Annotated in this window: 48 protein-coding genes and 2 tRNA genes (1 of these 50 running past the window's edge); 19 read left to right on the top strand and 31 right to left on the bottom strand. The window is 60.6% G+C overall.

Annotated features, from left to right (window positions below):
- Positions 1-100 carry the 3' portion of a LysR substrate-binding domain-containing protein gene (locus AC3WTO_RS07630; protein WP_492460107.1) on the top strand. 782 nt of this gene lie to the left of the window's left edge, so the window shows 100 of its 882 coding nt (coding positions 783-882); its start codon lies off the left edge, out of view; it ends in the stop codon at positions 98-100.
- Between the two features lie 89 nt (positions 101-189).
- On the opposite strand, the gene AC3WTO_RS07625 is transcribed toward AC3WTO_RS07630, so the two are convergent.
- Positions 190-795 (bottom strand): nucleotidyltransferase domain-containing protein, encoded by a 606-nt coding sequence (locus AC3WTO_RS07625; RefSeq protein ID WP_492460106.1) that lies wholly within the window; start codon positions 793-795, stop codon positions 190-192.
- 30 nt (positions 796-825) lie between these two features.
- Positions 826-915: transfer RNA gene (locus AC3WTO_RS07620), tRNA-Ser, on the bottom strand.
- 240 nt (positions 916-1,155) lie between these two features.
- Between AC3WTO_RS07620 and AC3WTO_RS07615 the strand changes: the two genes are divergently transcribed.
- Positions 1,156-1,842 (top strand): TerC family protein, encoded by a 687-nt coding sequence (locus tag AC3WTO_RS07615; RefSeq protein ID WP_492460105.1) that lies wholly within the window; start codon positions 1,156-1,158, stop codon positions 1,840-1,842.
- A gap of 169 nt (positions 1,843-2,011) precedes the next feature.
- On the top strand, positions 2,012-3,328 hold the full coding sequence (gene rimO, locus AC3WTO_RS07610) for a 30S ribosomal protein S12 methylthiotransferase RimO (RefSeq protein WP_492460104.1): 1,317 nt from the start codon (positions 2,012-2,014) through the stop codon (positions 3,326-3,328).
- A 90-nt stretch (positions 3,329-3,418) separates the two neighbouring features.
- Here rimO and AC3WTO_RS07605 read toward each other — a convergent pair whose 3' ends face one another.
- The 8 genes from AC3WTO_RS07605 to AC3WTO_RS07570 form a co-directional block, all read right to left on the bottom strand.
- Complete coding sequence (locus AC3WTO_RS07605; protein WP_492460103.1) at positions 3,419-4,486, bottom strand: BMP family ABC transporter substrate-binding protein; 1,068 nt, start codon at positions 4,484-4,486, stop codon at positions 3,419-3,421.
- A gap of 50 nt (positions 4,487-4,536) precedes the next feature.
- Positions 4,537-5,457, bottom strand: a complete 921-nt coding sequence (locus AC3WTO_RS07600; RefSeq protein WP_492460102.1) for an ABC transporter permease — start codon at positions 5,455-5,457, stop codon at positions 4,537-4,539.
- A gap of 1 nt (position 5,458) precedes the next feature.
- Positions 5,459-6,574 carry an ABC transporter permease gene (locus AC3WTO_RS07595; protein WP_492460101.1) on the bottom strand — a complete coding sequence of 372 codons (1,116 nt, stop codon included), beginning with the start codon at positions 6,572-6,574 and terminating at the stop codon, positions 5,459-5,461.
- Positions 6,571-8,145, bottom strand: coding sequence for an ABC transporter ATP-binding protein (locus tag AC3WTO_RS07590; RefSeq protein WP_492460100.1), 1,575 nt, complete (start codon positions 8,143-8,145; stop codon positions 6,571-6,573). The genes AC3WTO_RS07595 and AC3WTO_RS07590 overlap by 4 nt, the downstream gene beginning before the upstream one ends.
- Before the next feature lie 121 nt (positions 8,146-8,266).
- Positions 8,267-9,244 (bottom strand): quinone oxidoreductase family protein, encoded by a 978-nt coding sequence (locus AC3WTO_RS07585; protein ID WP_492460099.1) that lies wholly within the window; start codon positions 9,242-9,244, stop codon positions 8,267-8,269.
- 2 nt (positions 9,245-9,246) lie between these two features.
- Positions 9,247-10,077 (bottom strand): phosphatidylcholine synthase, encoded by an 831-nt coding sequence (pcsA, locus tag AC3WTO_RS07580; protein ID WP_492460098.1) that lies wholly within the window; start codon positions 10,075-10,077, stop codon positions 9,247-9,249.
- On the bottom strand, positions 10,050-10,664 hold the full coding sequence (locus AC3WTO_RS07575) for a DUF1326 domain-containing protein (RefSeq protein WP_492460097.1): 615 nt from the start codon (positions 10,662-10,664) through the stop codon (positions 10,050-10,052). The genes pcsA and AC3WTO_RS07575 overlap by 28 nt, the downstream gene beginning before the upstream one ends.
- 114 nt (positions 10,665-10,778) lie before the next feature.
- The gene (locus tag AC3WTO_RS07570) at positions 10,779-11,675 is read right to left on the bottom strand and encodes a DUF2182 domain-containing protein (protein ID WP_492460096.1); all 897 of its coding nucleotides are present in this window, start codon (positions 11,673-11,675) and stop codon (positions 10,779-10,781) included.
- A gap of 117 nt (positions 11,676-11,792) precedes the next feature.
- Here AC3WTO_RS07570 and AC3WTO_RS07565 point away from each other — a divergent pair, with 117 nt between their 5' ends.
- The gene (locus AC3WTO_RS07565; RefSeq protein WP_492460095.1) at positions 11,793-12,998 is read left to right on the top strand and encodes a UbiH/UbiF family hydroxylase; all 1,206 of its coding nucleotides are present in this window, start codon (positions 11,793-11,795) and stop codon (positions 12,996-12,998) included.
- 73 nt (positions 12,999-13,071) lie between these two features.
- Here AC3WTO_RS07565 and AC3WTO_RS07560 read toward each other — a convergent pair whose 3' ends face one another.
- Positions 13,072-14,034, bottom strand: coding sequence for an AEC family transporter (locus AC3WTO_RS07560; protein ID WP_492460094.1), 963 nt, complete (start codon positions 14,032-14,034; stop codon positions 13,072-13,074).
- Positions 14,035-14,155: 121 nt separating this feature from the next.
- Here AC3WTO_RS07560 and hspQ point away from each other — a divergent pair, with 121 nt between their 5' ends.
- On the top strand, positions 14,156-14,479 hold the full coding sequence (gene hspQ / locus AC3WTO_RS07555; RefSeq protein WP_054310027.1) for a heat shock protein HspQ: 324 nt from the start codon (positions 14,156-14,158) through the stop codon (positions 14,477-14,479).
- A gap of 82 nt (positions 14,480-14,561) precedes the next feature.
- Here hspQ and aspS read toward each other — a convergent pair whose 3' ends face one another.
- Together aspS and AC3WTO_RS07545 are read right to left on the bottom strand one after the other, a co-directional pair.
- Positions 14,562-16,352: an aspartate--tRNA ligase gene (gene aspS, locus AC3WTO_RS07550; RefSeq protein WP_492460093.1), complete on the bottom strand. Its 1,791-nt coding sequence runs from the start codon at positions 16,350-16,352 to the stop codon at positions 14,562-14,564.
- Positions 16,353-16,520: 168 nt separating this feature from the next.
- Complete coding sequence (locus tag AC3WTO_RS07545) at positions 16,521-16,937, bottom strand: GNAT family N-acetyltransferase (protein ID WP_492460092.1); 417 nt, start codon at positions 16,935-16,937, stop codon at positions 16,521-16,523.
- A 225-nt stretch (positions 16,938-17,162) separates the two neighbouring features.
- Here AC3WTO_RS07545 and rnd point away from each other — a divergent pair, with 225 nt between their 5' ends.
- Positions 17,163-18,320 carry a ribonuclease D gene (gene rnd, locus AC3WTO_RS07540; protein ID WP_492460091.1) on the top strand — a complete coding sequence of 386 codons (1,158 nt, stop codon included), beginning with the start codon at positions 17,163-17,165 and terminating at the stop codon, positions 18,318-18,320.
- Positions 18,321-18,461: 141 nt separating this feature from the next.
- Here the strand turns inward: rnd and guaB are convergent, their stop codons facing one another.
- Positions 18,462-19,964: an IMP dehydrogenase gene (guaB, locus tag AC3WTO_RS07535; RefSeq protein ID WP_492460090.1), complete on the bottom strand. Its 1,503-nt coding sequence runs from the start codon at positions 19,962-19,964 to the stop codon at positions 18,462-18,464.
- A gap of 317 nt (positions 19,965-20,281) precedes the next feature.
- On the opposite strand from guaB, the gene AC3WTO_RS07530 reads away from it, so the two are divergent.
- Entirely contained in the window at positions 20,282-21,697 is a 1,416-nt protein-coding gene (locus AC3WTO_RS07530; RefSeq protein WP_492460089.1) for a DHA2 family efflux MFS transporter permease subunit, read from the top strand.
- 10 nt (positions 21,698-21,707) lie between these two features.
- Here AC3WTO_RS07530 and AC3WTO_RS07525 read toward each other — a convergent pair whose 3' ends face one another.
- Both AC3WTO_RS07525 and AC3WTO_RS07520 read right to left on the bottom strand, forming a co-directional pair.
- Positions 21,708-22,418, bottom strand: a complete 711-nt coding sequence (locus tag AC3WTO_RS07525) for an RlmE family RNA methyltransferase (RefSeq protein WP_492460088.1) — start codon at positions 22,416-22,418, stop codon at positions 21,708-21,710.
- The gene (locus AC3WTO_RS07520) at positions 22,415-23,722 is read right to left on the bottom strand and encodes a Ppx/GppA phosphatase family protein (protein WP_492460829.1); all 1,308 of its coding nucleotides are present in this window, start codon (positions 23,720-23,722) and stop codon (positions 22,415-22,417) included. Before AC3WTO_RS07520 ends, AC3WTO_RS07525 begins: the two co-directional genes overlap by 4 nt.
- Before the next feature lie 333 nt (positions 23,723-24,055).
- Between AC3WTO_RS07520 and AC3WTO_RS07515 the strand changes: the two genes are divergently transcribed.
- Both AC3WTO_RS07515 and AC3WTO_RS07510 read left to right on the top strand, forming a co-directional pair.
- Positions 24,056-25,006 carry a lysylphosphatidylglycerol synthase domain-containing protein gene (locus AC3WTO_RS07515; RefSeq protein WP_492460087.1) on the top strand — a complete coding sequence of 317 codons (951 nt, stop codon included), beginning with the start codon at positions 24,056-24,058 and terminating at the stop codon, positions 25,004-25,006.
- A 138-nt stretch (positions 25,007-25,144) separates the two neighbouring features.
- Positions 25,145-25,218 (top strand) — tRNA-Gln (locus tag AC3WTO_RS07510).
- 102 nt (positions 25,219-25,320) lie between these two features.
- On the opposite strand, the gene AC3WTO_RS07505 is transcribed toward AC3WTO_RS07510, so the two are convergent.
- The 4 genes from AC3WTO_RS07505 to AC3WTO_RS07490 form a co-directional block, all read right to left on the bottom strand.
- Positions 25,321-26,625, bottom strand: a complete 1,305-nt coding sequence (locus AC3WTO_RS07505; protein ID WP_492460086.1) for an HlyD family type I secretion periplasmic adaptor subunit — start codon at positions 26,623-26,625, stop codon at positions 25,321-25,323.
- Positions 26,622-28,358, bottom strand: a complete 1,737-nt coding sequence (locus tag AC3WTO_RS07500; RefSeq protein ID WP_492460085.1) for a type I secretion system permease/ATPase — start codon at positions 28,356-28,358, stop codon at positions 26,622-26,624. The genes AC3WTO_RS07505 and AC3WTO_RS07500 overlap by 4 nt, the downstream gene beginning before the upstream one ends.
- 73 nt (positions 28,359-28,431) lie before the next feature.
- A complete protein-coding gene (locus tag AC3WTO_RS07495) occupies positions 28,432-28,836 on the bottom strand; it encodes a hypothetical protein (protein WP_492460084.1) in 405 nt (134 codons plus the stop codon).
- Between the two features lie 97 nt (positions 28,837-28,933).
- Positions 28,934-32,275 (bottom strand): M10 family metallopeptidase C-terminal domain-containing protein, encoded by a 3,342-nt coding sequence (locus AC3WTO_RS07490; protein WP_492460083.1) that lies wholly within the window; start codon positions 32,273-32,275, stop codon positions 28,934-28,936.
- Between the two features lie 401 nt (positions 32,276-32,676).
- On the opposite strand from AC3WTO_RS07490, the gene AC3WTO_RS07485 reads away from it, so the two are divergent.
- From AC3WTO_RS07485 to AC3WTO_RS07445, 9 genes are all read left to right on the top strand, one after another.
- On the top strand, positions 32,677-33,705 hold the full coding sequence (locus AC3WTO_RS07485; protein WP_492460082.1) for a PilN domain-containing protein: 1,029 nt from the start codon (positions 32,677-32,679) through the stop codon (positions 33,703-33,705).
- The gene (gspM, locus tag AC3WTO_RS07480) at positions 33,705-34,310 is read left to right on the top strand and encodes a type II secretion system protein GspM (protein WP_492460081.1); all 606 of its coding nucleotides are present in this window, start codon (positions 33,705-33,707) and stop codon (positions 34,308-34,310) included. The genes AC3WTO_RS07485 and gspM overlap by 1 nt, the downstream gene beginning before the upstream one ends.
- The gene (locus AC3WTO_RS07475) at positions 34,307-34,858 is read left to right on the top strand and encodes a hypothetical protein (protein WP_492460080.1); all 552 of its coding nucleotides are present in this window, start codon (positions 34,307-34,309) and stop codon (positions 34,856-34,858) included. Before gspM ends, AC3WTO_RS07475 begins: the two co-directional genes overlap by 4 nt.
- A gap of 115 nt (positions 34,859-34,973) precedes the next feature.
- The gene (locus AC3WTO_RS07470) at positions 34,974-35,759 is read left to right on the top strand and encodes a hypothetical protein (protein ID WP_492460079.1); all 786 of its coding nucleotides are present in this window, start codon (positions 34,974-34,976) and stop codon (positions 35,757-35,759) included.
- Positions 35,752-37,386: a GspE/PulE family protein gene (locus tag AC3WTO_RS07465; protein ID WP_492460078.1), complete on the top strand. Its 1,635-nt coding sequence runs from the start codon at positions 35,752-35,754 to the stop codon at positions 37,384-37,386. The genes AC3WTO_RS07470 and AC3WTO_RS07465 overlap by 8 nt, the downstream gene beginning before the upstream one ends.
- On the top strand, positions 37,386-38,597 hold the full coding sequence (locus tag AC3WTO_RS07460; protein WP_492460077.1) for a type II secretion system F family protein: 1,212 nt from the start codon (positions 37,386-37,388) through the stop codon (positions 38,595-38,597). Before AC3WTO_RS07465 ends, AC3WTO_RS07460 begins: the two co-directional genes overlap by 1 nt.
- Positions 38,594-39,058: a GspH/FimT family pseudopilin gene (locus AC3WTO_RS07455; RefSeq protein ID WP_492460076.1), complete on the top strand. Its 465-nt coding sequence runs from the start codon at positions 38,594-38,596 to the stop codon at positions 39,056-39,058. Before AC3WTO_RS07460 ends, AC3WTO_RS07455 begins: the two co-directional genes overlap by 4 nt.
- On the top strand, positions 39,055-39,375 hold the full coding sequence (locus tag AC3WTO_RS07450; RefSeq protein ID WP_492460075.1) for a PulJ/GspJ family protein: 321 nt from the start codon (positions 39,055-39,057) through the stop codon (positions 39,373-39,375). The genes AC3WTO_RS07455 and AC3WTO_RS07450 overlap by 4 nt, the downstream gene beginning before the upstream one ends.
- Before the next feature lie 5 nt (positions 39,376-39,380).
- Positions 39,381-40,076 (top strand): prepilin-type N-terminal cleavage/methylation domain-containing protein, encoded by a 696-nt coding sequence (locus tag AC3WTO_RS07445; RefSeq protein WP_492460074.1) that lies wholly within the window; start codon positions 39,381-39,383, stop codon positions 40,074-40,076.
- An 89-nt stretch (positions 40,077-40,165) separates the two neighbouring features.
- Here the strand turns inward: AC3WTO_RS07445 and gspG are convergent, their stop codons facing one another.
- The 11 genes from gspG to AC3WTO_RS07390 all read right to left on the bottom strand — a co-directional run bounded on the left by gspG (position 40,166) and on the right by AC3WTO_RS07390 (position 56,695).
- Positions 40,166-40,594, bottom strand: coding sequence for a type II secretion system major pseudopilin GspG (gene gspG / locus AC3WTO_RS07440; RefSeq protein WP_492460828.1), 429 nt, complete (start codon positions 40,592-40,594; stop codon positions 40,166-40,168).
- Positions 40,595-40,623: 29 nt separating this feature from the next.
- Entirely contained in the window at positions 40,624-41,115 is a 492-nt protein-coding gene (locus tag AC3WTO_RS07435) for a prepilin peptidase (protein WP_492460073.1), read from the bottom strand.
- Positions 41,115-43,247: a type II secretion system secretin GspD gene (gspD, locus tag AC3WTO_RS07430; protein ID WP_492460072.1), complete on the bottom strand. Its 2,133-nt coding sequence runs from the start codon at positions 43,245-43,247 to the stop codon at positions 41,115-41,117. Before gspD ends, AC3WTO_RS07435 begins: the two co-directional genes overlap by 1 nt.
- Positions 43,248-43,695: 448 nt before the next feature.
- A complete protein-coding gene (imm45, locus tag AC3WTO_RS07425; protein ID WP_492460071.1) occupies positions 43,696-44,058 on the bottom strand; it encodes an Imm45 family immunity protein in 363 nt (120 codons plus the stop codon).
- Positions 44,059-44,060: 2 nt separating this feature from the next.
- Positions 44,061-50,333, bottom strand: coding sequence for an RHS repeat-associated core domain-containing protein (locus AC3WTO_RS07420; protein WP_492460070.1), 6,273 nt, complete (start codon positions 50,331-50,333; stop codon positions 44,061-44,063).
- Positions 50,334-50,503: 170 nt separating this feature from the next.
- Positions 50,504-51,277, bottom strand: a complete 774-nt coding sequence (xth, locus tag AC3WTO_RS07415) for an exodeoxyribonuclease III (protein ID WP_492460069.1) — start codon at positions 51,275-51,277, stop codon at positions 50,504-50,506.
- Between the two features lie 102 nt (positions 51,278-51,379).
- Positions 51,380-52,015, bottom strand: a complete 636-nt coding sequence (locus tag AC3WTO_RS07410) for an alpha/beta hydrolase family protein (RefSeq protein WP_492460068.1) — start codon at positions 52,013-52,015, stop codon at positions 51,380-51,382.
- 2 nt (positions 52,016-52,017) lie between these two features.
- Positions 52,018-53,100 (bottom strand): tetratricopeptide repeat protein, encoded by a 1,083-nt coding sequence (locus tag AC3WTO_RS07405; RefSeq protein ID WP_492460067.1) that lies wholly within the window; start codon positions 53,098-53,100, stop codon positions 52,018-52,020.
- Positions 53,097-53,972 carry a non-homologous end joining protein Ku gene (gene ku / locus AC3WTO_RS07400; protein WP_492460066.1) on the bottom strand — a complete coding sequence of 292 codons (876 nt, stop codon included), beginning with the start codon at positions 53,970-53,972 and terminating at the stop codon, positions 53,097-53,099. Before ku ends, AC3WTO_RS07405 begins: the two co-directional genes overlap by 4 nt.
- 27 nt (positions 53,973-53,999) lie before the next feature.
- Positions 54,000-56,450, bottom strand: coding sequence for a DNA ligase D (gene ligD, locus AC3WTO_RS07395; protein ID WP_492460065.1), 2,451 nt, complete (start codon positions 56,448-56,450; stop codon positions 54,000-54,002).
- 8 nt (positions 56,451-56,458) lie between these two features.
- Positions 56,459-56,695, bottom strand: a complete 237-nt coding sequence (locus AC3WTO_RS07390) for a hypothetical protein (protein ID WP_492460064.1) — start codon at positions 56,693-56,695, stop codon at positions 56,459-56,461.
- Positions 56,696-56,893: 198 nt separating this feature from the next.
- Here AC3WTO_RS07390 and AC3WTO_RS07385 point away from each other — a divergent pair, with 198 nt between their 5' ends.
- Positions 56,894-57,505, top strand: a complete 612-nt coding sequence (locus AC3WTO_RS07385) for a dihydrofolate reductase family protein (protein WP_492558408.1) — start codon at positions 56,894-56,896, stop codon at positions 57,503-57,505.
- Positions 57,506-57,671: the final 166 nt, after the last annotated feature.

The raw sequence follows: 57,671 nt of genomic DNA, 5'->3' as shown, positions 1-57,671 counted from the left end.
AATCGACCTCTGGTTCGTCGTGTCCGCGGCCCACGCAAATGATGCCAAGATCGTCGCCTTCAAGCGCTGGCTGAAAAGCGAACTGGCCGGGCAGGAATGATGATGCGGTTGCCGATGTTTCCTCGTCTACCCGGGTCCTATTTATGCCGATTGTTCACCCGAGGCGCTTTTAGCCTCGCCGCCAATCCTTCAATCCCTGCGGAGAGAAGCGATCCATTCATGGCCAGGATGCATTGCCTCAAGCCAGCCTAGTAACTCAGCCCTCTCCCCGGCTTCGAGGCTGGGCAGTGCGGTACGAAAATCGAGATCATCCTTTTCACGGCGATGCTTCGCCTTGAACAGCAGCACGAGAGCCGGAGCCAGGTAGGCAATTCCGGCAGAGGTCCTGCGGATCGCCGATGTCCTCGGCACGCGGATCGAAGGCTCCCTCTTGTAGACCCAGAAGTCCCGCGTTCCGCGTTCGATCATCATGTCCACGCGCCACAAACCCGTGGTCATGTCGGCTCCCCAAAGCTGCCAGAGATCAGTGGGAAGCGCAGCCTTGGCAGGATGATGCGTCAGGATGCCGTCACGAGCAGCGAAGAATTCCAGATCCGACAGAAGCCCGCGACAATGTCCTACCTGATCGGGCAGAACAACGAACTCCAGATCTTCATGCTCGCGGGTCTGGCGCCCATGCCACAGATCCAAGGCCCACCCGCCGACCACATACCAACTGGGATCACGGTCCCCAAGCCGCAAGGCCAGATCCTGCGGCGCCCACGGTTCCCAGGCATCTTCTGGAGGAGGTTTCATGCCGGCGCTTGTATCAATCGCTGGGAACAGTGGCGGAGGGAGTGGGATTCGAACCCACGGTGACATCGCTGCCACGCCGGTTTTCAAGACCGGTGCCTTAAACCGCTCGGCCATCCCTCCACAGTCCGGCGTAAGGGCGATTGCCTTGCTGCCGAACCAGTCGAAACCGGCTTTAGCGCTTTCCGGTTCCCAGCGTCAACGGGATCGACGCTGTCATAGCGGTTGTCGGTTGTGATAGCCTTGTCAAGCAAGAGCTGAAGTACCGGCTTTCCACGACCTTTGCGTGCCCGGCGCTTGACGCCACAGGTCGATGCTCGTAGGGCCAGATTCACAGAACCCCGATGAGGAGCGCTTCCATCGATGGAAATCTTCACCGCAGCAGGTTTGTCGGCTCTTCTCCAGGTCATCGCCATTGATCTCGTGCTTGCCGGCGACAACGCAATCGTCATTGGCCTTGCTGCGGCCGGACTTCCCAAAGATCAGCGCAAGAAAGCAATCCTCGTTGGCATCGCCGCTGCGACGGTTCTTCGTATCATTTTCGCCCTCATTACCCAGTGGCTGCTTGCCATCGGCCCGATGCTGCTCATCGCGGGCGGCCTGCTGCTTTTGTGGGTGTGCTGGAAGATGTGGCGCGAACTGAGCGTCACGCACGAAGAAGAGCACGAGGCAACCGAAGCTCTGGACGATATCGACAGCCCCAAAGCCTCGTCCGGTCCCGCGCGAAAAACCTTTGCCCAGGCCGCCTGGCAGATCGTCATCGCGGACGTGTCCATGTCGCTCGACAACGTGCTTGCCGTTGCCGGTGCCGCGATGGAACATCCGACGGTGCTGATCATCGGCCTCGCGCTGTCGATCGCGCTGATGGGGTTTGCCGCCTCCTTCGTCGCCCGGTTGCTGCACCGCTACCGCTGGATCGCCTATATCGGCCTGCTCATCATCCTTTACGTCGCACTCAAAATGTTGCTCGACGGCGCGGTCGAGCAGTTTCCCGAACAGTTCCAGTTCCTGACGCCGTGGTTCGGCAAGGAAGCCGGCGCCGCGCATTGATGGATCGGCCCCTGTCCCGGCAAGCCTCGCGGCAGGTGCGGTTTGCTTGGTCCTGGAACTGTGCTATTGCGCCGCTGAATTTTGCGCCGCCTGAGGCGCACCAATTGAAAACCAGAGATTTCCGGGCCGGCCTGCAAGGGTTCCGGCCCGCGTCCATTGGAACGCCACGATGACCGCAGCGCCTCGTATCAGCTTTGTCAGCCTCGGATGCCCGAAGGCACTGGTCGATTCCGAACGCATCCTGACCCGGTTGCGCGCGGAAGGTTACGAGATCTCGCGCAAGCATGACGGCGCCGACCTCGTCGTGGTCAACACCTGCGGTTTTCTTGATTCCGCGCGAGACGAATCCCTCAACGCCATCGGCACGGCGCTGAAGGAGAACGGCAAGGTCATCGTCACAGGATGCATGGGTGCGACGCCCGAGCTGATCCGCGAAAAACATCCGAATGTCTTCGCCATCACCGGTCCGCAGGCCTATGAAAGCGTGATGGCGGCTGTGCATGAAGCAGCGCCGCCGGCGCATGACCCGTTCACCGACCTGGTGCCGCCGCAGGGCGTCAAGCTGACGCCGCGCCACTACGCCTATCTGAAGATTTCCGAAGGCTGCAACAACCGCTGCACTTTCTGCATCATTCCCGATCTGCGCGGTGATCTCGTCTCACGCCCGGCCGGGGATGTGCTGCGCGAGGCAGAAAAACTCGCAGCCGCTGGCGTCAAGGAACTGCTGGTGATCTCGCAGGATACCAGCGCCTATGGCGTCGATATCAAATATGCCAGCAGCCCGTGGAGGGATCGCGAAGTGCGTGCCAAATTCCTCGACCTGTCGCAGGAACTTGGCGAGCTCGGCGTCTGGGTACGCATGCACTATGTCTATCCCTACCCGCATGTCGCGGACGTCATCCCACTGATGGCCGAAGGCAAGATTCTTCCCTATCTCGACATTCCCTTCCAGCATGCCTCGCCGCAGGTGTTGAAAAACATGCGGCGGCCAGCCCATGGCGAAAAGACGCTGGACCGTATCCGTTCCTGGCGCGAATCCTGCCCGGACCTCGCCATTCGTTCCACCTTCATCGTCGGCTTCCCCGGCGAGACCGAAGAAGACTTCGAGATGCTGCTCGACTGGCTGGACGAAGCCAGGATCGACCGGGCCGGCTGCTTCAAGTACGAGCCGGTCAAGGGCGCGCGTTCTAACGATCTCGGCCTCGAGCAGGTTCCGGATGAGGTCAAGGAAGCACGCTGGCACCGCTTCATGCAGCGCCAGCAGAAGATCTCGGCCGCACAGTTGCAGAAGAAGGTCGGCAAGCGCCTGCCCGTCATCATCGACGAGGCGAACGGCACGGTCGCCAAGGGGCGCACGAAGTACGACGCGCCGGAGATCGACGGTTCGGTGCACATCCAGTCGCGCCGGCCGCTGCGTCTCGGCGACATCGTCACCGTCAAGATCGATCGCGCCGATGCCTACGACCTGCACGGTATGGCTGTCTGACATTTCCCGGACCGAGACAGCAGTCTACCTCACCTCTGAATCAAAAAGGGCGCCTTCCAGGGCGCCCTTTCCATTCCAGATGCTGCCTGCTTACTGCGGCAGCTTGTCGTCAACGCCCTTGACGTAGAAGTTCATGCCGAGCAGCGTCTTGTCGTCGGCCACTTCGCCGTCCTTCAGCCAGGCCGATCCGTCCTGCTTGGCGACCGGGCCCGTGAACGGGTTCCAGCCGTCGGCGATCTTCTTCTGGGTCGCTTCCGCCATTGCCTTCACGTCATCCGGCATGTTGGTGTAAGGCGCCATGAATACCGCGCCGGCCTTGATGCCGTCCCAGCGGTCTTCCGGTTTCCAACTGCCGTCCAGCGCCTTCTCGACCCGTTCGATATAGTAGGGAGCCCAGTCGTCGACGATCGCGGTATACTGCGACTTCGGCGCGAACTTGATCATGTCCGAGGCCTGACCGAAGCCATGCAGGCCGCGCTCCTGCGCCACCTGCAGCGGCGCGGTGGAATCGGTGTGCTGGACGATGATATCGGCGCCCTGGTCGAACAGCGCCTTGGCGGCGTCAGCTTCCTTGCCCGGATCGAACCAGGAATTGACCCAGACGATCTTGGCCTTGAAGTTCGGATTGATCGACTGCGCACCCAGCATGAAAGAATTGATGCCCATCACCACTTCCGGGATCGGGAAGGAGACGATGTAGCCGGCAACGCCGCTCTTCGACTGCTTCGCAGCAATCTGGCCGAGGATGTAGCGGCCTTCATAGAAGCGGGCATTGTAGATGCCGAGGTTCGGGCCAGTCTTGTAGCCGGTGGCATGCTCGAACTTGATGTCCGGGAACTTGTTGGCGACCTTCACTTCGGCGTCCATGAAGCCGAAGGAGGTACCGAAGATCAGTTTGCAGCCCTGGCGCGCCAGACGCTCGAAAGCGCGCTCGGCATCGGGACCTTCGGCGACGTTTTCGAGGAAAGCGGTCTCGACCTTGTCACCCAGCTTCTTTTCGACCGCCTGACGGCCCTGGTCATGCTGGTAGGAGTAGCCGAAGTCACCCACCGGGCCGACATAGACCCAGCAGACCTTGAATTTATCCGCGGCTTCCGCGGAGACGGCAACGGACATCGCCGCCGCCGAAGTCATCAGGGCAATCAGTAGTTTTTTCATGATGTTACCTCTCTGGATTAACCTTGCTATGCTAGTGTTCTTTTGGGTTGTCAACGATCTGGAACGAAAGCCTGCCCGAGTGAGGCCGGGGTGTTCATCATGGTCAGGCGCTTGTTGCGCGAGATGATGACGAGCACGACGATGGTGGCGAGATAGGGCAGCGACGACAGGAACTGCGACGGCACCGGGATGCCGAAGGCTTGCGCATGCAGCTGGCCGATCCAGACCGCACCGAAGATGTAAGCACCGGCAAGCACGCGCAGCGGCCGCCAGGACGAAAACACCACCAGCGCCAGCGCGATCCAGCCGCGGCCGGCCGTCATGTTCTCCACCCATTGCGGGGTGTAGACAAGGGACAGGTGACCACCGGCGAGGCCGGCGCAAGCGCCGCCGAACATCACCGCCAGATAACGATACTTGATGACCTGGATGCCGAGCGCGTGAGCCGAGGCGTGGCTGTCGCCGATCGAACGCAAGGTGAGCCCGGTGCGCGTCTTGAACAGGAACCACGACACGCCGAACACCAACGCGATCGAGATGTAGAAGATCGGATCCTGGCCGAACAGGATTTTGCCGACCACAGGCAAGTCGGTCAGCAAGGGGATGTAGAGGTTGGGCAGGCGTTCGCCCGGGAGGCCAACGAAGCCCGTTCCGAGCATGCCGGACAGCCCGAGCCCGAGCAGCGTCAATGACAGGCCGGTGGCGACCTGGTTGGTGGCGAGCGACAGCGTCATCACCGCAAACAGCAGCGAGAATAGCGAACCGACGACGATGGCTGCGATCAGGCCGATCCAGGGTGAACCGGTCAGGAGGCCAGCACCGAAGCCGGCAACTGCGCCCATCACCATCATGCCCTCGACACCGAGGTTCAGGACGCCGGAGCGCTCGACCACCAGCTCACCGATGGCGGCGATCAACAATGGCGTCGCCGCGGTGGCAATGGTCAGAAGAATGCTGACGGTCATATCCATGTCAGTGAGCCTCTTCCAGCTTCGGCGAAGCTTCCAGTTTGGGTGACGGTGCCAGGCCGACGAGCCGGATGCGGTAGTGGATCAGCGTGTCGCAACCCAACACGAAAAACAGCAGCATGCCCTGGAAGACGCGCGCCACCTTGTCGGAAATGCCGAGCACGCTCTGTGCCGCTTCACCGCCGAGATACGTCAACCCAAGCACCAGGCCGGCGGCGACGATGCCAAGCGGGTTGAGGCGCCCGAGGAAGGCAACGATGATGGCGGTGAAGCCGTAGCCTGGTGAAATCGAAGGCTGCAGCTGGCCGATGGCACCGGAAACTTCCGATATGCCGGCAAGCCCGGCTAAGGCGCCAGAGAGCATGAAGGCGAAAAACACCATGCGGTTGAAGCTGAAGCCGGCAAACCGCCCTGCCCGCGGGCTTGAGCCCAGCACACGGATCTCGAAGCCCTTCAGCATGCGGCTCATCAGGATCCAGACCAGAATCGCGGCGACGAGCGCGAAGACAAAGCCCAGATTGGCGCGGCCGGACATCGGCATCAATTCCGGCAATACGGCGGATGGATTGAACTGTACCGTTTGCGGGAAATTGAAGCCCTTGGGATCGCGCCAGGGTCCACGCACCAGCCAATCGAGGAACAGCTGCGCGACATAGACCAGCATCAGGCTGGTCAGGATCTCATTGGTGTTGAAGCGGGTCTTCAGGAATGCCGGGATCGCAGCATAGGCAGCTCCCCCCACCATACCCATCAGCAGCATGAGCGGCAGCACGTAAGGGCCCTGCATGTCCGGATAGAGCACCGGAATGACCGAACCAACGATCGCACCGAAGACAAACTGACCCTCAGCGCCGATGTTCCAGATGTTGGAACGGAAGCAGACGGACAAGCCGACGGCGATCAGGATCAGCGGAGCTGCCTTGATCGCCAGTTCGTGCAACTGCCACACCTCGGTGATCGGCGAAATGAAGTAGGTGTAGAAGGCCGTCAACGGGTTGATGCCGAGCACTGCGAAAAGGATCGCGCCTGCAATGATCGTCAATCCGAAGGCGATAAACGGCGACAGCGCCGAAAACAGCACCGAGCGTTGCGGGCGCTTGACGAGTTCCAGGCGCATCACGCGGTCTCCAGCTTCTGGTCGATGTGACCGGGTTCTGCTCCGCCCATCAGCAGGCCGATCCTTTCGAAAGTCGCGTCGGCGATCGGGATCGGCTTCGACAGTTCGCCATTGTGCATGACAGCGATGGCGTCGGAGATCTCGAACAGCTCGTCCAGATCCTGACTGATGACCAAGACGGCCGAGCCGCTACGCGCCAGTTCGATCAGGGCCTGGCGGATATGGGCCGAGGCGCCGGCATCGACACCCCAGGTCGGCTGGTTGACGACCATGACGGTCGGCTGGCGGTCCAGTTCGCGACCGACGATGAATTTCTGCAGATTACCGCCCGAAAGCGCTGCCGCCTCTGGATCCGGCGCGCTCTTGCGTACGTCCATCATCTTGATGATGCGTTGTGCCGCGTCATAGACGGCACCGCTCTTGACCATGCCGCCCGAGCCGACAAATGCCTTGCCGTCGGTTGCATAGCGGGAAAGCAGCAGATTTTCGGAAAGCTTCATGCGCGGAGCGGCGCCATGGCCCAACCGTTCTTCCGGCACGAAAGCCGCGCCGAGCAGGCGGCGACCGGTGATATCCAGCTTGCCGGCATCCTTGCCACGAATGCGCACCGCATCGGCACTGGTCTGCAGCACTTCACCTGACAGTGCCTCGAACAACTCGCCCTGGCCGTTACCGGCAACGCCGGCGATGCCGAGGATCTCGCCCGCCTTCACGGACAGCCAGATGTTCTTGAGCGGCGTGGAAAACGGTCCGGCCGGCTTGCGGCTCAAACCGCAGACACTGAGCAGTTCCTGCGCACCGTCGAGCGTGATCGGTGTCCGTTCGGCGGATTTCACCTCGTTGCCGACCATCATGCGGGCCAGCGACGAAGCGGTTTCCTCGCGAGGGTTGCAGTGGCCGACGACCTTGCCGTGCCGCAGGACGGTCGCCCGGTCACACAGGCGTTTCACCTCTTCGAGGCGATGCGAAATGTAGAGGATCGACTTGCCCTCAGCACGCAGCCGCTCAAGCGTTTCGAACAGCTTGTCGGCTTCCTGCGGTGTAAGCACCGAAGTCGGCTCGTCGAGGATGATCAATTGCGGCGCCTGCAGCAAGCAGCGGATGATCTCGATGCGTTGGCGTTCGCCGACGGAAAGATCGCCGACGAGCGAGTCCGGGTCGAGCGGCAGGCCATAGGAGTATGACAGTGCCCGGGCTTTGGCGGCGATCGTACCGATTGGTGCGCCATCGTCGAGCGAAAGCGCGATGTTCTCGGCGGCGGTCAGTGCCTCGAACAGCGAAAAATGCTGAAAGACCATACCGATACCGAGCTTTTTTGCGACGCTCGGACTGGTCATCCTGACCGGCTGCCCTTCCCAGCGTATCTCGCCGGAATGCGGTTCCAGCGATCCGAACAGCATCTTCACGAGCGTCGACTTGCCGGCGCCATTTTCGCCGAGCAGCGCGTGGATCTCGCCTTTCTGGATGGTGAGGTCGATGTGGTCGCACGCAGTCAGCGTGCCAAATACCTTCGTCAGCCCGCGAACCTCGAGCAGGCTCGTGGCGGCTTCTCGTGTACTCACAGTGCCTCCCATTCGGTTTTCCCGAATATGTTCTGTGTTCCCGCAATCATCGTAGGCAGTAGCGGCTTAACTCCGATAGCGGCACGCAAATTGAAAGAGCTTCAAGAATTTCAGCGAAACAGCAAGCGAATGCTCAAGGAACAAGCACTGTCGTCCCTGTGGTCTTGCGTCCTTCAAGATCGGCCTGGGCTCTGCCGGCGTCCTTCAAAGAATAGGTCTGGTTGATCTTGATCTCGACTACGCCTTTCGCCACCACGTCGAACAGGGCCTTTGCCGAGGCCTCGAGATCCTCGCGTCTGGCGTTGTAGACGAACAGTGTCGGTCGGGTGGCAAACAGCGAGCCCTTTTGCGACAACAGCGCGATGTTGAAGGGTGGGATCGGTCCCGATGACTGGCCAAAGCTGACGAAGGTGCCGAGCGGGCGCACGCAGTCCAGCGAACCGGGAAATGTGTCCTTGCCAACCGAATCATAGACCACGTCACATTTTCGGCCGTCGGTCAGCCGGGCCACTTCGGCGACGAAGTCCCGCGTCCTGTAGTCGATGACGTGGTCGTAGCCATGCGCCCTGGCGAGTTCGGCTTTTTGCGGGGAGCTGGCCGTTCCGATGACTGTTGCGCCAAGATGCTTGGCCCATTGCCCGAGGATCAGCCCGACACCGCCAGCAGCGGCATGATAGAGGATCGTATCACCCTGCCCGACCTTGAAGGTGCGACGCAGGAGATATTCGGCCGTCATGCCCTTCAGCATCATGCCGGCGGCCTGCTCGTCGCTGATGCCGTCAGGGATTTTCACGACTCGGTCGGCGGCGATGACGCGCTCCTCGGCATAGGCACCCACGTTGGTGGCATAGGCGACCCGGTCCCCCAGCTTGAGCCCGTCAACACCTTCACCCAGTTCCAGGACGACACCGGCGGCTTCCCCTCCAGGGACCAGGGGCAGCCCGTTGGGAGCCGGATAAAGCCCGGTGCGGAAATAGATGTCGATAAAGTTGAGACCGATCGCCGTATGCCTGACAAGGATCTGGCCAGCACTCGGGCGGCCCGGATCGGCGTCCTCATAGACCAGGGCTTCGGGGCCGCCATGGGCGTGGATGCGGATCGCTTTGCTCATCTTCAAACTTTCCTGGCGCCAAGATTGGGGAAGAACTGCATGACGCCGCCGATACAGAACAGGTAGATACCGGTAATGCTGATGCCGATCTTGGTGAAAAGGCTGACCTGCTCGCCGAGAACACCGATCTGGTTGTAGAAACTGGCAAGTGCTGACTGCGCCAGTGCCAGTGCGCCGAAGCCGCACCAGAGCAGCGTGACGGTGAGGTTCACCGGCCGCAGCCGCACCACGCGGACCGGGTGCAGGAAATTGATCGGCACAAAGGTGAGGATGCCGGCGATCACCACCACGGCAAAGGACACCCATTGCCCGGGTTCGATGACGAACAGCGTGAAGACCACCATGTTCCACACCACCGGGAACCCCTTGAAGAAATTCTCCTTCGTCTTCATGCCGGTGTCGGCATAGTAGATCGCACTCGACACGACGATGATCGCCGCCGACAGGAACGACAGCCCTTCGCCCATGAAACCGCGCTGATACAAGGCGAAGGCCGGGATCAGCACGTAGGTCACGTAGTCGATGATGTTGTCGAGCAGTTCGCCGGACCAGGTCGGCAGGATTTCCTTCACCTCCAGCTTGCGCGCGATCGGCCCATCTATGCCATCGACGAACAGAGCGAGACCGAGCCACCAGAACATCGCCGTCCAGCGTTGTTCGCTTGCGGCCACCAGCGACAGGAAAGCCAGGAATGAACCGGACGCCGTGAGCAGATGGACGGAGAACGCCCTCGCTTGCGGCCAGGTCACCTTCTTCTTCGGGAGCGGGATGCGCTCGGCGATCTTCTTTGCGGTTGTTTTCGTCTTCACGGGCCCCGCCAATCCAGCTTGCATATCTCGGCCGAGCGGCCGGCGAAATTCCAATTGCGGCCGAAGGCGCGCATGCGACTCTTGTCCGACTTGGCGACGATGATCTCTGGCGCGATCCAGTATTCAGAGTTGCTGATCACCGTGTCCTTGCCACGCGCCTTGCCGGGAATGGGTGTGATCGCGCCATCGATGATCTTCGGAATCTGGAAGACGCGCGTGCGATCCTGCGTTTCATAGCTGATCGGCACCTGTTCGACACCGAGGAATTTGCCGACCAGGATCGACAACAGCGATGTGGTACCGCCGGCCTTGCCGGTGAAGATGCGGGTCAGCGCCTTGACGGCATGGATCGACGCGCGCTTGTCGATGAACAGGCCCGCGGTCCAGTTGCCGCGGCTCATATAGCCCGGGATTTCCATGACCAGCCCGAGATTGAGCCCGGAAAGATCGACTTCCCCGGAATGACCCGCGTCGATTCGAAAACCGGCCCAGGTTTGGCAATAGCCTTCCGTCGGCGGATGATTGCCCAGCGACAGCACGCAAGGGCAGAAAACCGTGCAATTGCAGGAAAGTACAAGCTCTCCTTTCATCGCCCAACTGTGGTCGGTCATCGCCGGCTGTCCCTCTAGAGCAATTCCAGGAAAAGTGCGGACGGGTTTTCCGTCCGGAATTGCGTAGAAACAAAGAGTTAGAGCGTTTCCGCGTTTCCGTGAGAACGGAATGCCCTAATGCAGGGACACTAATAGCAGGGCGGTAGCCCATACAAGCAGTATCGCGCCGGCAAGACGGCTGGGCAGGCGGCCATTCACTTGTTTTTCGAGCAAGGCAAACAGGCCGAGCAGAACCATCCAGAACAAATTCATGATGCCGACGGCGAACATGACCAGCATCAACGCCCAGCAGCAGCCCAGACACCATATTCCCTGCTCTACCCCCAGATACAGGATACGCCGGGGCTTGTCGCTCCAGCGTGCGAAGAGAATCGAGAACGGCCGCCGGCATTTCCTGAGGCAGGCTTCTTTCAAGCCGCTGAACTGATAAAGGCCGGCTGCGCCAAGCAGCGCTGCGGCAGCGACGCCATTGACGGGAGCGAGAGACCGCCCGTCCAGATTTATCGTCTGCAGTCCGAACGTCAGCCCGGCAAAGGCTATCGCTGCCAGCAGCCAGACCGCCAGATACCCGGTCACAAGGATCAAAGGATGCACAACCGGCTCCCCCTTGATGCGGGCGGTGTCGGCGATTTCGCAATAGGTGCGGATCATTGGGGCCGCGGAAGGCAGCATGGTCGCCATCGCCATAAGGAACCACATCAGGACCAAGGCGGAGAACTGGCCGACGGAGTTGGCCTGGAACGGCGCCGGCCCCACACACAGCGCGATGAAGCGTGCCAGGAAATCGGGCAGCGGTATTGCCGGCAGATCCTGCAGCAGGCCGCCACCTGGAACAGCGCCGGCAAATCCGGCTTGCACACTGCGTATCGCCATCGCCGCAAGCAGAAGCCATGCCAGCAAAACCGCACCGACAAGGGCTGTCAGCACCATGAAACGCGGCCTCGTGCCGACGCCGGCAACCGTCCGCCCGACGCGGTCGAGGTGGCTGAAATCGTCGCTTTGGCCGCTCATAGGCTGAATCGTCACGTTGATCACACAAGTCCGGCTGCACTATATGCGTTGTTCATGGCAGGTCGACCGCCACCGGACACTCTCCGATCCGCCAGCAGAAAAGCAATGCGAGTGCCGATGCCAGAGTCCAGAGCCCACATCATCGTCGCCGGCACCGGCCCGGCAGGTTTGATCGCCGCCCTCGCATTTGCCCATGCCGGTTTTGCAGTGTCGCTCGTCGGGCCCGACGCCAATGCCTCCGATGGGCGCACCACGGCGCTGATGAATCCCGCGCTGAAAGTACTCGACCGGATCGGCATTCTTGGCGAGTTGCGTGCCGTGGCTGCTCCGCTCAAGGTCATGCGTATCATCGATGCCACCCGACGGCTTATCCGCAGTCCGGTTGTCACCTTCCGCGCTAGCGAGATCGACGAAGAACAGTTCGGCCTGAACTTTCCCAACAATGTGTTCAATCCCGTCCTGGCGAAGGCGGTTGAAGCCTCACCCCGGATTGAATGGCGCAAGTCTCTCGTCACCGGCTGGTCTCTCGACCAGGGTACAGCAATCGCGACCCTCGACGACGGATCCTCGCTTTCCGGCGCCCTCGCCATTGCCGCCGATGGCCGGCTCTCGCCTGCACGCGCGGCTGCCGGCATAACGACGGCCAAGCGTAACTATCCACAGGCCGCGCTGGTGCTGAATTTTGGCCACCGGGTCGAGCATGGGTTCGTTTCGACCGAGTTCCACACAGAAACAGGTCCGTGCACGCAGGTTCCCTTGCCCGGAAACCGCTCGAGCCTCGTCTGGGTGGTCGAGCCGGAAACGGCCAAGGAACTGGCAGCACTCGATGATGCAGCGCTCTCGGTCAAGGTCGAGGAGCGCATGCAATCCATGCTTGGCCGGGTCAGCGTCGAGCCCGGCAGGCAGATTTATCCGCTCTCGGCTGCCACGCCGCTGCGTTTCGCCGCAAAACGTATCGCGCTGGTCGGCGAAGCCGCGCATGTCTTCCCGCCCATAGGCGCGCAAGGACTTAATCTCGGCATTCGGGATATAGACGATCTTGTTGACGTCGCTGTGAAGAACCAGAGCGACCCGGGTGGTGTTGCTGCGCTCGCCGCCTACGACTTCAAGCGGCGGCCCGATATCCTGGCCAGAAGCGGCGCGGTCAACCTGCTCAACATGTCACTGCTTTCAGACATGTTGCCTGCACAGGTGGCGCGCAGCGCGGGCCTCGGCCTGCTTGGCGGCTTCGCACCGCTGCGCGCTTTTTTCATGCGCGAAGGGCTGCGTCCCGGCAGCGGGTTCGCGGCGATCGCCGGCGGCCTGGAGCGTTTCCGATCTTAACGGAAACGCTCCAACTCCTTGTTTTCACGCAATTCCGGACGGAAAACCGCTTCGCACTTTTCCTGGAATTGCTCTAAGGGAACAGATCCGGCGGCAGGATGCCATTGCGGATCAGATAAAGCAGCCCGGTCACCGTAAACACCGAAAGGCAGGTGGTGATCAGCACGCTGGCCGAAGCGCGGTGCACCCACACGCCATATTGCTGGGCGATGACGAAGACGTTGGTCGCGGTCGGCAAGGCAGCGAGCAGCACCGCCGAAAACAGCCAGGCCGGCGAAAAATTGCCGATGGCGCTCAACACCACATAGCACAGCAGCGGATGCACGATGAGCTTGAGCAAGGCGATCGGCAGCATCTCGGTCGGCACACGGTTCAAAGGTCTCAAGGCGAGCGTAACGCCCATCGCGAACAAAGCACAGGGTGCGGCGGCGTTCGACAGGTAGACGAGCAGCCTTTCCAACGGCACCGGCGGCCTGAACTGGAAATAGGCGGCTGCAACGCCGACAGCCGTGGCGATGATGAAAGGATGCAGGACGATCTTTCGAATGACGTCCAGGATCAACTCGGCCGCAGGCCGTTTTTCGCCACCGGACAGCGCCATCATCATCGGCGCGACGGCGAAATGGATGATGTTTTCAAAACAGAAGATCAGCGCCACCGGTACCGCCGCCTGTTCGCCAAAGGCAAGCAGTGCCAGTCCCGGGCCCATGTAGCCGATATTGCCGTAAGCCGCAGCCAGCGCCTTGATGGTCGATTGTGCGATCTCGCCGCGTGACAGGATGACGGAGGCGCCGAACATCAGGGAGAAGACGACATAGGTCGAAAGGACCGAGCCGAGGATGAAGTTCCACTCCGTCAGCTTCTCGAATGGGGTCTTGGCGAGGAGCTGGAAGAACAGCGCCGGCAAAGCGACATAGACGATGAAGGTGTTCATCCATCCCAGCGCCTCCAGCGGCTGCCTGGTCAGGCGCGCCACCAGAAAACCCAGGAAGATCAGTCCGAAGAACGGCAGGACCAGACCGATGACTTCCGACATGCCGTTCCCCGACGATTCTTGACCCGGCCTATAGGCTGATCGGAGGGGGTGCAAGCGTGGCAGGATTGAATTGCGGCGGTTCCTGCGCCAAATAACAATGGAAAGTTGTGTGGTGAGTGTGATGAAAACAGCCAGATTCTCGATCGGACAGGTGGTTCGCCACCGGCTGTTTCCGTTTCGCGGCATCATCTTCGATGTCGACCCGCAATTTGCCAACACCGAAGAATGGTATGAATCGATCCCTGCGGAAGTCAGGCCGCGCAAGGATCAGCCGTTCTATCATCTGCTGGCCGAGAATTCGGAGACCGAATACATCGCCTATGTCTCGGAGCAGAACCTGCTCGAAGACGATTCCGGCGAACCGGTGCGGCACCCGCAGATCAACGAGTTGTTCGACAAGACGGCGGACGGGCGCTACGAGCCCAAGCATCACTCGAAGCACTGATCCCGAAGATGCTGTTTTATAACAAAAAAGGGCCCCGGATTTCGGAGCCCTTTTATTGGACGATTGGGGTCGGCTGTGCCGATCAGGCGTCTTTCTTCTGCGGTGTGATGCGCAGTTCAAGCTCGCGCAGCTGCGTAAGCGTTGCCGGGCTCGGTGCCCCCATCAGCAGATCCTGGGCCTGCTGGTTCATCGGGAACAGCGAGATTTCGCGCAGGTTCTTAGCGCCGACGAGCAGCATGATGATGCGGTCGATGCCGAACGCTGCACCGCCATGCGGCGGCGCGCCGTACTGGAAGGCGCGATAAAGGCCGCCGAAACGGTCTTCCACGTCCTGCTGGCTCAGCCCGACCTTTTCGAAGGCCGCCACCATGGTCTCCGGTGACTGGTTGCGGATCGAGCCGGAAGCAATCTCGAAGCCGTTGCAGACGGCGTCGTACTGGAAGGCCTTGATGGTGAGCGGGTCCTGGCTCTTCAGCGCTTCCAGACCGCCTTGCGGCATCGAGAACGGGTTGTGCGCGAAGTCGACCTTCTTCTCGTCCTCGTTCCATTCGAAGAACGGGAAGTCGACGATCCAGCACAGTTCGAAGCGATCGCGGTCGACGAGGTTCAGCTCCTCGCCGGCGCGGGTACGTGCTTCACCGGCGAACTTGTAGAACTTGTCCGGCTCGCCGGCGACGAAGAAGCAGGCATCGCCGTCATCCAGTCCGAGTTGGGTGCGGATCGCTTCGGTGCGCTCCTCACCGATGTTCTTGGCCAGCGGGCCGGCGCCTTCGAGCTTGTCGGCTTCCTTGCGCCAGAAGATGTAGCCAAGGCCAGGCTGGCCCTGCTGCTGCGCCCAGGCATTCATGCGGTCGCAGAAGGCGCGCGAGCCGCCCGTCTTGGCCGGAATCGCCCAGACCTGCACCTTCGGGTTCGAGGCGATCATGTTGGCGAAGACCTTGAAGCCGGAACCATCGAAATGGCTTGTCACCTGTTCCATGACGATGGGGTTGCGCAGGTCGGGTTTGTCGGAGCCGTATTTGCGGATCGCCTCGTCATAAGGGATACGCGGCCATTCCTTGGTCACCGGCTTGCCTTCGGCGAACTGCTCGAACACCGTAGTCATCAGCGGCGTCATGGTGTTCCAGACGTCTTCCTGGGTGACGAAACTCATCTCCAGGTCGAGCTGGTAGAACTCGCCTGGCAAGCGGTCGGCGCGCGGATCCTCGTCGCGGAAACAGGGAGCGATCTGGAAATAGCGGTCGAAGCCCGCGACCATCAGCAGTTGCTTGTACTGCTGCGGTGCCTGCGGCAGGGCATAGAAATTGCCGGGATGGATGCGGCTCGGCACCAGGAAGTCGCGTGCGCCTTCCGGCGAGGAGGCAGTCAGGATCGGCGTCGAGTATTCGGCGAAACCGGCAGCCGTCATTTCACGGCGCATCGAGGCGATGACCTGCGTGCGCTTGACGATGTTCTTGTGCAGCGTGTCGCGGCGCAGATCCAGGAAACGGTACTTCAGGCGCACGTCCTCGGGATAATCAGGCTCGCCAAACACCGGCAGCGGCAGTTCCTTGGCCGCGGAGAGCACTTCGATCTCGCGTGCGAAAATCTCGATCTCGCCGGTCGGCAGGTTGGCGTTGACGGTCTCTGCGGTGCGTGCCTTGACGTCACCGTCGACGCGGATCACCCATTCGCCACGCACGGTCTCTGCCGCCTTGAAAGCCGGCGAATCCGGGTCGGCGACGATCTGGGTCAGACCATAATGATCGCGCAGATCGATGAACAGCAGGCCGCCGTGATCGCGGACGCGATGGACCCAGCCGGAGAGCCGGACATTCTCGCCGACATCCGACTTCCTGAGTGCGGCACAGGTGTGGCTGCGGTAACGATGCATAGGACTGCCATTCCAAGATTTCAGGGGTTCATGCGAACGGGCGGCGCAGTGTGCACCATGCCCGAAAATTGGCGCGAAAAGCGCATGCAAGCCGGCTTTTGTCAAGGTGAACGCGATAACAGAAGAGCTATCCGACCAAGCCAACTGGTCTACTTCGACACTTGGCGGTCAGAACTGCTTCTTCAGCCAGATGGTGGCGTGCCCGGGCGGATAGTCGTCGATGCGGCCGAATTCTTGAAAACCGTGGCGTTGGTAGAAGTCCGGTGCCTGGAAGGAAAAGGTTTCGAGATACGCGCCGAGACAGCCGCGCTCGCGCGCGATCGCTTCCGCCTTGGCAAGCAATTGGCTGCCGATCCCGCCTTTGCGGTGCTGCGGACTCACCCACAGCCAGTCGACGAACATCCAGCCGTACCCGGTATGGGCCTTCAGCCCAGCTAGGACGACGCCGTCATCACCGCGCGCCAGAATCCAGACGTCTTCATGGTTGTACGGGCCGCCTTTGGCGATGTTGTATTCGTCCAACCCCTCGCCGATCATGTCGGCGATCTCTTCGTCGACTTCCGGGCTGACGGTCAGCATCACCATATGAGCACCTGAGACTTCGCTTGAATAAAGGTCGATAGGGCCGTCCGCGGAACGCGATTTCTGTTCCGTTTTTCGCAGATATTTGGCGATTCCCACTGAGCGGTTTCAAATCGGGCGGGAAAAAGGCCTATATAAGCCGCCGATGGCAAGAATGCGTCCAACTATGACTTGACGAAGCCGGTCGGCAGGCGAGACAAGATCGCATTCCTTGCCGATGAGATTTTGATGCATCTGATAACAAACCAAGAAGAACTGGATGCGGTTGTTCGCGAACTCGCCAAATCCGAATTCGTCACCGTTGATACCGAGTTCATCCGCGAAACCACCTTTTGGCCTGTCCTGTGCCTGATCCAGATGGCGGCCCCCGGTATTACCGCGTTGATCGATCCGCTGGCGCCGGGACTGGACCTGAAGCCGTTTTTCGATCTCATGCGCAATGAGAACGTCGTCAAGGTTTTCCACGCGGCGCGCCAGGACATCGAAATCATCGTCCATCTCGGCGATCTCATTCCGCATCCGGTTTTCGATACCCAGGTTGCGGCCATGGTCTGCGGTTTCGGCGACAGTGTTTCCTACGATCAGCTTGTGCAGAAGGTGACAGGTGCGCGCCTCGACAAGTCGTCGCGTTTCACCGACTGGCGCCACAGGCCGCTCTCCGACAAGCAGCTCGACTATGCGTTGGCCGACGTCACCCATCTCATCGATGTCTATAAACATCTGAACGAGCAGCTGGCCCGCGAGGATCGCGCCCATTGGCTGAACGAGGAGATGGAGGTTCTGACCTCCCGCGAGACGTATGATCCTCATCCCGAGGATGCCTGGAAGCGGCTGAAGATGCGCTTGCGCAAGCCGCAGGAGCTGGCGGTGGTGCAGGCGGTCGCAGCCTGGCGGGAGCGCGAGGCGCGGGAACGCGATGTGCCGCGCGGCCGGGTGCTGAAAGACGATGCGATCTATGAGATCGCGCAACAGGCGCCGCGCGATACTGTTGCTCTCGGCCGTCTGCGCACCACTCCGAAGGGATGGGAACGCTCGGCGACGGCGACATCGCTGCTCGAAGCCGTCAACTCGGCTCTTGCCCTTCCCAAGGATGAGATGCCGAAACTGCCGAAGGTGTTTCAGCCACCGGAAGGCACAAGTGCGGCATCGGAATTGCTGAAGGTCCTGCTCCGGATCGTTGCCGAGAAGCAGGGGGTTGCCGCCAAGGTGCTGGCGACGAGCGAGGATATTGACCGGATCGCCGCGGAAGGCGAAGACGCTGACGTACCAGCATTGCAAGGCTGGCGTCGTGCCGTGTTCGGCGATGCTGCACTCCGGCTCGTGCGCGGCGAAATCGGCATCAAGTTCGAGAAGCGCAGGATCGCAGTCTTCGACCTGAATGCCTAGAGCATTTTTGCAGCCAAGTGGGATCACTTGGCGTTACAAAAATGTGTCTAAAACAAAAACTTAGAGCGTTTCCGTGAAAGACGAAAACGCTCTCGGCGCGAGGGCGACGACCGCCCTCGCCCCTCGCCAGTCCCGATTTACTCAGGCGCCGCCGTGGTAGTTCGGGCTCTCGCGCGTGATCGTCACGTCATGCGCGTGGCTTTCGCGCAGGCCTGCATTGGAGATGCGCACGAAGGTCGCACGTTCGCGCAGGTCGCCAAGGTCGCGGGCGCCGACATAACCCATCGCTGCCCTCAAGCCGCCAGCCAGTTGATGCAGCACGCCGGCCACCGGGCCCTTGTAAGGCACCTGTCCCTCGATGCCTTCCGGCACCAGCTTCAGCGTATCACGCACTTCCGCCTGGAAGTAGCGATCGGCTGAACCCCGCGCCATTGCGCCGACCGACCCCATGCCGCGATAGGCTTTGAACGAACGGCCCTGATGCAGATAGACCTCGCCTGGGCTTTCGTCGGTGCCTGCAAGCAGGGAACCGATCATCGCCGCATTGGCGCCGGCGGCCAGCGCCTTGGCAAGGTCGCCCGAATATTTGATGCCGCCGTCGGCGATGACCGAGATACCAGCCTTGTCGGCCGTTTCCACAGCCGACATGATCGCCGAAAGCTGCGGCACGCCGACACCTGCGACAATACGGGTGGTGCAGATCGAACCGGGTCCGATACCGACCTTGACGCCATCCGCGCCAGCGTCGATCAGTGCCTGGGTGCCGGCCGCCGTGGCAACGTTGCCCGCAATGATGCGCACGGAATTGGAAAGCTTCTTGGCGCGCGTCACGGCATCCAGCACGCGCTGCGAGTGGCCGTGGGCGGTGTCGATGACAAGGAGGTCGACACCGGCATCGATCAGGCGCTCCGCCCGCTCGAAACCGTCGTCGCCGACACTGGTCGCCGCAGCTGCGCGCAGGCGACCCTGCGCATCCTTGGTGGCATGCGGATTAAGCTGTGACTTCTCGATGTCCTTGACGGTGATAAGACCGACGCAGTTGCCCTTCTTGTCCACGACAAGAAGTTTCTCGATGCGATGCTGGTGCAGCAGGCGCTTGGCTTCGTTCTGATCGACGTTTTCCTTGACCGTGATCAGATTTTCGCGCGTCATCAGTTCATAGACCTTTTGCTCCGGATTGGAGGCAAAACGCACGTCGCGATTGGTGAGGATGCCGACCAGACGGCCTGTGATCTGACCGCCGGTGCCGCCATTTTCGACGACCGGAATGCCGGAAATGCCGTAGTGGCGCATCAGCCCATGGGCATCCGCCAAGGTCGCGTCCGGACCGATGGTGACCGGGTTCACCACCATGCCCGATTCGAACTTCTTCACCTGCCGAACCTGCTCGGCCTGTTCGGCGGGCGTGAAATTGCGATGGATGACGCCGATGCCGCCAGCTTGCGCCATGGCGATGGCCAGCCGGGCTTCCGTCACCGTATCCATGGCGGCGGAGATGATGGGAACGTTGAGTTCGATATCATTGGCGATGCGTGTGCGGATATCGGTTTCACCCGGCATCACTTCGGAATGTCCCGGCTGCAGCAAGACGTCGTCGAAGGTCAGCGCCAAGGCGCCGGTAGCGGTTTCGATGATCTTTGCCATTGCCGATCCCTATCTGAACAAAAAGTGGGGTCTAAAAGCCGAAACGGGCGCTGACCCGGATGGGTGCGCCGACTCGAACTTCCCTTTCAGGATTGGCGGTGGCTGGTAACACGTCTGATCGCCGATGGAAAGCGTGCGTGACGTCCTATCGTCGTTTCGTCAGGCCACGGTCTGGCGCGGTTCGCTGACGGTGCTGGACGGTTGCAATGCCGGCCGGGTCGCACAAAAGTGACCGAACAAAATGGGACGCAACCGCATTGCCGTGATAACGGCGTCCACCCAAAGACGCTGCCGTTGTTTCAAGGTGCAGATTTTTCGTGAACAGAATCATCCCGCTCGTGCTGGCCGTCGCATTGTTCATGGAGAACATGGACTCCACCGTCATCGCCACTTCGCTGCCGGCGATCGCGACCGACATCCAGACGAGCCCGATCGCGCTCAAGCTGGCGCTTACAGCCTATCTCGTCGCGCTCGCCATCTTCATCCCAATCAGCGGTTGGATGGCCGACCGCTTCGGGGCCCGCAACGTGTTCCGGGCAGCAATCGCCGTTTTCATCCTCGGCTCGGTGGCCTGCGCAATGGCCTATTCGCTCGAGACCTTCGTGCTCGCCCGCTTCTTCCAGGGCATGGGCGGTGCGATGATGACGCCGGTCGGGCGCCTGGTGCTGGTTCGTGCAACGCCGAAGAGTGATCTCGTCGCCGCCATGTCCTGGCTCACCATTCCGGCCTTGGTCGGCCCCCTCGTTGGCCCGCCCGTCGGTGGTTTCATCACCACCTATTTCTCCTGGCACTGGATTTTCCTGATCAATGTGCCGATCGGCATGATAGGCATGCTGCTGGCCACACGTTACCTGCCTGAAACGCCTCCGGGCGATACGCCGCCACTCGATTTTATAGGTCTGATCCTCAGCGGCCTGGCTGCGTCCGGGATCGTTTTCGGGCTTTCGGTGGTCAGCCTGCCGGCACTCCCGCCCGTTATCGGCTTTGTCACCGTCATAATCGGTGTGATTTGCGGCGGGCTCTATCTCTGGCACGCGCGCCACGCCAAAAATCCGTTGCTGGCACTCGACCTGTTTCAGAACCAGGCTTTCCGCGCCTCGGTACTGGGCGGGGGCCTGTTCCGCATCGGCATCGGCGCGGTGCCGTTCCTTCTGCCGCTGATGTTCCAGATCGGCTTTGGCCTGACGCCGTTTCAGTCGGGCATGATCACTTTTGTCTCGGCTCTTGGCGCGATCGGTATGAAATTCGTCACCGCCTGGCTGTTTCGTGCCGCCGGCTTCCGCCGGGTCCTGATTTGGGGCTCGCTCCTGGCTGCCGGTTCGATTGCCATCAACGGGTTGTTCACGCCGACGACGCCTTACTTCCTGATGCTGGCCGTGCTGCTTGTCGGCGGTTTTATCCGCTCGATGTTCTTCACCGGCGTCAACACGCTGGCATTCGCTGAAATCCCGTCCGAAGACACATCAAAGGCGACACCGATCACGGCGGTGGCGCAGCAGCTCAACATCGCGCTCGGCGTCGCTCTGGCCGGCGGTATCCTGGAGATTTCGACCAAGATACATGGCGGCCCACTCACCTTGAGCGACTTTCACATCGCCTTCTTCATCGTCGCTGCGGTGGCGGCTTTGGCTTCGCTGTCCTTCATGCGCCTGTCACCGGATGCCGGCAACGCCGTCTCCGGTTACAAGGCTCAGCCTGGAAAGCCGATCGAAAGCACCGCACCGACAGCCTGAGGTGCAGGCTCTACTCTTCAGTTGGCGCCCGCCCCTTGAAGTCCTTGGCCAGCAGATAGAGCTCGACCGATTCGTCGCGCGATGCTGGCGGCTTGACGTGATGGACAGAACGAAAAGATCGTTTCAGCATGTCCAGCAGCTCGTTTTCGGTGCCGCCCTGGAAGGTTTTGGTCAGGAAATGACCGCCGGGCTTCAGGACTGACATGGCAAAGTCGGCCGCCACTTCGCACAGGTGCATGGTGCGGAGATGGTCGGTACGACGATGCCCGGTCGTTGGTGCAGCCATATCGGAAAGAATGATGTCCGGTTGTCCGCCCAGTGCCTCGACCAGCCGCGTCGGCGCCGCGTCGTCGAGGAAATCCATCTGCACGATGGCGGCGCCGGGAACAGCGTCCATCTCCAGATAGTCGATGCCGACGACATGCGGTGCCTCTGCCGTCGATTTCGTGCGCGCTGCAGCCACCTGGCACCAGCCACCCGGTGCCGCGCCGAGGTCGATCACCTTCTGCCCAGGCTTCAGCAGATGATGCTTGTCGTCGATTTCGATCAGCTTGTAAGCGGCACGCGAGCGATAGCCATCCGCCTTGGAACGCTGGACGTAAGGGTCGTTGAGATGCCGTTCGAGCCAGCGCCGCGACGATTCCTTCAGGCCGCGTTTCTTCTTCACTTTGGTACGCAGAACACGTGTCGTGCTGCCAGCGCCGTCCTTCTTGTTGGTCATTTCCGGCCCTCTGCCCGCCAGGAACCGCGCGTAGAGCGGTCGTCGGCCATCAATTCACTCAAGATCCCTTCGCGCAAGCCGCGGTCGGCGACGCGCAGGCGTTCCGAGGGCCATACTGCTCGAATAGCCTCGAGGATCGCACAGCCGGCAAGAACCAGGTCGGCGCGGTCCGCGCCAATGCAAGGGTTGGCAACGCGTTGCTGAAAATCCCAGCCCAGCAGTTTTTCCACCATGCGGTCGACGTTCTCGCTTCCCATCCACAAGCCGTCGACGCGACGGCGGTCGTAACGCTCGAGGTCGAGATGAACCCCGGCCAGAGTCGTTACCGTTCCCGAGGTGCCGAGCAGATGAAAGTGCGGACCGGCCACAAGGTGGCTCAGCCGATGGCGACCATCGAATGCGGCGAGACGTCCGGCGACATCGTCGACCATCGCGGCAAAACTCTCACGCGTCACCGTGCGGCCGCCGAAGCGTTCCGCCAGCGAGACGACCCCGACCGGAAGCGAGGTCCAGGAGACGATATGATTCGCCAGGCGTTGCGAGCGGCGGTTGCTGAGGTCGATCAAGGCGATTTCGGACGAGCCGCCGCCGATATCGAACAACACCACGCCCTTGGTCTCGCGATCGATCAGTGAACCGCACCCTGAAACGGCAAGTCGCGCCTCGGTTTCGCGGTCGATGATCTCCAGCTTAAGCCCGGCTTCGCGTTCCACCCGCTCCAGGAATTCCTCGCCATTGGCCGCCGACCGGCAAGCCTCTGTGGCAATCAATCGTGCCCGGGCCACCTTGCGAATACGCAACTTGTCGGCGCACACCTTCAATGCCTCGATGGCACGGTTCATGGCCGCGTCACTGAGGCGACCGCTTGCGGAAAGCCCCTCGCCAAGGCGTACGATGCGCGAAAAGGCATCGATCACCCGGAACTGTCCGTGGCGTCCCGGGACCGCGACCAGCAAGCGGCAATTGTTGGTGCCGAGATCGAGCGCGGCAAAGACGGGAAGCTCGCCGTTCCAGGCAGGGCGCGGCTTTTCGTCGAGTGCTGCACCCGGACTTGCTGGTTGAGCATTAGATGCGAGGGACGGCTGCGCTGTTCTCGGTGATGCCCCGGTCGCGGTTGTGATGGGGGCTGCACCATCGGCGGGCGCAAATACCTTGCGCCCTCGCCGCCGCTTGCGTCGTTTACGTCCTTTGGCTGCCTGCGGAGCAGCGGCGTGCGAATCCCATCGCGTGCCACTGTTGTTGTGACCCTCTCGGCCTGCGGCCCGGGATCCAGGGTCGGGCAATGCCGAAATCCCCTCCGACATGCCGCCCTCCAGCGCTCCAGCGCCGGCGTCGCGGTCTTTCACTGCGTATCCTTCCAGTGCCGCGCGAACCGGTTACCCGAACGCTGCTGGCACGAACATTTCGTAAGTTGGCGCCAGACTAGCAGCGCAAGGCTCAATCACCAAGACCCGTGCGAAAATTGTCGGGCACAGTGCCTGCATCACACCTGTCGCCGTAAACACGCCACAAGTGTTGAATAGCCGGCTTCGATCAGGCATTTCTGGTTGAATGGGCTTACCGCCGCAATTGTCGTCGGTCAGCCTGTGCGGGGCGTCGAATCGTGATGAGTTGGGGTTGCTGATGGCCGTGACGGCATGAATTTCAAACGTTTCATCTGGCCGGCCATCGGACTGGCGGCTGTCGCTTTTTCAGTATGGGTTCTGTTCAACGAACTGCGCGGTATTTCGCTGGACGATGTCTGGGCCAGCCTCGCTGCAATACGATGGACGCATTGGCTGCTTGCTGCGCTGAGTTCGGTCGTCGCCTATGCTGCCCTCGCCGGCTATGATCACATTGCCCTGACACATCTCGAAAAACGGGTGTCCTGGCTGTTCGTGACGCTCTGCTCCTTCACGACCTATGCGCTGTCGCACAACATAGGCGGCTCGGTTTTCTCCGGGGCTGTCATTCGTTACCGCGCCTACGCCACGCGTGGCCTGTCCGGCCAGGAAGTCGGCGTTCTGGTGGCGGTCTGCTGGATCACCTTCGTGCTGTCGTCGATTCTGCTCGGCGGCATCGTGTTGATCCTGATCCCAGACCTGTTCGAGCGCTTCGCCGACGTCAGCGCGTTCAAGGAGGTCGGTTATGGCGGGCTGTCGGCAGGCGCCGGCATTGTGATGATTCTCCTGGTTGCCGCCTACGTGTTTGGCAGCTGGCTGCACCTGAAGCCCCTGAAGATCGGCTCCGTACAGATTCACTACCCCAGGCTGCCGATCGTGGCGCGCCAGCTGGTGATCGGGCCGCTGGAAATCCTGGCGGCGGGCGCAATCCTCTATTTCGCGCTGCCTGTCGAGAACAATCCGGGTTACCTCGTCGTCTTCGCCATCTTCCTGGTTGCCTTTTCGGCTGCCCAGATTTCGCATGCTCCGGGCGGCCTTGGTGTGTTCGAGGTGGTGTTCCTGGCCGGCCTGCCACAGATGGACCAGGCCGGCGTCATTGCGGCCCTGCTGGTGTTCCGCTTGTTCTACCTCATCATTCCGCTCGTGCTCGCCCTGATCGTGGTGTTGCTGTTTGAACGCTCGCAATTCGGTCGGCGTGCGAATTGAAGCGCAGTCGAGGCTTGACTATTTGCAAAGCATGGCTACAAGGCAGCGCAGAAACGGGCACGCGGCATACCGGGCCGCCGGCTACAAAGCCAAAAGCGCTTCAGCTCGTTTCGCCAAAGCATTGAATAGAATGCTTTTTGGGGAATAGGTTAACGGTAGACCCACGGACTCTGACTCCGTTAGTCCTGGTTCGAATCCAGGTTCCCCAGCCAATTTCCTTTTTGGATATCTCTCGCGCATCAGATAGCTCGATACGGAGAAGGCAATTTGCGGTAGTTGCCCTTCCCTGCACATTCGCAGCAAGAGAAACGGCCCTACTCCTCGCGGAAAGCTTTCTGGATCTGGTCCGACAATGGCTTCACCAGATAGGAAAGCATGGTCCGATCGCCCGTTGGAAAAAACACCTCGGCCGGCATGCCGGGGGCCAGCGCCAGCCCGTGCAGCTTGGCCACTTCCGCCTTCGGCAGTTTCACACGGGCAACGTAATACGCGATCCCTGTGCGTTCGTCTGTCGTCAGATCGGCCGAGACGCGTGACAGTGTTCCGGTCAGTTCCGGTGTGGTTTGCTGATTGAAAGCCGACAGGCGCAAAAGTGCATCCTGGCCTGTCGTCACCTGGTCGATATCCTGCGGCGCAATACGCGCTTCGACAGTCAGTTCGTCCGTCACCGGCACGATCTGCATCACCTGTTCACCTGACGTGATGACCCCGCCGACGGTATGCACGGCCAGTTGCAGCACCACGCCATCCTGCGGGCTGCGCAGGTCAATGCGCTTCAGCTGATCCTCGGCAGCGACCTTGCGTTCGACATATTCGGCGATCCTGCCCTGTACCTCACGCAATTCGGTCGCGACCTCGCTGCGAAGATCCTGGTCGATCTGGATGATCTGGAGTTCGATCTCTGCCGCCTTGCCCTTCACCTGGGCTATTCCAGCGGTCAATTGCCCGTGCTCGCCCTCGAGCCGTACAGCGTCCCGTTCCAGCGCCGTCATGCGGTTGATCGAGACCAGCTTGCGATTCCACAGATCGCGCACGCCTTCCAGCTCGACCTGGATCAATTCGATCTCGCGGCGTTTCGCCTGCCGTTGCTCGGTCAGCCCGGCAGTCTCTTCCGTCAACTGGGCAATCCGCTCGCGCAATTGCGAACGCTGGCCGGATCGCGCCTGGTAACGGAAATCGAACAGCGACTGTTCTCCGGCCATCGATGCCGCGACACCCGCCTCGCTTTGCCGCGATGTTAGCAGCGATGGAAAGCTGACCGTTGCCTTGCCGTCGCGTTCGGCCTCCAGGCGGGCCAGCCGTGCATAAAACTCGTCCAGACCTTTCGAGACGATCGCCAGGTTGGCGCGCGTCGTCGTCTCGTCCAGGCGCACCAGAATATCGCCCGCCTTGACCAGGTCGCCTTCACGCACCCTGATCTCGCCAACCACGCCGCCGGTTGGATGCTGAACCTTCTTCACGTTGGAATCCACCACCAGCCGGCCGGAGGCGATCACGGCGCCTGACATTCTGGTCACTGCCGCCAGGCCGCCAACACCGCCGACCAGTAGAAGGCAGGTGGCGAGCCCGGCCACAAGATAGCGTTGGACTTGGCGATGCTGCGGGCTGGCTTTGCTCAAGCAGGGATCCCTCTATCCGTGGCGGCAACGACCTTGAGTGGCGCCGGTGACCGGAAAACCTTGCTCAGGACTTCGTCCTTCGGGCCGAAGGCCTGCACGTGCCCATTGGCCATCACCAGCACCGTATCGACGCTGGCAAGAGCGCTGGATCGATGGGCGATGACGACGACGATGCCGCCCCGATCCCTGATGCCTTGAATGGCGGCGGACAGGGCCACTTCGCCTTCCGCGTCCAGATTGGAATTCGGTTCGTCCAGGATGACAAGGAACGGATTGCCATAGAGCGCCCGTGCGAGCGCTATGCGCTGCCGCTGCCCGGCCGACAGTGCGGTGCCAGCCTCTCCGACGCGTGTGTCGTAACCATCGGCCAGATGCACGACGAGATCATGTACGCCAGCAGCCTTGGCCGCCGCCAGCACGGCTTCGGATGATGCGTCCGGGTCGAAACGGGCGATGTTCTGCGCAATCGTTCCATCGAAGAGCTGCACATCCTGTGGCAGATAGCCGATATGCTTGCCCAGCGCTTCGGTCGGCCACTGGTCGAGCGTGGCGCCGTCCAGCCGCACGGCGCCGCGTGCCGGCAGCCAGACACCGGCGAGCGCCCGCGCCAGCGACGATTTGCCGGAAGCGCTCGGGCCGATGACGCCGAGGCCGGCTCCTTTGGCCAGCGTGAAATTCGCATCCCATACCACCGGTTTTTGTTCGCCGGGCGGAGCGACAGTGATGGTCTCGACGACCAAGGTGCTGACAGGCGCGGGTAAGGTCACGCTGGTCACGCCTTCGGGCAAGGCGGACAACAGCTGTTTCAGGCGCGCCCAGCCTTGCCGTGCCGCAACGAACCCTTTCCAGTGCGCGATCGCCAGTTCGATCGGTGCAAGCGCCCTGCCCATCATGATCGAGCTTGCAATCATGATGCCGCCGGTCGCTTCCTGCTGGATGACCAGGTAGGCGCCGATCGCCAGAATTCCGGACTGCAGCATCAGCCGCAATATTTTGGAAATCGTACCGAGCGTGCCCGCGACATCGCTGGCTGCCGCATGGGCGGTCAGATAGTCCGCGTTGACCGCATGCCAGCGCTCGGCAATCCGACCACCAAAACCCATGGCCTGGATGGCTTCCGCATTGCGCCTCGTCGCCTCCGCCAATGTGCTGCGGGTCGTGGCATGCTGCCCCGCGATCTTGGTCGGGCCACGCGTCCGGAATTCGGCCAGAAGCGTCAATCCGAACAGGACGATGGCGCCCGCCAGCGCGGTAACGCCGATCCAGAAGTGGAAAATGAAACAGATGCCGATATAGAGCGGCACCCATGGCAGGTCGAACAGTGCAGTCGGTCCGGCACTGCCGACGAAGGAGCGGACCTGGTCGAGATCCCGCAAAGGCTGCAGCCCGTCGCCGGGGAGCTTGGCCCGCAACGGCAGGCGCATCAGTGCCGAATAGACCGATGGGCTGAGTTCTGCATCGAGCCCCTGCCCCAGACGCACCATCAGACGCGAGCGGATCAGCTCGAGAACACCCTGAAAGACGAACAGGGTGGCGGCAAACACCGCTAGGCCGACCAGCGTCGGTACACTGCGGCCGGGAACGACCCGATCATAGACCTGCAACATGAAGAAAGAGCCGGTCAGTGCCAGTATGTTCACGACACCACTCATCAGGACAATGCCGGAAAAAGCGCGTCGAAACGACGACAGGATCCCGACCAGTGTGAGCTGCGGCGACGATGTCGGCATCATGCAAACTCGCAATCGAGGTCAGGCATCGCAGTGCCGAAAATGACTACACCCCCAGCCACCGGATCCGTGCCCTTCAATACATCACAGTGTTGAGCGTTACATGGACGGGTGAACCCGCCTCGACTTTTGCGCTGCCCCGCGCGACCAGCCAGCCATCCGCGCGCTCCAGCCGCGCAACGATCTGCAGCGTTGGCGAGACAGCGGCTGAGGCTGCAACCAGGGGCAAGGAGAATTCCAGCTTCTTTGAGCCGCCGCTGCTTTTGACACGCGTTTCCGCGGCACGGCGTTGTGCCTTGTTCTTGATGGCGGGATCTTCGAGATAGATCTCGAGATGACCTTCGGGGATAGCCACATTGCCCTTGAACGTGACCGTGCCCCGGATATCCGTTGATTGCGCTGTGGCCGTCGCGGTGGCCGCGGCGACCGCTGCAACCCCTGCTGCCATCAGTACTGTACGGCGATTGGTCGGCTGCTTCATCACAAACTCTTCCTGGATCGTTGCGCCGCTGCTCTGGATCGAGACAACCGACGCCGTGCGGTTGAGGGGCGCCCGAAAGCGCCCCTGCCTTAACAAATCAAGTGACAATGAAGTCGGCAGCCGAAAGGTTCAGATGCGCGTTGAGTTGCGCAAACTGGATTGCCACGCCTTGCCCGGATCCATCGGCGTCGTAGGACAGTGCTCCACTGTCGGTGTCGTAGATGATGCGGTCGTCGGCATCATGCGCAACACCCGAGGCACTCTTGAAGAAGGCGCCCAGGGCGAGAGCACCGTCGTTGCCCAGGTTCGTGAAGATGAGGTTGTCGAGCAGGATCGTATCGTCGGCGACGTTGAAATCCTTGATCCAGTCGACATTGCCGTTGCCGAGAGCCGTCGAGAAGCGGAAAGAGTCCTCTCCCGAACCGCCGGTCAGCGTATCGGCGGCCAGACCACCATCCAAGAGGTCGCTGCCGCTGCCGCCATTCAGCGTGTCGGAACCAGCAACACCCGGCTGAGCCGGTGCTGGCGGGAATTCGACCGACACGTTCAGCTTGTATGTCGAGCCGGACGGCACGGCATCCGCCCAGCCGTCACCGGGCACCGAGGGCGACCACATACCCTCCTGGATAAAGTAGGTGCCGGCTTCCTTGACGACGAAAACCGTGCTCGAATCCCGTCCGGTTGTGGACCCGGGGTCACCACCGCCATCGTCGTTCTGCGCGACGATGTTGCCGTTGCGGTCCAGCAACCGCACCCAGCTGTCGTGGACATTGGGATTGGCAATTCCGTCGATGTCGATCGAGATGATCGTGCCGGCCGCCAGGGTGATGCTGTAATAACCGCCCTTGCCGTTGCCGGTGGCATTGACGGTCGTATGAAGTGTGGTCGTCGAATCGAAGATATCCGGGTCGGCAGCCAGCGAGAAGTTGTTGGAGATGTCGAAGGCGGTCGCGATCGAGTTGTTCGTTGCATCCGCTCCGAGCGTGGCATAGCCGGTGCCCATACCCGGGCGTGGCGGTATGTCACCCTGATAGGCGAAGTCGCCGAGCAAGGTATCATCGCCGCCGCCGCCATTGATGGTGTCATTGCCGCCTTGCCCGGTCAGAACATTGGCTGCGCCGTCACCGGTCAATTGATCGTTGAATCCCGAACCGGCAAGATTCTCGATCGAGATGTAAGTGTCGCCACCGGATCTGCCGCCACCCAGCTGAAGCCTGACGCCGCTGGTTGCGTCGGAGTAATCCGCTGTGTCGCTTCCCGCGCCGCCGTTCAACGTGTCGTGTCCACCGCCGCCGGTCAGGATATCGTCTCCCCCACCGCCGGAGAGGACGTTGGCCTGGGCGTTGCCGATGATGTGGTCGTCGTAGAACGAACCCACGGCATTTTCGAAGCCGACGAGGATGTCATGCCGGATGACGGTGCCGCGCCCGACGATCTGCACCGGGCCGTCGGCGTCGCCGCCACTGGCAGTGCCATTGGCCAGGTTGATGGTTACGCCGTCGGAGCTGCCTGAATAGACGACCGTGTCGATACCGTCGCCGCCGTCCATATAGTCCTGGCCGGAACCGCCGATAATGGTGTCGTTGCCACCTTCGCCGTACAGGATGTCACCGTCGTTGCCGCCATCCAGTATGTCGTCGCCGTCGCGACCGTTGAAATAGTCACCGCCACCCTGGCCCCAGAAATGATTTGCCGAGGCGTTACCGATGAAGCGGTCGATACGGTCGTCGGAGCCGATCAGGTTCTCGATGCTGTAGAAGGTGTCGCCGGAGGCGGTGCCGCCGCTGGCGACATTCGTCTCAAGGTTGACGAGCAGCTGGAAGGGGCTTTCCTTGCTGTAGTCGACCGTATCGACGCCGGCGCCGCCCCGGAAGATGTCGATACCGTCCTGGCCGCTCAGCGTGTCGTCACCGTCGCCACCATCGAGGATATCGTTGCCGGCGCCACCAAGGATGGTGTCGTTGCCGCGGCCGCCATAAAGCGTGTCATTGCCGTCGTCGCTCTCGGTCTGGTCGTCCAGATCCTCGATGGGGATGGTGTTGTTGATGTCGCGGCTGGCAAGCGAGTCGCGGCCGCCAATGATGAGGTCGTCACCGTCCTGGCCGAAGATGGTGTCGTTGCCGCCGCCACCGTCGAGCGTATCATTGCCTTTGGTCCCCCAGATGATGCTGGTCATCGTGTTATCGCCGATGATCGGCGGGGTTTCAGTGCCGCCGCTTACAGGTGGGGTCGTCAATTCGTCCGCATAGATGATGTGTTCGACATTGGCGATCTTGCGGATCTTCAAGCTTCTGGACATCAACACAACCGTGTCGTTGCCGCCATTCGCTTCCTCGCGAACGATGTCGTCGAGGGAATCGACGAAGTAGGTGTCGTCTCCGGCTCCGCCGGCCATGCGGTCGGCGCCGCCACGGCCGTCAAGGACGTTGTTGCCGGCATTTCCGATCAGGATGTCGTTGAAGCGGCTGCCGATTCCGTTCTCAATGTAATAGTCGGTCTGGTTGGCATTGTGCCCCGCGAAGATCGACACATTGTTGTGGTGGCCGTTGACGCTGGAGAAGTATCCGGCGCGCAGATCGAGAATTGTGCCTGCCGTCGAGCCGGAGAAGTCGATCGTGTCGGTTCCACCGGTATCGTGGATCACAAAGCCGATGTCGTGCTGCATGCCCGAGGCGCTGAGCCGATAGCCTTCGACCGTGCTGCCGAAGCCGTAGACGTTGTCGCCGGTGTTGAGGTCGATCTCCTGGTAAGTGCGCTCACCATTCGCGTCGACCGTGGAGAAAAAGCGGCGGATGACGGCCTCGATGTCCGCCATCATAGGCGTTGACGCTGACCAGCGGGTGGTTTCGCCCACGTCGATGCCATCAAAATAGGACATGACGCTGTATTGCTGGCGGTCATACGTCCAGGTCGCGTTGTTGAGATAGTTGATCTGAACGCCGCCCGGGCCGCTGTAATTGTAGAGGCCGGGGTGGTTCAGGCCGAATTCATGGCCGAACTCATGGATGAAAGAATCGAACACATAGCCTCCAACGGCTGTCTTGTTCGGTTCGGTGTCGTGGAAGCGCTGGCCGATGCTGACATAACGATCGTTCGAATAGGCACTGCCGTCGTCTTCCTCGCCGAGTTCGGGGCTGACGACCTGCATCCAGTCGGTCGCGCTGTTGTAAGGCGTATCGTCGACGATCTCGAACTTCAAAGGCGTGACAAGCGACCACATCTGCAGGGCGCCGATCGCGGCAGCCTTGTATTCGGGATGGTCGTTCAGCTCATAGACATTGATCCTCAGCGTGCCCGCGGCGATCGCCGGCGTCAGGCTGCGGTCCAGCGCACCCAGATAATCGAGATAAGCCTCGTAGTCCGTGCTTTTGCCATATGGGTTGTCTGGTGTCTGGTCGTTGACCCACCATTGGTCGCTCGTGTGGCTTGGTTTCGGCATGTGTTGGGGTTCCCTCTCTTACAACCGTCAAGAGTACGGCCGTACCGGTTTGCTGCTTCCAACTACCAACAGGCATCGCTCGCGCGCCTGCTAAGCCCCACCACCTTCACCAATATGTTACCGGAATTTTCGACTTGTCTACCCTCACAAGGACAGCGTTTCGATTTGGCATGGCTGCACGGCGCAGAACCGCGGCGGAATACCGTTCACTTTGAAGGGCGAGGCCGTCAAACACACCAGATCGCCTATACACTGTGACCCAAAACCAATTTTCGCCAAGAAACTTGTGGGTTACGCCCCGTGGATCAGGTGGGGCGTGTCTGGCGGCGCCGCTGGTTATAAAGTCCGTGAAGGGGTAGGATTCGGTCGTCGTTGGGGGGCGACCTCTCATGAAGCCATGGATGACGCGGGCTCTCGATTTCTTCGACTGGTGGTTGGAGGAAATCCACTGTCTTGTATCGCGCAACAAGCAGCGGTCGCCAGACAGCGCCCCGGACTGGACTGTCGATCTCGCTGAAGACGGTATTCGCATTCACAGGCGAAACGAGGTGGAGTTCCAGTCTCTGCCACTCGATCTCACGGCGTCAGCGCAGGAGATTGCCGAAAAATTCGGAACGCGGACGGGGAAACCTCGCTCGTGCGACATACGTCTCAGCAGCACGATTTGCCTGAGGAGGTTGCTTGCACCCTATCGGTTGCCGCGAAGGCAGGCGCGAGCCATGGCCACGTTGGATGTCATGGCCACAACGCCGATCGATACGGCCCAGGCGCATCTGTTCTTCACCGAAGCGCCCGGCAACGATAGTTTCTACTATGTCGTGAAGAGAAAGACCCTCGCCCCAGTTGTCGAAGCGCTCCTCACACATGGAATTTCCGTCCGTTCGATCCGTATCGGCGATCGTGAGGCCGCCCTGCCCGTGGATCGCCTGAGCAGGGTTACGGCCGTGCAAAACCCAGGTGAACGGCTTTTCCAGCGAACCGTGTTGACCATGGCCTCCATCACCGCCGTTGCTATCCTGGCGACGTATGGCCACCTTCAGTGGCGCTACTGGCAGGCAGCCTCCGAGCTTGACGAAAGAATCGTGTCGCTCGAGGTCGAGGCCAAAACCGCCAGGACCATGCTTCGACAGCGGCAGACGCAGCTCGATCAGGTCGATAAGATACGCAAGGAAAAGACCAGCTCGGTGTCCGTCGTCAAGCTGCTGGCGGAAGTGACCCATGTTCTGCCGGACAGCGCCTGGCTGACTGACTTCTCCTCAAAAGGCAATATGCTGACCATCACGGGTTATGCCGCCTCAGCGCCGGAACTCATAGCTCCGCTCGCGGCATCCCCCTTGCTCGCCTCCCCCGAGTTCTCGGCGCCGGTGACAAAGGTGCCGGGGCAATCCGGCGAGCGTTTCACCATTACTGCGACGGCTGGTGACGTCTGATGTGGTCAGTGCGCCTCCTGAACGCTCCTCTTCTCGTCCGGCGAGGTGCTGCAATCGTTTTTGGCCTGGTCTTGCTTGGGATGGCTTGCATAGTTGTGGCAGGGCTCTACGGCTCGGTCATGTCGGCCAGGAGTGAGGTTTACGAAAAGCGTGAGGAACTCGGCCGGTTGCTTTCCATCGTCGCCCTGGAAAAGTCGATCAAGACAAATGACAGCGCCGAGGCGGGGAAAGGAGTTCAGGCAGAATTCCTGCCGGGTGAAAATGAGGCCGCGGCCAGAAGCGGTTTGCAGAAAAGGTTGAGCGAGGCGGCTGGCGCCGCGAATGTGGTCGTCCTTTCCGCAGGCAATGCGCCCACCCTCAATGAGCAGGGCGTCATCTATGTCGGACTGCGCGCCAATATTTCAGGCCCACTGGAGAACATCCACGGACTTCTGCTCAATCTCGAGACGAGCCTGCCGGTGCTGTTCGTGCGCGAAGCGACGCTGACTGCGGCTGGCGGCAACCCCGACATGCCTCAGGCCAACGCGAACGAGATATCAGCGCAACTGCTGTTTTACGGTGTATTGCAGACCGGCGCCGCAAACAATGCCGAGAGTAAGTCATGAACAGGCTGAGCCTGATCCTGCTGTTCGGGTTGACCCTTGGAGCGTTGGGCGTGATCAATTTCGGCTTGTATGAACGCCCGGCGGGAACGAGCCCCATAGCCCCGGGTGATAGATCGGACCAGGGAACACCGCGAACAGGAGACAAAACCCAGGCGATATCGCTTTCTCGTCTGGATGGCTTTTCGGAAACGTTTGACCGGCCACTGTTCAACCCAACGCGAAGAAAACCGGTTCCTGTCGCAGCCAACGAACCGGCGCAGGTGACGGAGCCGATACCGGCGCCGGCGGAGGCTGCTCCACCACAATCGCCAACCCCGGTGCTGCTGGGCGTCAGCGTCACTCAGGCCGTTCCGAGAGCTTTGCTTCTGGCCACGGGAAAACAGGACGCGAACTGGTTCCGAAACGGCGAAACGATCGATGACTGGACAATCGCCGCCATAAGCAGAGATGAGGTGACATTGCAGCGGGGCGAGCAATCAATCCGCCTCTCCCTCTATCCGGCAGGCACGAATGTGCCGCCGGCGGCGGGCGCCAGCCATGTCCAGTAGAGTCAGTTCGAACGATAGCAGGGTCGCGGGATTCGCACTGCTGGCCGTGCTGGCGTTCATGCTGATCGTCTCTGCAATCATCACGCCTTTTGCCATCACCGCGCGAACGCGCCTGATGATCGCCCGCAACGAAACCGAGCATATGAGATTGTCGGTGCTGGCTGAAGGTCTCACAAACGTCGTTGCCGCGGAACTGACCGGCGAAAAGCCGCCACCCGCGCTAAGGATCAATTCCCAGCCGACGCAGTGCCGCATCGGCCCCTTCGATTTCGAAATCGTCGTCCAGGACCACTCCGGCCTGATCGATCTCAATGCGGCGGGAGAAGAAACCCTGTCACTCGGGTTCCGGGCGCTTGGTTTCGACGAAATGAAAGCCGGACTGCTGGCGACGTCTGTCGCCGCCTATCGAGGCGCTTCCGCGAACTTGTTTTCCGAGGACGCCATGGTCGGGGTCGGTGCCAAAACACCCAAGCATGCCGCTTTCGAGTCGGTGTCCGAGCTGCAGGATTTTCAGGCTCTGACGCGGGTTGATCTACGGGATCTGCTGAATGTCTTTACAATCAAATCCCAGCGGGGCGTTCCCTCTGCCGAGCGTGCGCCGGTCATGCTTCGCGCAGTTTTAGGCGGGAAATCCGCTATCGACACTTCCGTCTATGAGGGCGCGAGCGTTTCCGTCTACACCATTGAAGTCGCCATCGGCCGTGAGGGATCAGGGATCGCCGGTCATGCGGGTTATGTCGTTGAAATCACACCCTCGCAGCGGGGTGGTTTCAGGCGCGTTTCCCAGATTCTCCAGCGGCAATCCGGCGTGCTCCCGCGACGTCAGCGAGCGGCGCAGGATTGCGACCTGCTTTTCGGCGCTGCCGTTTCAAACATGATCAGGAAATGGGGCGATGAATAAGTTGCCCGGCATCGAGGAATTCCTCGCCTTCCTCGAGCGGAACGGCATCCTCACCGTTCACGCGTCTCAGCGGGCGCTCAGTGCGTCGAAAACCTCCGCTCATCCCTTTGATACCGTGATGACGGAGCTAGGCCTTCTGGGGGAGCAGGATCTGGCGATCCAGCTTTCGCAATTTCTAGAGTTGCCGATCGTCAGCGACGTGCCGGACTTGGCCGATCAGGATGTGTTTTCGACCATAACGCCGGGCTATCTGCGTGAACATGCGCTTTTGCCACTCGGGCTCGACCAGCAACGGCTTCTGCTCGCCGTGGCGGATCCGTTCGCCGCCGCCATCATCGATGCTGTCGCTTTTCATTTCGACAAGCCGGTGGTGCTCCGGGTTTTGCCGCGTCGGACAATCGGTCTCCATATCGAGCGCTTGCAAGCAAGCATCGAACAGACAGCGGAACAGGAGCCCGGCAATGGGTTCAACCTCGATGCTGGTCTGGACGATCTCGAGCGGCTGAAGGATTTCGCGCGCGAGGCACCGATCGTCCGCTTCGTGGCGGAAACCATACACCAGGCGGTCGACTCCAACGCGACCGATATCCACATCGAACCGCTGGAGGACCATGTCCAGATAAGGTTCCGTCGCGATGGGATCCTGTCCGTCGTCGGCACGACAGCCGCCTCGATGCTGGCGGGCATCACCACGCGCGTGAAGATCCTGGCACGGCTCAATATCGCCGAACGGCGGCTGCCGCAGGACGGCCGCATGCGGCTGGCCGTGCGCGGTCGTGACATCGACCTGCGTGTCTCGATCGTTCCGTCTATCCACGGCGAAACCATCGTGCTTCGAATTCTCGACCGCAGCGGTGTGGAACTCAAGCTGGACCGCCTGGGCTTCGACGCTCACGCACAGGCGCAGATACGCAGCCTCTCGCAGGCACCCAACGGCATCGTTCTGGTCACCGGTCCGACGGGCAGTGGCAAGACGACGACACTTTATTCCATTCTCGCGCAATGCTCGCGGGCCGACGTCAAGATCTTCACCGTCGAGGATCCCGTCGAGTATCGCATGGCTGGTATCACCCAACTGCAAGTGAATCCGACCATCGACCTCGATTTCGCCACCGCGCTGCGATCGATCCTGCGCCAGGATCCGGACATTATCCTGGTCGGAGAAATCCGTGATCGCGAGACGGCGCAGATCGCCATCCAGGCAGCGTTGACCGGGCATCTTGTCTTTTCGACCCTTCACACCAACAGCGCCGCCGGCGCCTTGACGCGCCTGCGAGACATGGGGCTCGACGGCTACCTGCTAGGTGCCACCATCCGGGGCGTTGTCGCGCAGCGGCTGCTGAGACGGGTCTGTAGGGCATGCATACATGATCAAACTGCCGCCCAACCTTGCCCGGAGTGCAACGGAACTCGGTACCGCGGTCGAACCGTCGCCCACGAAGTCTTGCGCGTGTCGCAGGAGATCGCGGCGCTGATCGAAACGGAAGGCAGCGAACTCGACATCCAGAACCTGGCGGTCCGACAGGGCCTCGTACCCATGCGCAGCCATGCACAGGCCCTGGTGGCGAGCGGCATTACCACCGAAGAGGAAATTCGTCGCGTCATCGATCTTCGTGGGGATAGCTGATGCCGGCATTTGCCTACCGGGCATATCTGGCCAATGGAAAGCACGATGCCGGAACGCTCGATGCTGGCACCGCGCAGGAGGCAGCACGCGAACTCGCCCGGCGAGGCCTGAGGCCCTATCAGTTGACTGCAGTCGGTGACAGGCAGGCGCGTGTGCAATCGCCTTCGAAATCCCTGTTCTCTCGCTCGGTGGACCTCGGCAAGCTCTTTTCCGATCTCTCGGTCCTGCTCAATGCAGGTTTCACCATCGACCGGGCAATCGCGGCGATCATCGCCAGCGAAACCAATGCTTCGCGCCGCAAAAGCCTGCAAGGCATCCTTGATCTTACGACGGCGGGACGATCGGTCGCCGAAGCATTCTCCAGCCTCGACAATGCGCCGGCCGACGTGATTGCGTTGCTGGCCAGTGGCGAACGCAGCGGCAAGCTGCCGGTGGTCTGTGAGCGACTGGCCGAGATCCACGAAGCAAGGGCAAAACGGCGTTCGGCGATCGTGAGCGCGCTTGCCTATCCGATCTTCCTGCTGGTGGTGATGGTCGCAGCCGTGTTGGTCCTGGCCTTCGTTCTCGTGCCGGCACTTGAGCCGATTTTCGAGGGGGCTTCGACTCCGCCACCCCTGACCATGCGCCTGCTGGCCGGGCTTGGCGCTGTCGTCAGCGAATATCCGTTCATCTTTCCACTGAGCGCGATCGTCATCCTGCTGGCAATTCTCGCGGCAAGCCGCTCCGCCGATGTCAAGAAAAGGCTGTTCGGCTGGTATGTGGGTATTCCGTGGATCGGCCCCCTGTTCAAGGAGGCGACGACGGCCCGTTATCTGGAGGCGCTGGCGCTGCTTTTGGCCAATGGTGTAGCCATGACCGAAGCGCTGCGTCTTTCAACCGGAACCGTCGGCAAAAGCCCGCTGACGCCGGACCTTGCCCTGTTGGAGAACGATGTCGGTAATGGCGCTCGCCTCAACGAGGCCCTCGGGAGGTCAAAGATCTTCCGTGACTCGGTCGTTTCCCTGGTGGCTCTCGGAGAAGATGCGAACGCATTGCCCTTGATGCTGGATCGCGCCGCCCGAATGCAGCAGGCGGAAGTTTCCAAGCGCATCGAGACGCTGCTGAAGCTGCTGACACCGACCCTGACCATCGTTCTCGGGATGCTGGTTGGCAGCCTTGTCCTCTCGGTGATGACGACGATCCTGTCCATCAACGACCTGGCGCTCAAATGACGCGCGTTGTGGCAAAAGGTGACCGGCAGGACGGCTTCAGCCTGATCGAGCTGATGGTCGTCCTGGCCATCATAGGATTGATGGCGGCCATTGCCGTGCCGGCGATAGCGCGCCGATCGCGCGAGCCGGACCTAAAAGTGCTGACGAAGGAGCTGACTTCTCAGTTGCGTGTCGCGCACACGCTGGCGATCTCGACCGGTCATCCGCAGCGGATCGACTTCAATCCCAGCAGTCGCATCATTCGGTTCGGAGATGGCAGGGAGCGGATCTTGCCCGCGGGCACCAACATGAGGTTGACGACGGGTCTGGAGACCACAACGTCGAACAATGAAGCGACGCTGACTTTCCTGCCGAACGGGAGTTCGTCCGGGATGGCGGTCGATCTCGAATTGGCTGGCAAGACCTCAAGGGTTGACGTCAACTGGTTGACCGGAGCCGCAACGCTGGTGGCAGCGCCATGACCAGGGATGGCGAGGCGGGGTTCACGGTGCTGGAGACAATTGTCGCCATGACCATACTTGCCCTCGTCCTGGCGATTGCAAGCCAGTCGATCGTGCTGGCAGCCCGCAGCCTGGCTTCCGCTCGAAACCAGTCCGATGCGGTGTTGCGCATGAGAGGACAGTTGACCGGCCTGGAAACATCCGGCGCATTGCCGTCGGGAGCGTCCGGAGACAGCTGGAGCCAGGAGGAAATCGCTGTTGGCGGCAAGAAACTGACAGCACTCCGGATTGCCGGCGGGGGCCGTTCGTTCCTGACCTTCATCCCGTCTCCGGAATGACAATCATGTGTGGGGCCAGCAGCATCTCCAAACATGGCCAGGAATCCGAAACACCCACGGCTGGGTTCACGCTCATCGAGATGTTGATTGCACTGATCCTCCTGGCGGTGATGTCGTCGCTGATGGTCGTTTTTATTGGGCAGACGAGCGCGCTGGTGCGGATCGACAGTGCGTCGGAGGCCGAAACGGAAGTAAGTGCTGCCGTCCGGTTTCTCGAAACAACGATCGGAAGTGCGGAGCCATTGCCTTTGCTGCCATCCAACCCGGATCAGGTTCACTATTTCCAGGGCACCGCGTCGGATATGCAGCTCAACGCCGTCCAACCCATCGGTTTCGGTACCAACGCTTTGCGCCAGATCGCAATAGGCCTGCGGAAACCAACGACGAGCGGAGCGGTCACCCGCTACGATCTAGTGCTCACGAACGGGACGAGACGTGTCCATGCTGAGGACCCGAAAAGGGAGGTTCTGCTTCTGGCCGGCGTCACGGGCCTGTCGTTCGAATATCTGGAAAATACTCCTGAAGGACTGGCCTGGCTGCCGACCTGGCAGAGCTTGCGGCGCCTGCCTCTGGCTGTTCGGATCAGGCTGGAAATCCTTCGCGGCGACAGAACCTTTGCTTCCCGTGGTCTGGCGCGCCTTGACCTGGCCACGACGGACCCGCAGCGTTCGAAAAGTTCAGGCTCCTCGCCCGAACTCTAAAACATTTCCGATGGTCTCGGACCGTTCATGTTCACGCACATCATGCCACAGAACCGTTGGGCCGTTTCGCTGGAATTGCCCAACCCGGATCAGTTGCCGATATCCTGGTCTTCACCGGTTCCGTCCGGCTTGCCGTCGCGCCCCAGCGATTTGATGTTGATGCCGCTGCCATCCTGTTTCAGGGCATAGAGATAGGGGCGGCCCCAGGGGTCCTTCAGCCCGGTGTTGCCCTTGAGGTAAGGCCCGTTCCAGCGGGTTGCACCTTGCGGGGCCGTGACCAATGCCGCGAGACCCTCTTCGTCACTGGGATACCGGCTGTTGTCGAGGTAATAGAGCTCCATTGCACTTTCGAGATTGCGGATTTGTGCTTTCGAGGCGCTGGTGCGGGCGGACCCGAGATATTTGAGCACCTGCGGTGCCGCCAGTGTTGCAATCAGCGCGATGATTGCGAGCACCACCAGCAGCTCGACGAGTGTGAAACCGGCTTCGGAGCGTGATCCCTTTGAAAACCGCCCCATCCACGACGTCAGACGCTTTCGATCCGTTCTCATGATCCGATCTCTATTGCGGAAAACTGTTCATAAGCCCATGTGCAGGCAAGACCAAGGGCGATGAAAGGCCCAAACGGGATGCGCCTGTTGCGATCCGTCGCAAATCCCGCAACGGCCAAGCAACCCACGAAGACCAAGGCTGCGGCGCTTGCGATGAACAGCAGCATCGGCAACAGCATCGGCCCGATCCAGCACGCGGCGGCCGACATCATCTTCACGTCGCCCAGCCCGAGCCCGATCCGGCCGGTCATGCGACTGTGCACATGGCGGATACCGTAGACCAGCGCGAAGACCAGAACGGCAAACGCGATCTGTACGCTGACCGCGACGATCCCGGCAGGCAGGTGAAAGGCGATGCCGGTCAAGGCTAGGGTGAGATTGAGGGCATCGGGTATGATCATGTGGCGCGCATCGACCACTGCGATCGCGGCGAGCAGCACGGCAAGGATAAGCCCCTGGACGAGCAGCGCATGCGACAGCGAAGCCATCAGTAGGCCAGCCTCTTCAGGTCCTGCTCTGTCTTGGTTTTGCCGCCGCGCCTTTTCTGGATCGGGGTCTGCAGGCTGATCTTGCCGCGGAACTCCTCGGTGACGTCGCGGGCTTCCTTGATATCGCGGACGACGCGCGGCCGGATGAAGATGATGAGTTCGGTGCGCTTGATGCCGTCGGTCTTGTTCTTGAAGGCGTTGCCCAGGATCGGGATGTCGCCCAGCACCGGCACCTGCCCCCGTTCGATCGAGTTGGTTTCCTGTATCAGACCGCCGAGCGCGAGGCTTTCCCCGTCATTGACCAGCACCCTGGTCTGGATCTTCCGCTGCTGGATCGTCGGCGAGTTGATGCCGGAAGAGGTTGTCTTGATCGCGTTGCTGACTTCCTGGCCGACATCCAGCATCACCCGGCCGGCATTGTTGATGCGCGGCGTCACCGTCAGGATGACACCGGTATCCTTCATCTCGACCGAATTGACGATCGGCGCGCCGGACGTCGCCGTGCCGACGGCCTGCTGGGTCACGATCGGAACCTGGTCGCCGACCTGGAGGACGGCTTTCTGGTTGTTCAGCGCCATGATCGTCGGCGCTGACACGATGTTCACATCGGTGATGCTGGCGAGCGCATTGAGGGTCACCTGGATATTGTTGGTGGCATAGGTCCAGGCAAACCCCGGGAAGGACGCGCCGGCGAAGCCGTTGGCGACATCGGAGAGCGAGAGCTTCATGCCGTTGTTCTCGAAGAACCAGCGCAGGCCGAACTTCAGTTCGTCATTCAGCGTCACTTCCGCGATCACCGCCTCGAGCATGACCTGTGTCGGCAATATGTCGACCTTGGCCAGGATCTGTTCGATACGATGATATTCACGCGCCGTGGTTTGAATGAGCAACGCGTTGTTATCGGTATCGGCAACGACCTTGATACGCGCGCCCGAAGAACCTTCCTCCGCAACCAGTTGCGGCACCGGCTCGCTGCCTCCGGTCAAGGGTGCCGGAGTGATGCCGTCCGAGGACATGGCGATGGGCGCCATCTCCGGCGACACGTTTTCGGCCGAGGCTTTGCGCGCCCCGCCGCTTTGCGCGCCGAGGATCGAACTCAGCACCTCGGCAAGCTCCTTCGCCGGCCTGTTCTGGATCTGATAGACGAAAAGCTGCTCTTCATTCGTTTCGGCCAATGTGTCGAGCTTGGCGATCCAGCTCGCTGCTCGGGCGAGATAGGCCGGTCGTGAGGTGATGACCAGGACCGAATTCAGCCGATTGTTCGGAATGAACTGGATGACCTTTCCGCCTGCGCCGCCCTTTGTTCCGAAGATCGATTCCAGTTCGGAGGCGACAGCGTCGGGTTTCGACGCCTTCAGGGGATGAAGCGCGACCGACATGCCCCTCATCCAGTCGACGTCAAAGACCGAGACGGCCTCGCGGATCGCTTCGAGATCGGAATTGTTGCCGGCAACGGTGATGAGGTTGCGCGTGCTGTCGACCCGCAGCACCGTGCCTTGCCGGGTGATCGGCTCCAGGATCGTCTTCATCTCGTCGGCGGCGATGTATTGCAGTTGCAGGACCTGGACCTTCACCCCGGGACCGGAAGGCGTGACCGAAGGCACGCTGACCGACGGCGTGCTGGCCAGCGTCTCGGCCATCGGCATGATCTGGTAGGAATTGGCCCGCTTGACGATGCCAGCCCCGTTCACGGCAAGCGCCGATTCCAGGATGTCGACCAGGGCGTCGCGCGAGACCGGCTTGGACGTCTGCAAGGTGACGGTGCCCTGGACCCTCGGGTCGACGACATAGTTCGCCTGCAGCGCGTCGCCCAGCACAGCCTTGGCCGCCTGCGTGATCGGCGCATTGACGAGGTTGAGCTCGAACTGACCGCTGCCGTCGCTTGTTACCTTGGCGACCGGCGCGCCGGAGGAAACAAAATTACCGGAGCCCTGGTATTGGGCACCCGAAAACCGCTTGGCCGGGCCAAAAGCCGATGCCAGCCTCTGGCTGCCGCCTCCTCCCGATCGCAGCGGAGTATCCTTTGCGTGGAGACTTTCAACGGTCTCAGCAAAGAAGTCGCCACCAGTCGGCGACGTGCATCCCGCAGCAAACAGTGCCACGCACAAAACGATCCGGCTACCCCACGCCATTCGCTTACCCGATTCCCCAATTGGGTCACGCTATCCCTTCTTGTCGTCAGGCGCTGAATTGAGGGCAGGAAAGAAGGCGCTGTCCACAGGGAATGTGGAATGGCAGGACAGATGAGAGGATTGCGCGATCGAAGATCGGAGCGCTGTTTGCAGTCCGGCCCCGTCTGCGTCCGTTCGCACATCACTCCCGCGAGTTGGAGGTGCCACAATGACCTGATCCGCCGATTCGCGCGAAGGCAATGCCGCCTGACCTTGCAGGAAGAAGCAGACGCCTGGACGAACGCGCCGTGATGGGAGAGCAAGGGCTTACAGAAGCCGGCCCCAGACGATGCCCTAATCCTTGTCGACAAGCCCGCGGCGCAGATCAAATACCCGCAAGCCGCGGCGCAAGGGTCGCTTTTCTAGGTGGCTCACATCAAAACAAAAACCACAGGTCAAAACGCCTTAACTACAAGGCCCGGTTCTTCACTTCGCCAGGCAACCTCCGAGGAGATGGCCGCCGTTGACGGTACCAGACATCCTGTGGAGAGATTTCTTGGGCAACCCATTTGTTCCAGTTTTCCGCAAGCCAGCCCGCCGAAATAGCATGCACATGTTCGTGCCGCACCGCAGCTTCCTTAGGCAAGACCACCAAGATATCGCCCGCATCATAACCCGTAACTCGAAGCAAGCCGAATCCTGACTCCTCAAAGCAGATAAACAGCATTAAATCGACAATCTCAGCGGGCGATCTTTCTCTCTTGAAGCGAAATGTAGCACCACGAAATAGTGACGTTTCCGGATCAATCGTTGTTAGTCTCTTCCATGGCATTTTTATATATCCAAGTCATGTTTTCCGGTCTTATCAGCACTTTGCTTTTGATTTAAGTCTCTATCAAATTCGCCCTGATGTTTTCCCCTTCCATTTGTTTTCTCGAAGCGTCCTTTTTCGGTGTCGACCGACCAAAAATTTCCCTTTTCATCCTTATAAACATCTCGTTTATTTTTTGTAGAAATCTTCTGGTCTTTTGTCCAACCATACTGCTGAGCAGCAGCCTTCATAGTTTCCCTTACATGGGCTACGCGATCATTAACATTCATAAACTTAATGGATCGCTCATAATATCTAGTTGTGGTCCTAGCTTCGTCCTTCGCCTGCTGTTCTGCTTGCATATACGACACGCCCTGATTTGTCAGAGCCTGTATCCTGTTTGAAATTTCTTGCTGCTCATCAGGCGAGAACTCGTCCTTAGCCATCGTGCTTAGCTTTGCGGCCAACGCGGCAGCAAAGCCCACGCCCCAACTTGGGCTCATCGTGACGGAAGGCTGGAGAACACTTCTGTCATCAGTGAATGGATGATCATCCATGGCATCAGGGACACCATCGTCATCCCAGTCGCCGTCAAAGACATCTGACGGGTCCCACCCTTCGCGAGAGAAATGCCCGTTGGGATCACTCTTGTTGACCGGATCATTCTGGGCATAAGCGTACCGGTTAGTTCCCACTCCCGGCTGCGTGGGATCCCAATCATCCGGCGAGATGAACCGGCCGAGCGTCGGATCCATGTAGCGGGCATTGAGATAGAGAAGTCCCGTCTCGGGATCGAAGCGTTCGCCAATATAGCCCTTCTGCGTCTGGAAGCCCGAGTTCAGGCGCTCGCCATAGGCGGCATAACCGGTACTTTCGACAACCGCACCTGCGGCATCGGTGACAAAGCGCACTGATGCCAGGTGGTCGCGATGCAGGAAGAACTTGGCGCCGTTCACCACCTTGATGTCGGGATGCGGATAACGCGTGTATTTCTCCGCTCCGGGCGTTGCCGGATCGATCTCGACATCGGCGCTTGGATAGAGCGTCGCGCCGAAGGCGGAAGCCTTCTTCACCCGTGCGCCGTCTGGACCATAGGCAAAGCTGGTGATAGCCGAACCCTGTGTGACCGTCTTGAGACGGTTGGCTTCATCCCACGCCAGGGTGCGCATGCCGTCCGAGAGGGTGTTGCCGTTGGTGTCATAGGCGAAGCTGCGGGAACCGACCGTCAGCGGTGCGTGTGGGCGTGGCGCCGACGCGGCGGGATACGCGTAGCTCGCATAGACGCGGGTGCGCCAGGTCATGTTGCCGTTGGGATCGTAAGTGAAATTCTCGTCGAGCGCCGAATTGCTCGGGTTTCGTGATGTCATCAGCCAATCGGCATTGTTGTAGGTGTAGGTCCAGTCTTCCTTGGCACCCGCAGGGTCAAGCACCGTTGGTTTGCCATCGATGGCAGTGATGCGACCGGCGAAGTCACGGGTATAGTTGTTGTCCATCAACAACGCTCCGCCCGCCCCGACCGTCACGATCCTGATCAGCCAGCGCCGGGTCGGAGAGTAAGTGAACCACGTTATCGCGCCGTTGGCGTAGACGATCTTCTTCGTCTGGTTGTCGGCCTCATAGCTGATTGAATTGATGTATCCGGGGATCGAGGACAGCAGGCCCTCCCCGTTGTACGTCCAGGGTGTTGATGCCGTGCCAACCTCCACAACATTGGGTTCATAGCGGATTGCGATCGGTAGCTGGGCATCGACGCCGCTGGTGCCCTCTGTCGTGATCGTGCGATGCGTTACGCCATCGATTGTCGCCTCACGCCGCAACGCGGCACCGGATGCGCCATAGTCCAGCTTCTGCAAGCCGTTTGCGTTTTGCGACGTCGTCAATCGACCGATGTTGAAGTAACCCGTTCTGGCTTCGTCATAGGTGTTGCTGGTCAGCACCGGATTCGCAGGCATTGCCTGGCCGGCCGGTGGCGCGACAATTTCCCGTTTCAAAAGCCGTCCGAGCTGATCGTAGCTTAGAGTCGTGACTGCGCCGCGGGCGTCCGTCTGCTGGATCAGCCTGTTGGTGGCGTCGTATTTGTAAGTCCATGTGCCGAGATCGGGATCCGAAGCGCTCAGCCGATTGCCGACCATGTCATAGCTGTAGGTCCAGGTTGACCATTTTTCGTCGGCAACCTTTATCAGGCGCTTCAACGCGTCATAGCTGCGGTAGCTGTTGATATAGGTGCCGTCGGCCATCAACTGCTGAGTGCGGATCACGTCACCCCAGGTATTGGAATAGGCATAGGTGTTGCGCCCGATCTCATCGATCTGATGAACGTAGGAAAACGAGATGTTGTCGCTCCCCAGCCATGGGGCGTAGAGGCCGTAGGCGAACTGCCGCTGACTGCCATCCGGGTTGACGGTTCTGGTTGGCCTGTCGTTCCAGTCGTAAGTGATCGTCGTGTATTGCGGTGTCTCAGCACCGTCGAAATGAGCATGGCTCTTTCGGGCTACATTGTTGCGCTGATCATATTCGATGTAAGTGGCACGTGCGGGCGCTCCCGGAGCGTCGCCCCGATGTTCTTCTTTCCAGACCCGGCCAAGTCCATCGTAAAAGCTGACATCATATCGCCACCACAGACCCGGCTCATAAATCAAAACATACTGAGAGGTCGGATTGCCCTCATTCTGAATGCTGAATTTGCGGAAGAAACCTGTCGTGGTGTTTTTATATTCAGCCACGCGGCAGTAGCGATCATAGGTGTAGGCAAACACAACACCGTTGGCGTCGGTTCGGGTCGCGGGCGCTCCGCATGTCGGATTGTAAGTCGCCGTCGTCACAAAGCGGCTGTCGGAGGGCAGTGACCCGTTGGCAAAGTATTTCGGCGCCCGTTCTTTTACCGGATAGAGGTGATAGGTCGGATCGTAATCCCATTCGATGCGATTGCCTGTCCCATCCGTCGATGAGACCCGGTTGCCATAACTGTCATAGGCGAATTTCTCGACCTGACGCTCAAACGGTTCAAGGCGAACATACCGTATGACTTGAGTGAGATTGCCCTTGGTCGGTGGCAGCCAATAGCCAGTATTGTCGTCATAATAATTGTAGGTCGTTTTGATCGCGGGCTTTGAATCGAACGAATTCCAAACCAAATCGCTCCCATTGCGTGATGTGATAAATGCCGTGGTGTTCGCGACATAGGTGCGAACCCTCAAGGTCTCATCCCCAGAAACATCCTCGCGGCCGTAGTCACGTTCGGTCTGAACATTGCCCCACTGGTCGAATTCCCGCTCCACACGCAAGGTGAGTGAAATGCTCTCAGTCGAGGTCGTGCGGGTTCGGGTATTCTGAACCCAATAGGGCTTTGTCGTTGCGTCGACCTGGTAGGTTTCCTCCACTTGCATACGCACGGTGCCGGCGCCGTCCCTGGTCACTGCCAATGAAGGCAAACCGTAGCTGGCGAGATCCTGGCGGTAGCTGGTGGTGACCGTTGGTCGTCCGCTTTCGCCATTGGCCGAGGGTTTGGTTTCGACGACGCTGGCAAAGCCGAGGAAGCGGCGGGCGATTGGGTCGTATTTGCCGCCAGAATAGCTGTAATCGGTCACTGCAATCTGGCCGCGGCCATCGCCGACAGAGAGCTTCGTCACCGCGTGCACGATCTGCGGCAGGTAGTCGTTCGCCCAACGGGACGACGGTGTGTACTCGACCGCAACCGTACCACTCAGTTCCGTGGTGACAGACCGCAACAGATTCGGGCTGCCGGTACCCGAGTCAGACAAATAGACGATGTCCACAGAGCTTCCCGCACCATTGCGGTTGATGAAATCAGGCAGGCCATCGCCGTTGAAGTCACCTATCACCGGTGTTGCCGTCAATGAGAATGGCGCGAACTGCACTGCCGAATAGGAAAAACTGCCTGGTTGCAGCGAATACACCGCCGCCGTGCCCATCTTCGGATAGGTGACTTCGGTCCCTGCAGATGTAGCCAAGGTGATCAGATCGGCCCGACCGTCATTGTCGAAATCGCGGAAAACACCCGCGCGGGAGGTGCCCGCCGTCGCGGTATAGGCCTTGAAGCCGTTGCCAGTGGAAAGCCATATGCTGACGGTTCCACGGTTGTAGCGCACGATGTCGCTGGCGCCATCTCCATTGATATCGGCAAGAACACAAGTGCCGTTGCCGTCAAAGTCGCTGGCACCGCACGTGGTCACGAAAGACGCAACAAGCTGCCAGGCACCGCCGGAGAGGTAAGTCTTGTAGACGGTCGCGCTAAAATTATCGTGGAAGAGCGGAGTTTGACGGCCGTTGCCGAGGAAGTCGCCAACGCCAAGCAGCGGATCGCCCCTGCTCGTGGGGATGTTCGAGGGGTAGGAATAGACCGTATCGACACCATCGCCATCGGCATCGGCGACAAAACGATACATTGACGGCGCGCCGGGTGTCGGACTTGGCCCAGGCAACACAGCACAAACGCCCTCATATCCGGCAGGCGGGGTAACATTGACCCCATCGCAAGCCAGCTTAGCCATTCCCAGCTGATCGTTCGTCTGCACAATGGAACGGAAGGTGGAGTAGGTGACGCGGCCATTTGAACCCGTAAAGCTGGAGGTAACCGCGTCAGCAAAGTCCGACGTCTTCTTGCCTGCAATGAAGCGGCCGGGTTGAGAGAAGTATGGCGGGTTGTTGGAGCCTGCGTCCGGGTTCTGGAGCGTCTCCAAAGTCACCGACTGGTTGGTGGCGAGAGTGCCGCTTGTTGTGAACTTAAAGAGATTGCGTGTGCGGCGAGTGCCATAGACCGGGTCTCTCGGTGATCCCATGTTGACCTGGCTGGCGTTGTCGCCGAACAGGTCGTCAGCACCATCAGAATCGAGATCGATAGCCTGCGCGTTGCTGTTGATGCTGCCCATAGCACCAGAACCAGAAGCACCAAAGATCGAGACGTTCGACGTACTGAACGACGCAGCCGTATCCTGATAGCTCATCTCGGCAATGCGCTTGGATGTCGGGCCAGAGACCACGCCATTGCCGTCCACCGCGGCATCCGAGCCGAAGCGGGTGACCTTGGCCAAGCGCGAGGTATTCGAGAATGGCGCCTGATTGTAGGTCAGCGCAAAAGCACTGCGCATCTGGCTCGAAACTCGCACCGCAATCGATCTAATGCGCCAGGACGTCGTCGAGATGTCACGTCCGTTGCCCATCAATATGGGGTCTGGCCGATCCTCATAGGCAATGGTGATCACTGTCCCGTTGTAGCTAATCGCTGTCGGATAGCAGACAGGGCTCGGGTAACAATAATAGCCGTAGCTGACCGTATTCCCATTGGTGTCAGTGACGGAGGTCAGCAGCCAGCGATAGTTGTATGCAAGGTTGGAGTCTGGCGCCGAGCTCCCGGAGACAGCACCGACGGACCTGAAGGTCGAGACCGTACCGTCGCGATCGGTAACCCGCCATTCGTTGGTGCTGCCATCGAAGACAATGCGCCGGTAAGATTCATTCTCCGTGGCATGGGTGCCGCCAGCGGCACACGATGGTGAGGACATCCCGGAGCCACAGCCAACCAGCGGCATGCCGTTGAGCTGGTACATGTCGGAGCTGCCGAACGTCGGCATGCCATAACCTGGGCTGCCTCGCTCGATCACATCGATGCCGTCCAGACCCCAGCCATAACCCAGCCAACCCTGGTAGAGCCCGCCGAGCTTGGTCTTGCGTGAGGAATCGTAATTCAGCGACAGCTTTGGCTCGAGACCGCGGAAGGCTGGAACATCGATATCGATCGAATAGCCGAGACTGCCATTGGAGGCTCGGCTTGGCAGATCCACCTTGGCCGGCGCCCCGATTGCTTCCGGATCGTTGCTGATCGAACCGCTGCCGGATGCCGCCGCAGCCATCGCGGCTGCCTTGGGGGCGGCCTTCTGCTCTGCCTTGGTGGCATCGCCATCCTTGTCACCTTCAGGCTCGCTATCGGCGCGCTTGGTTGAACCATTGCCGATCTTGGCCGCCGCATCGGGATCACGAACCAGGCCGGAGGCTTTGTCATTGGCCTTGCCATCGGACTTTGGTCCGCTGGTGCCATCCTCGGATGCTCCAGCAGGCCGACCTGGCTTGGCATCAGGCTTGCTATCCGCCGGTCTTGCGAAGCCGGCCCCACCATTGCCGAAACCAGTGCTGCCCGAAGTTGCTGTCAGACCCGATGCCCCGGGCTCTGTAGCTTGAGCAAAGGCTTGTCCGTCGCGGTAGTCGACCGGAAGGCCAAGATTGCACGCGCCAAGAACCCCCGCGATGACAAACATCGCGCCAAGCAGCAACCGACTCATCAGCCCCTCCGTGTCCGGTTGAGCGGAAGCTAACGAAAGTCACCAACGCGCAAATGACGAAGATATTATGCCAGTAAAAATGTCCACAGGATTGCGGGAGAACAGAGGGACGCGCCAGTTGACTTCGGGAAGAGCGACGATACTTGATGGTCAGAGTAAACGCGTCGTTGTCAGGCCATCAACTCGATCCACGCCGGCGCATGATCGCTGGCTTTTTCCCAGCCACGCACCTCGCGGTCGACGCCGGCGCTGGTGAGTTGGTCGACGATTGCCGGGCTAAGCAGCAGATGATCCAGCCTGAGGCCGGCGTTGCGGCCCCAGGCGTTGCGGAGGTAATCCCAGAATGTGTAGACGCGCTCATCCGGATGCAGCGCACGGATAGCGTCCGCCCACCCCTGGCCGACGAGTTGCTCGAATGCCTGGCGCGCTTCGACACGGAACAGGGCATCGTCCTGCCAGCGCTCCGGCTTGTAGACGTCGAATTCGGTTGGAATGACGTTGTAGTCGCCGGCAAGCACGATCGGGATGTTGTGCGCAAGCCGTTCCGCGGCATGCTTCCTCAGCCGTTCGAACCAGCGCAGCTTGTAGTCGAACTTCGGCCCCGGAGCCGGGTTGCCGTTCGGGGCATAAAGGCATCCGATCAGGATGCCGCCGACCGCAGCTTCGATGTAGCGGCTGTGCGTATCATCCTCGTCGCCTGGCAGGCCGCGCTGCGTCTCTATCGGATCGGCGCCCCGGGCCAGGATCGCGGCGCCATTCCAGCTTTTTTGACCGTGCCAGATGGCACCGTAGCCGGCCTCCCGCAACGCCGTGGCGGGAAACCTGTCGCTCGACGCTTTCAGTTCCTGCAGGCAGACCACATCGGGCTCGGCCTCAGCCAGCCAGCGCAGCAGAACCGAAAGCCTGCCATTGATGCCGTTGACGTTGAACGTCGCGATTTTCATCGCCTGAAGCATGATCCCGAAAAGTGCAGACTTTTCGGACAAGATCATGCTTCAGAACAGAGAGATAGAGTGGAATGCCATTTCTCCCGCTCGCATTCCGCTCTAGCGCGGAAGCGTCCCTGCCCAGGCGGTGACCTTGTCTGCCATGGCCTTCAGGTGATCGGCCGCAGAGAAACCGGACACGCTCTTGCGCGGCTTCAGGTCATGATCGCCGTCTTCCAGCCAGAACAGCTCGATCGCGTCCGACAAGGCATAGGAGGGCACTTCTTCGCGCGTGCCGAACTCGTCACGCGTGCCTTGCACGATCAGCGTCGGCGTCTGCAGCTCGGCAAGATGCCTGGTGCGCAGTTGCTGCGGCTTGGCGGGCGGATGGAAGGGATAGCCGAGGCAGAGCAGCCCAGCGATCTTGCCCGACGCCAGAAGGTCGTCCGCCACCATAGAGGCAATACGGCCGCCCATCGATTTTCCACCGATGATGATTGGTTGTTTCGCCGCCAGGGCCTCGACGGCGGCGACATACTCGGGATTGAGCGTTTCGGCGCGCGGTGGCGGCTTGCGCGTGTCTTCCGTGCGCCGGCCGGCCATGTAGGAGAACTCGAAACGCGCAACACGAAAACCAACAGCGGCAAGCGCCTTTGCGGCGGCGTTCATGGAGGCGGAGTCCATCGGCGCCCCTGCCCCATGTCCAAGCAGGATGGTGCAGCCGGCATCTTCCGGGCCGTCGAAGAGGAAAGACATGTTCAACTCGCTGTTCTTTCCGCCAGGTCGACGAGACGGATGCCGTTGCTGGCCGTGCGGGCCCATTGCGATGTGGAATCGAGCTCAAGATAACGCGACCACCATTTGCGCGCGCCGGCCAGGTCCCCTGCTTCATAGTCGAGATTGGCGAGGTTGAAGACAGCGTCGGCATAAGCGCCGTCGATGGCTATGGCGGCCAGCAGATGGCGACGCGCGGTATCCTTCTTGCCTTCGCCCGCGAGCAGGCCGGACAGGTTGAACCAGGCTTCGACGAAACGCGGATCACGCTTGAGCACTTCGAGATAGGACTGCTCGGCCTCCTTGGTGCGGCCGGCGGCGAGCAGGCAGTTGCCGCGGTTGAAGAAGGTGACCGGATCGCCGGGGTCGATCGCGATACAGCGCCGATAGAGATCGGCAGCGTCGCCGTGCCTGCCCTCTTCCTCGGCCTCTTCGGCGAGCGCGAACAGTTCGTCGAGGTCTTCCGGCTCGCCGCGTTCGAGCGGCAACAGGGTCTGGCCGTCGAGTTCGCTGACGCCATCATCCGAGCGTGCATAGATGGCGTTGTCACGATCGGCGTGCAGCGACAGTGCGGTGAGCGACGCCACCGAACCAGATCGGCGCACCGATCTTGCGATCGTTCCCCAGCTCGCGCCCGATGCGATCAGCCCGGCATATTTCCTGGCCAGGATAAGATCGCGGAATGAGAACGGTTCTGCGTCGTGCTCGAAGGCATCGAACAGGGCAAGCAGGTCAAACTCCTCGGAGGCGAGCCTGGACTGGTCAAGAATGGATTGGCGGCTCAGCGTCGCACCACCCGGCGCTTCGATGAGACCGAGCAACCTGAGGAATCCGTTCTCACTCAGGAGGCGGCGGCCTTTCGCGACTTCCTCGCGGTAACGCGCCATGATACGCGCAGAGTCAACCCTGCCGAGCTGTTTGCGGCCGAAGATCACATGTGTGGTGCGCCGCGAAGCACCGCGCTGCAGTTCACCGCCCTGCGCACTAACTTCGCGCGCAGCCAGGCGACGCGGAAACGCCGCCAGACCGCCGATGAGGCCGAATGTCCTGCCTCTGACCGAGGTCACTTCTTGCTCTTGGCGCCCGCCCTGGAGCCACCGCTTGCAGCAACCTTGGCCGGTTTTTCCTCAGCAGCGGATGCCTTGGTCTTGCTCTTGGCGGGAGGCTTGGCCTGTCCGAGGCTGGCCTTCAATGCATCCATCAGGTTGACGACGTTACCGCGTTCCGGAGCCGCTGCGACGATCGGCTTGTGGCCTTTCAGCTTCTCCTTGATCATGTTCATTAGAGCCGTCTCGTAGCGATCCTCGTAGGCCTTCGGATCGAACTTGGTCAGCTTCTGCTGGATCAGGGCTTCGGCAAGCTGCAGCATCTCGCGTTCGGGTTTGCCCTGCGGGATGTTGTCGAAATACTCGGCTGTGCCACGCACCTCGTTCGGATTGCGCAAGGTGCACACGAACATGCCCTTCTCGCGCGCACCGATGGTGACGACACGCTCGCGACTGGACAGCACCAATCGCGCCACCGCAAGCTTGCCGGACTTGCGCATGGCTTCGCGCAGGACCACGAAAGTCTCTTCAGCCATCGCCCCGTCGGGCGCCAGGTAGTAAGGCGTGTCCTGGTAGATGACATCGACATCCTTCTCGTCGACGAAGGCCTCGATGTTCATGGTGTGGTTGGATTCGATGCGCACGCTTTCGAGATCGGCATCATCGATGATGACGTATTGTTTGTCTTCGTATTCGTAGCCTTTGACCAGATCGGCGCGGTCGACCAGGCCGAGTTCGGGGTCGACGGGTTTCATGTTGATGCGGTTGTGCGTCTTCTTGTGCAACTGATTGAAGGAGATGCGCTCCTTCGTGCTCGTCGCCGGATAGAGCCGCACCGGGCAGCTCACCAGACTGAGTTTCAGATAACCCTTCCAACTTGCCCTGGGTGCCAATTCCGCCTCCTACGCGACGACACAACGCTACTTCTTCGCCTTCGCAGGCGCCGGCAATTCCCGGGCAAAATCATCAATGTCCACCCAAGGATCACCAGATGCGGCCAACAGGCCTGGAAGCGAAGAATAGTTCAAATCCTCGGCAGCGTCGATGGATTCCAGATCATTCCATTGCAGCGGCGTCGAAGCCGGCATGTGCGGACGCCGGCGTAGCGTGTAAGGAGCAGCTGCCGTATGGCTGCGCGCATTGCGGTGAAAATCGATGAAAATGCGCTTCTTGCGGTTCTCCGCGCCCATGGTGGTGGTGAAGGTTTCGGGTGCGGTGGCGGTTATGCGGGTGGAGATATCGCTGCAGGCCTGATGGAACTGGCGCCAGCCGAGCTTCTTCTTCACGGGCACCACGACATGAATGCCCTTGCCGCCCGACGTCTTCACGAACGGCACAAGGCCCATGCTTTCCAATTCGCCGCGAACATGGATGGCGGCTTCGACCACTTCGCGCCAGCCGATGCCTTCGCCGGGATCGAGGTCGAAGACGGCGCGATCCGGCTTGTCGAGACTTTGACGGTGCGCGCCCCAGGTGTGGAATTCTACGACGCCGAATTGCGCCAGGGCCAGATAGGCCTTGGCATCCTCGACGGCGATGTAGCTCCGGGCTTCGCCGTCGGAGTTCTGTGTTTCGAACGAGACCATGGTCGCCGGCATGCCGGTAAAGGCATGGCGCTGGAAAAAACAATCCTCCGGCTTGACTGTCGGGCAGCGCACCAGTGACACCGGCCTGCCGAGGATGTGCGGCAGCATGAAATCGCCGACGGCGGCGTAATAGACCGCGATGTCGAGTTTGGTCGGTCCGGTCCTGCCGAAGATGCGCCGTGTCGGATTGGTGACGAAGATCCCGGCGAGGTCGGCATCAGAAATCAGCCGTTTGCGCGGTGCTGCCGAGCGGGCTGAAAGCTCGGCTTCGCGCAGTCCCCTGAAGACGGCATGGCGCAGCGCATTGTCATCGGTGCGGTTGGCATAGTGGACATGCGCTGTCAGCACCGGCCGGACAGGGATGACCTCGCGTGGCATGCCTTCGAGCCGCACTGCGTCGGTCTGCAACGCCTGCAGCCTGGCCAGCAGCATCGGCAATGTTTCGGCATCGAAGCCAGAGCCGCATTTGCCGCGATACTCCAGCTCGCCGTCGACCCATTCCGCAAGCGCCAACGCCGCCAGGCCTTCGGCGGCTTCGGAGACGGTATAGCCGGCAATGACAAAATCGCCGACGGCACGCGCCTTGACCTTGGTCCAGCTCCTGGAGCGGCCGGACTGGTAGGTCGAGGCCACCTGTTTGGAGACGATGCCTTCCAGGCCGAGTTCCGATGCCTGCTCGTACAGGGTCTCGCCGTCGGATGTGACATGATCGCTGAGCTGCAAGGCGCTTTTTGCAGTCACCCCACCCAGCAACTGCCCAAGCAGTTCCTTGCGCTTGGCAAGCGCAACCTCAGTCAGGTTCCAGCCGTCGAGATAGAGCAAGTCGAAGGCGTAAAAAGTCAGCTTGTGGGTCTCGCCAGCTGCCAAGGCATCCTGCAGCGCGGAGAAACGGCTGATGCCTTTGTCGTCGGTGACGACGATTTCGCCATCGATGATCGCGCTTTTGCAGGCAAGGGTCTGGAAGGCGGTCTTCAACCGTCCGTAGCGTTTCGACCAGTCGAGGCCGCTGCGGGTGATGAAAGTGACAGCACCGTCAAAGACATGCGCTGCCGTGCGGTAGCCATCGAATTTGATCTCATGCAGCCATTCTTCGCCTGACGGCGGGGTGGCAACGCTGCTGGCCAGTTGCGGTTCGAGCCGGGCAGGCATCGTCCCATGGACTGATCCCGCGACTTTCGCGGGCTTCGCTGCAGTAGCCTTTTTTGCCGGCTTCGGCTTCTCGAGCAGTTCTTCGATGCGCCGCCCCGACTTCACGCTTTCCGGACGCTTGGCGAGGATGTCGAGCTTGATGTCGGCGGCCTGGTCGCGTTCCTTGAACAGCAGCCAGTTGACCTTGTCCTCGTCCTCCTTGGTCTTCAGCCGGGCCAGCATCCAGCCACCCTTCAGCTTTTCGCCGAACAGCCGGAACTTGAATGCTCCTTTTTCCAGGGATGTTTCAATGTCGTCCATGGGCGCCCAGATGCCGGTATCCCATACGATCATCGGGCCGCCGCCATACTCGCCCTCAGGAATGACGCCTTCGAAATCGATGTAGTCGATGGGATGGTCTTCGGTCTGAACGGCAAGCCGCTTGTCGGCCGGATTGAGCGACGGTCCGCGCGGGACTGCCCAGCTCTTCAGCACACCATCGATTTCCAGGCGCAGGTCATAGTGGTCGGCCGTCGCATGATGTTTGTGCACGACGAAGCGGTTGCCGTCGTGCTGATCGAGAGTGCCGGTGGGTTCCGGTGTCTTCGCGAAATTGCGTTTGGCGCGGTAGGACTGGAGCTTGGGGGAACTCGCCATGGAGACGCTTATTCGCCCGCTTCCTCGTGCAAGGGTTCCAGACCGAGCTCCGCCGGACGATGGCCTTTATAGAGCTGATCGAGTATGCGTTGCCCAACGATGTAGGCTTCGTTGGCAACGATGATACGATAGGTAGGCTCCTCGCCGGCTTTGAAACGCCGGGAGCTGACAAAGACCTTGTGGCGGTCGAGCGCTTCGGCAACCGCCTTGCGCTGCTTGACCTGGCGAGACGTGGGCGTGCTCATCGCCTGCTCCGCTGCTTTCGTCCGGAACTATCTTCTATTGTGGCGCCGGGATCAACCAGGGTCGTTTTTCAGACTTAATAGTTAGCTCTTGCGCTAAGTGATTTCTTCTTTTAGTTAGCCATTCGGATAACTGATTAAACCAAGGCGCATGGGTCCATGCGCAAATGTCTGGAAGGTCCCACTATGAAACTCGTCCTGATGGAATTCCTGTCGCTCGACGGCGTATGCCAGGGTCCCGGCGCGCCCGATGAAGACACGAGTGACGGCTTCACGCGCGGCGGCTGGTTTGTGCCCTTTCTCGAGCAGACCTTCATGCAGACCGTCACGGCCTGGGTCGGACAGGCCGATGCGTTCCTGTTCGGGCGCCGGACCTATGAAAGCTTCTCACGCGATTGGCCGAAGATGGATGATCCGAATGACCCTATTGCGAGCAAGATGAATGGTTTGCCGAAGTATGTTGCATCGACTTCCCTGAAAGAAGCACCCTGGGGGCCTTCAAAGATATTGTCAGGAAGCATCACGGCTCAGGTCGCCGATCTGAAGGAAAGACTAGGGCGCGAGCTTCAGATCCATGGCAGCGGACGCCTCGCGCATTCGCTGCTGACCGCAGGGTTGATCGATGAGTTCCGCCTCGTGGTCGCGCCCGTTGTCCTGGGACAAGGCCGGAAACTGTTCCCAGACGGTATGCCCCCTGCCGGCTTCAAGCTGGTCAATGTCGAGGCCACGCCGGCGGGATTGGCCGTGCACATCTATGAAAGAGCCGAAACCCCTGTGTTTGAGACCTACGACGCAACAAACGCCTGGCGTTGACAACCAATCGTCGGAACATCTCAACTAATGAGCCCGCCCAAATGGGTTTGGGTGGGCTTCTGTTGTCAGCTTATCAGAGATCGGCGTCCCCGCTCCTCGTCACCATTTGAGGCCGAGTTTTGCGGTACCGGCGAGGTTGTGGACGTTTCCGGAGACTTCGCCCTGC

The organism is Mesorhizobium sp. EU05-FHT14A09 (assembly GCF_058790995.1).
The sequence above is the reverse complement of the archived record's forward strand: the minus strand, read 5'-3'. Positions and strand labels throughout refer to the sequence as shown.

Bases quoted from the DNA above. Each gene is read 5' to 3' on its own strand.
- AC3WTO_RS07625 (WP_492460106.1), bottom strand. From the start codon at position 795: ATGAAACCTCCTCCAGAAGATGCCTGGGAACCGTGGGCGCCGCAGGAT.
- AC3WTO_RS07615 (WP_492460105.1), top strand. From the start codon at position 1,156: ATGGAAATCTTCACCGCAGCAGGTTTGTCGGCTCTTCTCCAGGTCATC.
- rimO (WP_492460104.1), top strand. From the start codon at position 2,012: ATGACCGCAGCGCCTCGTATCAGCTTTGTCAGCCTCGGATGCCCGAAG.
- AC3WTO_RS07605 (WP_492460103.1), bottom strand. From the start codon at position 4,486: ATGAAAAAACTACTGATTGCCCTGATGACTTCGGCGGCGGCGATGTCC.
- AC3WTO_RS07600 (WP_492460102.1), bottom strand. From the start codon at position 5,457: ATGGATATGACCGTCAGCATTCTTCTGACCATTGCCACCGCGGCGACG.
- AC3WTO_RS07590 (WP_492460100.1), bottom strand. From the start codon at position 8,145: ATGGGAGGCACTGTGAGTACACGAGAAGCCGCCACGAGCCTGCTCGAG.
- AC3WTO_RS07585 (WP_492460099.1), bottom strand. From the start codon at position 9,244: ATGAGCAAAGCGATCCGCATCCACGCCCATGGCGGCCCCGAAGCCCTG.
- pcsA (WP_492460098.1), bottom strand. From the start codon at position 10,077: ATGCAAGCTGGATTGGCGGGGCCCGTGAAGACGAAAACAACCGCAAAG.
- AC3WTO_RS07575 (WP_492460097.1), bottom strand. From the start codon at position 10,664: ATGACCGACCACAGTTGGGCGATGAAAGGAGAGCTTGTACTTTCCTGC.
- AC3WTO_RS07570 (WP_492460096.1), bottom strand. From the start codon at position 11,675: ATGAGCGGCCAAAGCGACGATTTCAGCCACCTCGACCGCGTCGGGCGG.
- AC3WTO_RS07565 (WP_492460095.1), top strand. From the start codon at position 11,793: ATGCCAGAGTCCAGAGCCCACATCATCGTCGCCGGCACCGGCCCGGCA.
- AC3WTO_RS07560 (WP_492460094.1), bottom strand. From the start codon at position 14,034: ATGTCGGAAGTCATCGGTCTGGTCCTGCCGTTCTTCGGACTGATCTTC.
- hspQ (WP_054310027.1), top strand. From the start codon at position 14,156: ATGAAAACAGCCAGATTCTCGATCGGACAGGTGGTTCGCCACCGGCTG.
- aspS (WP_492460093.1), bottom strand. From the start codon at position 16,352: ATGCATCGTTACCGCAGCCACACCTGTGCCGCACTCAGGAAGTCGGAT.
- AC3WTO_RS07545 (WP_492460092.1), bottom strand. From the start codon at position 16,937: ATGGTGATGCTGACCGTCAGCCCGGAAGTCGACGAAGAGATCGCCGAC.
- rnd (WP_492460091.1), top strand. From the start codon at position 17,163: ATGCATCTGATAACAAACCAAGAAGAACTGGATGCGGTTGTTCGCGAA.
- guaB (WP_492460090.1), bottom strand. From the start codon at position 19,964: ATGGCAAAGATCATCGAAACCGCTACCGGCGCCTTGGCGCTGACCTTC.
- AC3WTO_RS07525 (WP_492460088.1), bottom strand. From the start codon at position 22,418: ATGACCAACAAGAAGGACGGCGCTGGCAGCACGACACGTGTTCTGCGT.
- AC3WTO_RS07520 (WP_492460829.1), bottom strand. From the start codon at position 23,722: ATGTCGGAGGGGATTTCGGCATTGCCCGACCCTGGATCCCGGGCCGCA.
- AC3WTO_RS07515 (WP_492460087.1), top strand. From the start codon at position 24,056: ATGAATTTCAAACGTTTCATCTGGCCGGCCATCGGACTGGCGGCTGTC.
- AC3WTO_RS07500 (WP_492460085.1), bottom strand. From the start codon at position 28,358: ATGATGCCGACATCGTCGCCGCAGCTCACACTGGTCGGGATCCTGTCG.
- AC3WTO_RS07495 (WP_492460084.1), bottom strand. From the start codon at position 28,836: ATGAAGCAGCCGACCAATCGCCGTACAGTACTGATGGCAGCAGGGGTT.
- AC3WTO_RS07490 (WP_492460083.1), bottom strand. From the start codon at position 32,275: ATGCCGAAACCAAGCCACACGAGCGACCAATGGTGGGTCAACGACCAG.
- AC3WTO_RS07485 (WP_492460082.1), top strand. From the start codon at position 32,677: ATGACGCGGGCTCTCGATTTCTTCGACTGGTGGTTGGAGGAAATCCAC.
- gspM (WP_492460081.1), top strand. From the start codon at position 33,705: ATGTGGTCAGTGCGCCTCCTGAACGCTCCTCTTCTCGTCCGGCGAGGT.
- AC3WTO_RS07475 (WP_492460080.1), top strand. From the start codon at position 34,307: ATGAACAGGCTGAGCCTGATCCTGCTGTTCGGGTTGACCCTTGGAGCG.
- AC3WTO_RS07470 (WP_492460079.1), top strand. From the start codon at position 34,974: ATGATCGCCCGCAACGAAACCGAGCATATGAGATTGTCGGTGCTGGCT.
- AC3WTO_RS07465 (WP_492460078.1), top strand. From the start codon at position 35,752: ATGAATAAGTTGCCCGGCATCGAGGAATTCCTCGCCTTCCTCGAGCGG.
- AC3WTO_RS07460 (WP_492460077.1), top strand. From the start codon at position 37,386: ATGCCGGCATTTGCCTACCGGGCATATCTGGCCAATGGAAAGCACGAT.
- AC3WTO_RS07455 (WP_492460076.1), top strand. From the start codon at position 38,594: ATGACGCGCGTTGTGGCAAAAGGTGACCGGCAGGACGGCTTCAGCCTG.
- AC3WTO_RS07450 (WP_492460075.1), top strand. From the start codon at position 39,055: ATGACCAGGGATGGCGAGGCGGGGTTCACGGTGCTGGAGACAATTGTC.
- AC3WTO_RS07445 (WP_492460074.1), top strand. From the start codon at position 39,381: ATGTGTGGGGCCAGCAGCATCTCCAAACATGGCCAGGAATCCGAAACA.
- gspG (WP_492460828.1), bottom strand. From the start codon at position 40,594: ATGGGGCGGTTTTCAAAGGGATCACGCTCCGAAGCCGGTTTCACACTC.
- AC3WTO_RS07435 (WP_492460073.1), bottom strand. From the start codon at position 41,115: ATGGCTTCGCTGTCGCATGCGCTGCTCGTCCAGGGGCTTATCCTTGCC.
- gspD (WP_492460072.1), bottom strand. From the start codon at position 43,247: ATGGCGTGGGGTAGCCGGATCGTTTTGTGCGTGGCACTGTTTGCTGCG.
- imm45 (WP_492460071.1), bottom strand. From the start codon at position 44,058: ATGCCATGGAAGAGACTAACAACGATTGATCCGGAAACGTCACTATTT.
- AC3WTO_RS07420 (WP_492460070.1), bottom strand. From the start codon at position 50,333: ATGAGTCGGTTGCTGCTTGGCGCGATGTTTGTCATCGCGGGGGTTCTT.
- xth (WP_492460069.1), bottom strand. From the start codon at position 51,277: ATGAAAATCGCGACGTTCAACGTCAACGGCATCAATGGCAGGCTTTCG.
- AC3WTO_RS07410 (WP_492460068.1), bottom strand. From the start codon at position 52,015: ATGTCTTTCCTCTTCGACGGCCCGGAAGATGCCGGCTGCACCATCCTG.
- ligD (WP_492460065.1), bottom strand. From the start codon at position 56,450: ATGGCGAGTTCCCCCAAGCTCCAGTCCTACCGCGCCAAACGCAATTTC.
- AC3WTO_RS07390 (WP_492460064.1), bottom strand. From the start codon at position 56,695: ATGAGCACGCCCACGTCTCGCCAGGTCAAGCAGCGCAAGGCGGTTGCC.
- AC3WTO_RS07385 (WP_492558408.1), top strand. From the start codon at position 56,894: ATGGAATTCCTGTCGCTCGACGGCGTATGCCAGGGTCCCGGCGCGCCC.